This is a genomic window from Chryseobacterium sp. L12 (assembly GCF_056133985.1).
In genome coordinates this window covers 115,344-170,551 of record NZ_JBVYOF010000013.1, presented here as the reverse complement: position 1 = coordinate 170,551, position 55,208 = coordinate 115,344, and the positions used below count along the sequence as shown (strand labels likewise).

General features: G+C 34.9%; 54 protein-coding genes and 1 tRNA gene (1 of these 55 only partly in view). 19 read left to right on the top strand and 36 right to left on the bottom strand.

All coding sequences use genetic code 11. From position 1 onward, the window contains the following. Window positions 1-369: 369 nt before the first annotated feature. From fmt to folK, 5 genes are all read right to left on the bottom strand, one after another. Entirely contained in the window at window positions 370-1,317 is a 948-nt protein-coding gene (gene fmt / locus AC0NBN_RS08790) for a methionyl-tRNA formyltransferase (RefSeq protein WP_160812144.1), read from the bottom strand. Between the two features lie 75 nt (window positions 1,318-1,392). Continuing rightward, window positions 1,393-3,294, bottom strand: coding sequence for a RecQ family ATP-dependent DNA helicase (locus tag AC0NBN_RS08785; protein ID WP_160812145.1), 1,902 nt, complete (start codon window positions 3,292-3,294; stop codon window positions 1,393-1,395). Between the two features lie 72 nt (window positions 3,295-3,366). Further along, the gene (locus AC0NBN_RS08780; protein WP_160812146.1) at window positions 3,367-4,830 is read right to left on the bottom strand and encodes an OmpA family protein; all 1,464 of its coding nucleotides are present in this window, start codon (window positions 4,828-4,830) and stop codon (window positions 3,367-3,369) included. 33 nt (window positions 4,831-4,863) lie between these two features. Continuing rightward, window positions 4,864-6,357, bottom strand: a complete 1,494-nt coding sequence (locus tag AC0NBN_RS08775; RefSeq protein WP_160812147.1) for an OmpA family protein — start codon at window positions 6,355-6,357, stop codon at window positions 4,864-4,866. A gap of 24 nt (window positions 6,358-6,381) precedes the next feature. Next, window positions 6,382-6,795, bottom strand: coding sequence for a 2-amino-4-hydroxy-6-hydroxymethyldihydropteridine diphosphokinase (gene folK, locus AC0NBN_RS08770; RefSeq protein WP_160812148.1), 414 nt, complete (start codon window positions 6,793-6,795; stop codon window positions 6,382-6,384). Between the two features lie 18 nt (window positions 6,796-6,813). On the opposite strand from folK, the gene sppA reads away from it, so the two are divergent. Continuing rightward, window positions 6,814-8,568, top strand: a complete 1,755-nt coding sequence (sppA, locus tag AC0NBN_RS08765) for a signal peptide peptidase SppA (protein WP_160812149.1) — start codon at window positions 6,814-6,816, stop codon at window positions 8,566-8,568. Window positions 8,569-8,627: 59 nt separating this feature from the next. On the opposite strand, the gene AC0NBN_RS08760 is transcribed toward sppA, so the two are convergent. The 6 genes from AC0NBN_RS08760 to lnt form a co-directional block, all read right to left on the bottom strand. Next, window positions 8,628-8,879 (bottom strand): GlsB/YeaQ/YmgE family stress response membrane protein, encoded by a 252-nt coding sequence (locus AC0NBN_RS08760; RefSeq protein ID WP_143885415.1) that lies wholly within the window; start codon window positions 8,877-8,879, stop codon window positions 8,628-8,630. A 52-nt stretch (window positions 8,880-8,931) separates the two neighbouring features. Continuing rightward, a complete protein-coding gene (ftsY, locus tag AC0NBN_RS08755) occupies window positions 8,932-9,885 on the bottom strand; it encodes a signal recognition particle-docking protein FtsY (RefSeq protein ID WP_143885414.1) in 954 nt (317 codons plus the stop codon). A gap of 174 nt (window positions 9,886-10,059) precedes the next feature. After that, window positions 10,060-10,209, bottom strand: coding sequence for a DUF4295 family protein (locus AC0NBN_RS08750; RefSeq protein WP_089742301.1), 150 nt, complete (start codon window positions 10,207-10,209; stop codon window positions 10,060-10,062). A gap of 20 nt (window positions 10,210-10,229) precedes the next feature. Continuing rightward, window positions 10,230-10,412 carry a 50S ribosomal protein L33 gene (gene rpmG / locus AC0NBN_RS08745; RefSeq protein WP_027379950.1) on the bottom strand — a complete coding sequence of 61 codons (183 nt, stop codon included), beginning with the start codon at window positions 10,410-10,412 and terminating at the stop codon, window positions 10,230-10,232. A 3-nt stretch (window positions 10,413-10,415) separates the two neighbouring features. Continuing rightward, window positions 10,416-10,658: a 50S ribosomal protein L28 gene (gene rpmB / locus AC0NBN_RS08740; RefSeq protein WP_002976757.1), complete on the bottom strand. Its 243-nt coding sequence runs from the start codon at window positions 10,656-10,658 to the stop codon at window positions 10,416-10,418. Between the two features lie 191 nt (window positions 10,659-10,849). Beyond that, a complete protein-coding gene (lnt, locus tag AC0NBN_RS08735; RefSeq protein WP_160812150.1) occupies window positions 10,850-12,490 on the bottom strand; it encodes an apolipoprotein N-acyltransferase in 1,641 nt (546 codons plus the stop codon). A 79-nt stretch (window positions 12,491-12,569) separates the two neighbouring features. Between lnt and AC0NBN_RS08730 the strand changes: the two genes are divergently transcribed. Further along, window positions 12,570-12,983 (top strand): VanZ family protein, encoded by a 414-nt coding sequence (locus tag AC0NBN_RS08730; RefSeq protein WP_474468164.1) that lies wholly within the window; start codon window positions 12,570-12,572, stop codon window positions 12,981-12,983. Window positions 12,984-13,210: 227 nt separating this feature from the next. Here the strand turns inward: AC0NBN_RS08730 and AC0NBN_RS08725 are convergent, their stop codons facing one another. From AC0NBN_RS08725 to AC0NBN_RS08715, 3 genes are all read right to left on the bottom strand, one after another. Further along, window positions 13,211-13,483, bottom strand: coding sequence for a hypothetical protein (locus AC0NBN_RS08725; RefSeq protein WP_160812152.1), 273 nt, complete (start codon window positions 13,481-13,483; stop codon window positions 13,211-13,213). Window positions 13,484-13,589: 106 nt separating this feature from the next. Continuing rightward, complete coding sequence (gene proC, locus AC0NBN_RS08720) at window positions 13,590-14,393, bottom strand: pyrroline-5-carboxylate reductase (RefSeq protein WP_160812153.1); 804 nt, start codon at window positions 14,391-14,393, stop codon at window positions 13,590-13,592. A gap of 47 nt (window positions 14,394-14,440) precedes the next feature. Beyond that, complete coding sequence (locus AC0NBN_RS08715; protein WP_160812154.1) at window positions 14,441-14,830, bottom strand: helix-turn-helix domain-containing protein; 390 nt, start codon at window positions 14,828-14,830, stop codon at window positions 14,441-14,443. 178 nt (window positions 14,831-15,008) lie between these two features. Between AC0NBN_RS08715 and AC0NBN_RS08710 the strand changes: the two genes are divergently transcribed. Genes AC0NBN_RS08710 through AC0NBN_RS08700 form a run of 3 tightly spaced genes read left to right on the top strand, consistent with a single transcriptional unit; the run spans window position 15,009 to window position 17,670 of the window. Then, entirely contained in the window at window positions 15,009-16,544 is a 1,536-nt protein-coding gene (locus AC0NBN_RS08710; protein ID WP_160812155.1) for a hypothetical protein, read from the top strand. A 20-nt stretch (window positions 16,545-16,564) separates the two neighbouring features. After that, a complete protein-coding gene (locus tag AC0NBN_RS08705; protein WP_160812156.1) occupies window positions 16,565-17,122 on the top strand; it encodes a DUF6705 family protein in 558 nt (185 codons plus the stop codon). Continuing rightward, a complete protein-coding gene (locus AC0NBN_RS08700; RefSeq protein ID WP_160812157.1) occupies window positions 17,122-17,670 on the top strand; it encodes a DUF6705 family protein in 549 nt (182 codons plus the stop codon). Before AC0NBN_RS08705 ends, AC0NBN_RS08700 begins: the two co-directional genes overlap by 1 nt. A 115-nt stretch (window positions 17,671-17,785) precedes the next feature. Here the strand turns inward: AC0NBN_RS08700 and murB are convergent, their stop codons facing one another. From murB to AC0NBN_RS08685, 3 genes are read right to left on the bottom strand one after another with little or no spacing between them, the layout of a single operon-like run. Next, a complete protein-coding gene (gene murB / locus AC0NBN_RS08695; RefSeq protein WP_160812158.1) occupies window positions 17,786-18,799 on the bottom strand; it encodes a UDP-N-acetylmuramate dehydrogenase in 1,014 nt (337 codons plus the stop codon). Continuing rightward, on the bottom strand, window positions 18,799-19,296 hold the full coding sequence (locus tag AC0NBN_RS08690) for a hypothetical protein (protein ID WP_160812159.1): 498 nt from the start codon (window positions 19,294-19,296) through the stop codon (window positions 18,799-18,801). The genes murB and AC0NBN_RS08690 overlap by 1 nt, the downstream gene beginning before the upstream one ends. An 11-nt stretch (window positions 19,297-19,307) precedes the next feature. Then, complete coding sequence (locus tag AC0NBN_RS08685; RefSeq protein ID WP_143885407.1) at window positions 19,308-20,513, bottom strand: pyridoxal phosphate-dependent aminotransferase; 1,206 nt, start codon at window positions 20,511-20,513, stop codon at window positions 19,308-19,310. 263 nt (window positions 20,514-20,776) lie between these two features. On the opposite strand from AC0NBN_RS08685, the gene AC0NBN_RS08680 reads away from it, so the two are divergent. Beyond that, window positions 20,777-23,263: a T9SS type A sorting domain-containing protein gene (locus tag AC0NBN_RS08680; protein ID WP_160812160.1), complete on the top strand. Its 2,487-nt coding sequence runs from the start codon at window positions 20,777-20,779 to the stop codon at window positions 23,261-23,263. Window positions 23,264-23,410: 147 nt separating this feature from the next. Here AC0NBN_RS08680 and AC0NBN_RS08675 read toward each other — a convergent pair. Together AC0NBN_RS08675 and AC0NBN_RS08670 are read right to left on the bottom strand one after the other, a co-directional pair. Then, window positions 23,411-23,497: transfer RNA gene (locus tag AC0NBN_RS08675), tRNA-Ser, on the bottom strand. Window positions 23,498-23,555: 58 nt separating this feature from the next. Next, the gene (locus tag AC0NBN_RS08670) at window positions 23,556-24,572 is read right to left on the bottom strand and encodes an asparaginase (protein ID WP_160812161.1); all 1,017 of its coding nucleotides are present in this window, start codon (window positions 24,570-24,572) and stop codon (window positions 23,556-23,558) included. 55 nt (window positions 24,573-24,627) lie between these two features. On the opposite strand from AC0NBN_RS08670, the gene AC0NBN_RS08665 reads away from it, so the two are divergent. Beyond that, window positions 24,628-25,299: a TrmH family RNA methyltransferase gene (locus tag AC0NBN_RS08665; protein WP_160812162.1), complete on the top strand. Its 672-nt coding sequence runs from the start codon at window positions 24,628-24,630 to the stop codon at window positions 25,297-25,299. Here AC0NBN_RS08665 and AC0NBN_RS08660 read toward each other — a convergent pair. From AC0NBN_RS08660 to tsaD, 3 genes are read right to left on the bottom strand one after another with little or no spacing between them, the layout of a single operon-like run. Further along, on the bottom strand, window positions 25,296-25,991 hold the full coding sequence (locus tag AC0NBN_RS08660) for a 16S rRNA (uracil(1498)-N(3))-methyltransferase (RefSeq protein WP_160812163.1): 696 nt from the start codon (window positions 25,989-25,991) through the stop codon (window positions 25,296-25,298). The genes AC0NBN_RS08665 and AC0NBN_RS08660 overlap by 4 nt on opposite strands. Window positions 25,992-26,047: 56 nt before the next feature. Next, window positions 26,048-26,458: a hypothetical protein gene (locus AC0NBN_RS08655; protein WP_160812164.1), complete on the bottom strand. Its 411-nt coding sequence runs from the start codon at window positions 26,456-26,458 to the stop codon at window positions 26,048-26,050. Then, window positions 26,458-27,474: a tRNA (adenosine(37)-N6)-threonylcarbamoyltransferase complex transferase subunit TsaD gene (tsaD, locus tag AC0NBN_RS08650; RefSeq protein ID WP_160812165.1), complete on the bottom strand. Its 1,017-nt coding sequence runs from the start codon at window positions 27,472-27,474 to the stop codon at window positions 26,458-26,460. The genes AC0NBN_RS08655 and tsaD overlap by 1 nt, the downstream gene beginning before the upstream one ends. A 4-nt stretch (window positions 27,475-27,478) precedes the next feature. Here tsaD and AC0NBN_RS08645 point away from each other — a divergent pair, with 4 nt between their 5' ends. From AC0NBN_RS08645 to AC0NBN_RS08630, 4 genes are all read left to right on the top strand, one after another. Beyond that, window positions 27,479-32,266, top strand: a complete 4,788-nt coding sequence (locus tag AC0NBN_RS08645; protein WP_160812166.1) for a translocation/assembly module TamB — start codon at window positions 27,479-27,481, stop codon at window positions 32,264-32,266. Window positions 32,267-32,400: 134 nt separating this feature from the next. Then, window positions 32,401-32,871 carry an Lrp/AsnC family transcriptional regulator gene (locus tag AC0NBN_RS08640; protein ID WP_089742365.1) on the top strand — a complete coding sequence of 157 codons (471 nt, stop codon included), beginning with the start codon at window positions 32,401-32,403 and terminating at the stop codon, window positions 32,869-32,871. Window positions 32,872-32,940: 69 nt separating this feature from the next. Then, complete coding sequence (locus AC0NBN_RS08635; RefSeq protein ID WP_143885399.1) at window positions 32,941-33,330, top strand: hypothetical protein; 390 nt, start codon at window positions 32,941-32,943, stop codon at window positions 33,328-33,330. 75 nt (window positions 33,331-33,405) lie between these two features. Further along, window positions 33,406-33,963 carry a thioredoxin family protein gene (locus tag AC0NBN_RS08630; RefSeq protein WP_185147362.1) on the top strand — a complete coding sequence of 186 codons (558 nt, stop codon included), beginning with the start codon at window positions 33,406-33,408 and terminating at the stop codon, window positions 33,961-33,963. Between the two features lie 69 nt (window positions 33,964-34,032). On the opposite strand, the gene AC0NBN_RS08625 is transcribed toward AC0NBN_RS08630, so the two are convergent. Together AC0NBN_RS08625 and AC0NBN_RS08620 are read right to left on the bottom strand one after the other, a co-directional pair. Continuing rightward, complete coding sequence (locus tag AC0NBN_RS08625; RefSeq protein ID WP_143885397.1) at window positions 34,033-34,452, bottom strand: SH3 domain-containing protein; 420 nt, start codon at window positions 34,450-34,452, stop codon at window positions 34,033-34,035. Between the two features lie 6 nt (window positions 34,453-34,458). Continuing rightward, window positions 34,459-34,941, bottom strand: coding sequence for a BON domain-containing protein (locus AC0NBN_RS08620; RefSeq protein ID WP_143885396.1), 483 nt, complete (start codon window positions 34,939-34,941; stop codon window positions 34,459-34,461). A gap of 208 nt (window positions 34,942-35,149) precedes the next feature. Here AC0NBN_RS08620 and AC0NBN_RS08615 point away from each other — a divergent pair, with 208 nt between their 5' ends. Then, on the top strand, window positions 35,150-36,400 hold the full coding sequence (locus AC0NBN_RS08615; protein WP_143885395.1) for a dicarboxylate/amino acid:cation symporter: 1,251 nt from the start codon (window positions 35,150-35,152) through the stop codon (window positions 36,398-36,400). 44 nt (window positions 36,401-36,444) lie between these two features. Here AC0NBN_RS08615 and AC0NBN_RS08610 read toward each other — a convergent pair whose 3' ends face one another. Both AC0NBN_RS08610 and AC0NBN_RS08605 read right to left on the bottom strand, forming a co-directional pair. Beyond that, a complete protein-coding gene (locus AC0NBN_RS08610; protein WP_474468141.1) occupies window positions 36,445-36,894 on the bottom strand; it encodes a YcxB family protein in 450 nt (149 codons plus the stop codon). A gap of 88 nt (window positions 36,895-36,982) precedes the next feature. Then, complete coding sequence (locus AC0NBN_RS08605; protein WP_160812168.1) at window positions 36,983-39,130, bottom strand: endonuclease MutS2; 2,148 nt, start codon at window positions 39,128-39,130, stop codon at window positions 36,983-36,985. 367 nt (window positions 39,131-39,497) lie between these two features. Between AC0NBN_RS08605 and AC0NBN_RS08600 the strand changes: the two genes are divergently transcribed. From AC0NBN_RS08600 to AC0NBN_RS08590, 3 genes are all read left to right on the top strand, one after another. Continuing rightward, window positions 39,498-40,025: a GNAT family N-acetyltransferase gene (locus AC0NBN_RS08600; RefSeq protein ID WP_160812169.1), complete on the top strand. Its 528-nt coding sequence runs from the start codon at window positions 39,498-39,500 to the stop codon at window positions 40,023-40,025. Window positions 40,026-40,097: 72 nt separating this feature from the next. Beyond that, window positions 40,098-40,697 carry a hypothetical protein gene (locus AC0NBN_RS08595; RefSeq protein WP_160812170.1) on the top strand — a complete coding sequence of 200 codons (600 nt, stop codon included), beginning with the start codon at window positions 40,098-40,100 and terminating at the stop codon, window positions 40,695-40,697. A 3-nt stretch (window positions 40,698-40,700) separates the two neighbouring features. Beyond that, the gene (locus AC0NBN_RS08590) at window positions 40,701-41,342 is read left to right on the top strand and encodes a uracil-DNA glycosylase (protein WP_160812171.1); all 642 of its coding nucleotides are present in this window, start codon (window positions 40,701-40,703) and stop codon (window positions 41,340-41,342) included. Here the strand turns inward: AC0NBN_RS08590 and AC0NBN_RS08585 are convergent. Together AC0NBN_RS08585 and AC0NBN_RS08580 are read right to left on the bottom strand one after the other, a co-directional pair. After that, window positions 41,329-41,814 (bottom strand): hypothetical protein, encoded by a 486-nt coding sequence (locus tag AC0NBN_RS08585; RefSeq protein WP_160812172.1) that lies wholly within the window; start codon window positions 41,812-41,814, stop codon window positions 41,329-41,331. The genes AC0NBN_RS08590 and AC0NBN_RS08585 overlap by 14 nt on opposite strands. A 3-nt stretch (window positions 41,815-41,817) precedes the next feature. Next, window positions 41,818-42,309: a DUF456 domain-containing protein gene (locus AC0NBN_RS08580; protein WP_160812173.1), complete on the bottom strand. Its 492-nt coding sequence runs from the start codon at window positions 42,307-42,309 to the stop codon at window positions 41,818-41,820. Between the two features lie 359 nt (window positions 42,310-42,668). Between AC0NBN_RS08580 and AC0NBN_RS08575 the strand changes: the two genes are divergently transcribed. Together AC0NBN_RS08575 and AC0NBN_RS08570 are read left to right on the top strand one after the other, a co-directional pair. Next, window positions 42,669-43,367, top strand: coding sequence for a TIGR02117 family protein (locus AC0NBN_RS08575; RefSeq protein ID WP_160812174.1), 699 nt, complete (start codon window positions 42,669-42,671; stop codon window positions 43,365-43,367). After that, window positions 43,368-44,030: a murein L,D-transpeptidase catalytic domain-containing protein gene (locus tag AC0NBN_RS08570; RefSeq protein ID WP_160812175.1), complete on the top strand. Its 663-nt coding sequence runs from the start codon at window positions 43,368-43,370 to the stop codon at window positions 44,028-44,030. Window positions 44,031-44,099: 69 nt separating this feature from the next. Here the strand turns inward: AC0NBN_RS08570 and htpG are convergent, their stop codons facing one another. The 5 genes from htpG to AC0NBN_RS08545 form a co-directional block, all read right to left on the bottom strand. Further along, window positions 44,100-45,986 carry a molecular chaperone HtpG gene (gene htpG, locus AC0NBN_RS08565; RefSeq protein WP_160812176.1) on the bottom strand — a complete coding sequence of 629 codons (1,887 nt, stop codon included), beginning with the start codon at window positions 45,984-45,986 and terminating at the stop codon, window positions 44,100-44,102. A 133-nt stretch (window positions 45,987-46,119) separates the two neighbouring features. Continuing rightward, window positions 46,120-46,503, bottom strand: a complete 384-nt coding sequence (speD, locus tag AC0NBN_RS08560) for an adenosylmethionine decarboxylase (protein WP_143885384.1) — start codon at window positions 46,501-46,503, stop codon at window positions 46,120-46,122. A 1-nt stretch (window position 46,504) separates the two neighbouring features. Continuing rightward, complete coding sequence (locus AC0NBN_RS08555) at window positions 46,505-47,110, bottom strand: hypothetical protein (RefSeq protein WP_143885383.1); 606 nt, start codon at window positions 47,108-47,110, stop codon at window positions 46,505-46,507. A gap of 10 nt (window positions 47,111-47,120) precedes the next feature. Further along, window positions 47,121-48,269 carry a glutathionylspermidine synthase family protein gene (locus tag AC0NBN_RS08550; RefSeq protein ID WP_160812177.1) on the bottom strand — a complete coding sequence of 383 codons (1,149 nt, stop codon included), beginning with the start codon at window positions 48,267-48,269 and terminating at the stop codon, window positions 47,121-47,123. Continuing rightward, entirely contained in the window at window positions 48,259-48,822 is a 564-nt protein-coding gene (locus AC0NBN_RS08545; protein WP_160812178.1) for a Cj0371 family chemotaxis-regulating polar lipoprotein, read from the bottom strand. The genes AC0NBN_RS08550 and AC0NBN_RS08545 overlap by 11 nt, the downstream gene beginning before the upstream one ends. A 38-nt stretch (window positions 48,823-48,860) precedes the next feature. Between AC0NBN_RS08545 and AC0NBN_RS08540 the strand changes: the two genes are divergently transcribed. Beyond that, window positions 48,861-50,381, top strand: a complete 1,521-nt coding sequence (locus tag AC0NBN_RS08540) for a polyamine aminopropyltransferase (protein WP_160812179.1) — start codon at window positions 48,861-48,863, stop codon at window positions 50,379-50,381. 52 nt (window positions 50,382-50,433) lie between these two features. Further along, window positions 50,434-51,282, top strand: coding sequence for an alpha/beta hydrolase family protein (locus tag AC0NBN_RS08535; protein ID WP_160812180.1), 849 nt, complete (start codon window positions 50,434-50,436; stop codon window positions 51,280-51,282). A 94-nt stretch (window positions 51,283-51,376) separates the two neighbouring features. Here the strand turns inward: AC0NBN_RS08535 and AC0NBN_RS08530 are convergent, their stop codons facing one another. The 3 genes in view from AC0NBN_RS08530 to AC0NBN_RS08520 are tightly spaced (at most 4 nt apart) and all read right to left on the bottom strand, a layout consistent with a single transcriptional unit that may run on beyond the window. Next, entirely contained in the window at window positions 51,377-52,783 is a 1,407-nt protein-coding gene (locus AC0NBN_RS08530; RefSeq protein WP_160812181.1) for a TolC family protein, read from the bottom strand. Then, window positions 52,767-54,083, bottom strand: a complete 1,317-nt coding sequence (locus AC0NBN_RS08525; protein ID WP_160812182.1) for an HlyD family secretion protein — start codon at window positions 54,081-54,083, stop codon at window positions 52,767-52,769. Before AC0NBN_RS08525 ends, AC0NBN_RS08530 begins: the two co-directional genes overlap by 17 nt. A 4-nt stretch (window positions 54,084-54,087) precedes the next feature. After that, window positions 54,088-55,208: the 3' portion of an ABC transporter ATP-binding protein gene (locus tag AC0NBN_RS08520; protein WP_160812183.1), read on the bottom strand. Its footprint extends 553 nt past the window's final position; only the last 1,121 of its 1,674 coding nucleotides appear in the window; the start codon falls outside the window, past its right edge; its stop codon occupies window positions 54,088-54,090.

The window sequence follows — 55,208 nt, the reverse complement described above, 5'->3', positions numbered from 1 at the left end:
CTATTCTCCTGTTCAAAACTATTGAAACAACGATACTGCCGGAAACGGATTACACACCTTCCAAAAGTTTAAACCAAGATTTATTGAAGTTTAAAAGGCTTAGTGAGTTTAATGGAAAACCTTGAATGAAAGTGAGATTATGTAATATATTATTGGACATTTTCTATAGCATGGATTTATCTGAAATTAGATTCTTTATCAAGTAGTATAAACACTCAAAAACAGTATTAATCCCAAAAAAACCGCCTTGATGACAAAGCGGATATACATTACTTGAAATTTTTAGTAAAAAGCTATTACTCTAAGATTATTTATTAATAGGAAAAGAATGGAATTGGTTTCTCTATCAAGTTAAAAGAAAAGATACTATTAAGCTAATTTGATTTCATCAAAATTTCTAAAGCCGTTTAGAAAATCTTTTAAATTCATTCTTTTTTTGCCTTCTAATTGTACTTCTAGTGGAAAATATACTCCATCTGTAGTATAGATCTTAAACTCGTTTTTTGAAATTTCTAAACTTCCGCTTTCTTTGTGATGATCGGCAATTTCATATTTTCCTGAAAATATTTTTAAGCTTTTATCTTCTTCAGAAATTTTTAAAATTGTAAAAGCAGCAGGGTATGGAGACATTCCTAGAATAAATTGATGGATTTCTTTAGAACTTTTCTTCCAATTGATTTTTGTATCTTCTTTGAAAATCTTAAAGGCATTTTTAGGGTTACTAACCTCTGGCTGTGCTTTTTCTGTAATTGAGTTTTCGGCAAGACCATCAAGCGTTTTTATGATAAGATCAGCTCCGATCAACATCAATCTATCATGAAGGCTTCCTGCATTCTCATCGGGCAAAATAGTAAGTTCCTGCTGTAGTAGAATATTTCCTTCATCTATTTTTTCATTAATAAAAAAAGTAGTTACTCCTGTTTTTTGTTCACCATTTATAACAGCATAATTAATAGGTGCAGCACCTCTGTAATCTGGCAAAAGTGATGCATGAAGATTGAAGGTTCCCATTTTAGGCATCTCAAATAGAACTTTTGGCATCATTCTGAATGCAACTACTACGAAAATATCAGCTTCTAATTTTTTCAGTTCGTCTAAAAATTCCGGATTTCTTAATTTTTCAGGCTGAAAAACGGGAATGTTATTTTCAACCGCAAAAATTTTGACAGGTGATTGGTTTATTTTTTGTCCTCGTCCACTGGCTTTATCGGCAACAGTTACGACACCCACAACTTGGTGATGAGATTTGTGAATGGCTTTCAATGTATGTTTTGCAAACTCGGGAGTGCCTAAAAATACTACTTTCAGTGATTTCATTGTACAAAGATAAAGTTCCTTATTATAAGGAAAAAATGATCGGTTCTAAATTTTAAATTTATTTATCATTAAAAACTATGTCAAAGCATAAGTTTTAAAATTGAGCATTTTTACTTTTCCTGAATCCAGAAGATAAATTAAATGCTCAAGAATGTTTTCTTTAGAATGGAACTGCAGCTGAATAGAAATTTCCTCTATAGTTGAAGGTTTTTTGCTTAGTACCCGGATGATTTCTTCAGAAATATTCTTTCCGAATATTGATTGTTTATTTTTTTCACAGACAGTACATTGACCACAGTTTTTTGAATTTTTTTCTCCAAAATAGGACAGGATAAGTTTTATCTTGCAGTATTTGGTATCTTCTACTAAAAACTTCATTTCTTCCCATTTCTGGATTTTATTTTTCTGGATGTGTTCGAAAAGTTTCCAGTATATTCCACTATTAGCTCTTTCATCTCTGGGTTTTAGAAATTTGATACTCGCTAAAGCACCATCAATATATTCCAGATAGTTTTTTTGCTGCATTTCTTTTAATCTTTCTTTGATTAAATGAACACTGACACCAATTTTACTGCTCAGATTTTGTTCACTAAACATTATTTTATGACTTGTAATCCCTGAAAGTGAGCGAAGAAGTAATTCAATAAAATAAGCATCTTTTGAAGGAAGCTGATCTATTTCAGAATGATTGATCAAAAGCTCTACAGAAGATAAGCTTTTGTTGTTATTATAGTAAATAATCTCCTGTGTATGCAGGAAATTGAGTACATTCTTGATTTTTGCCGTTGATAATTTTGTAAAATTCTGTATGCCAGTTGTGTTGAGCTGAAAAACTTTTTCAGGAAGTTCAAACTCTGCGATCTGAAATTTTGAGTATAAATAGCTGATAATCTTTAGAAATTCTGCTTTATTAGGAATCTGATTTTTTAAAATCTGATCGAAATTTGATAGCTCCTGTTGATTCCATAACAGAAAAGCAAAACTTTTTTTACCATCTCTTCCGGCACGACCAATTTCCTGATAATAATTTTCTATTGACTGTGAAGGTGAGAAGTGAATTACAAAACGGACGTTGTCTTTATCAATACCCATTCCGAAAGCGTTGGTAGAGATCAATACATTCTCATCACTGTTATTCCAAAAATTTTGTCTTTCGTGTTTTTCTTTGGCAGTAAGACCGGCATGGTAATAGTCTACATTCTGTATCTTATTTCGATGCAGATATTTTGTAAGTAACTCGGCTTCTTTTCTTGTTCTTACATAGATAATTCCGGATTCTTTAGCATATTTCAGAATATTAAAAACCTTTTGATATTTATCTGAAATTTCTTCTATAAAGATTTTAATATTGTCTCTTTTGAAGCTTTTCTGAAATACATTAGGATTCTTAAGCTCAAGTTTATTTTTTATTTCATTTAAAACTTTGGGTGTTGCAGTAGCTGTTAATGCTAAACATGGAATTTCAGGATTATTCTTCCTAAAATCTTTTATGTTCTGATAGCTAGGTCTAAAATCTTGTCCCCATTCTGAAATGCAGTGCGCTTCATCCACTGCAATAAAAGAAAGTGATATTTCTTCAATGTTTTGTACAAATTGTCTATTGGTTAATCTTTCAGGAGAAATGTAAAGTAACTTTGTTAAGCCATCTTTGCATCGATTGTAAATTATTTCAGCATCAAATTCATCAAGCTCAGAACTCAGATATTCTGCTTCAATTCCTCTGAATTTTAACTGATTTACCTGATCTTTCATTAATGCCAGTAAAGGTGAAATTACCAGACAGGTTCCATGTTGCAAAAGTGCAGGTAACTGATAACAAAGTGATTTTCCTGCGCCTGTAGGAAGCAGAACAAGTGTATCTTTTCTCTGTATAATAGAATCTATAATTTGTTCCTGAGTATTGCGGAAATGATCATAACCCCAGAAATGCTTGAGGGTTTTATTTTTCAATTCATTAAAATCTTGAGAAGAAATCATAAGTAAATGTAAGGAAAGTATTTAAACAAAAAAAGCCACGCATTGCGTGACTTTCTATAATACTATAGTTTATTATTTAGCTTCAAAATAAACTCTTCTGTTTGCTCTGTTTTTCCATTCAGGACATTTTGTAGCCGGGTCACATTCAGGATATTTAAGGTCTTTTTCACCTCTTCCTACTGCATTCAGCTTAGAAGCATCAACTCCGTTTTTGATTAAATAGCTTTTAACGCTGTTTGCTCTTCTTTCGGAAAGTTTTTGGTTATATGCATCAGAAGCTCTGGTATCAGTCGCTCCAATTACCGTATACGAACCATTAGATGAATTAATATAATTTACTGCATTGTTTAGAATCGGAGTATTATTTGGTAAAATTCTGTCAGAATTTAAATCAAATTCAATTCCTTCAAGATTCATTTCACTTATCGTAACCCCACCATTATTTGGTAATGGTTCAGGAGTTAATGGGCAACCTTGATTTTCAACTGGTCCAGGTACAGTTACACATTTGTCATAAAGATCAATTACACCATCTAAATCTGTATCAAGAGCTACACCAGCACCATCAACTCTTGCTCCTGCAGGAGTATCAAGCTGTCTGTCCCAGTCATCACACACACCATCATTATCTGCATCACCTTTTTTACAAACTTCAATATCCTGATTTTTGTCAGCCAAAACATCAAGCTTATAGTACATTTCTTGTAGCGGGTCATGCCACATCAAGTGAGATTCATGTTTTCCTAGCTTCAAAGACAGACCTAAAGTTGCATTAAAGAAGTTATCTGAAATCTGGTCTTCTCTCTTATTGATAGAGCTATATTGTGCACCACCACCGTCAAATTCATCATCACCTGTGTAGACATACATTAATCTTGTTTCAAGATCTAATCTTCTGTTTACTTTAAATTTAAGACCAGCTCCTGCTTGTCCAAAGAATGATCCTAATTTGAAAGGTTTTACTTCTGTGGCTAATCTCTGACCATTAAGATCTTTTTGATAAGCTCTATATGCTAAAGTTCCAATACCTGCATAACCATGTAATGCCCATCTGAAAGTAGATTTGTTATCAACTCTTCTTAATAAATTTGAAAAGTTAATATCACCTAACAAAGAGATTGCATCATACTGAGTTCTTGCACCTACCTGTTGATAAGTTGAACCCGCAGGAGCAGAATCTTTTGTATTGAACCAACCTTGTCTTGTTTCTCCTCTGTCATACTGTAAATTGATACCAAAAGCATGAGTAATGGCTTTATCAACACTTATATAGGCAGAATACCCAAAAAGGTTTTTACCGTTACCGTTTTTAATAGAAGTTAAATCTCCTGACTGAAGTAATGGAACACCCGCTCCGGCAGAAATTGCCCAGTCATTAAACCTTTTCGATTTTTGTGTAAAAGGAGATACATTGGCAGATCCGGATGAGAATGTATTGGGATAAGTATCATTAGATACTACCATTATTGAATCTTGTGCATAACTTGCCGTAGGTACAGCTAGAGCTAATGCAACAATGGCTAAACTTAATTTCATAGTGTATTTTTTATTTAGTTAATTAAATAATTGTTATTTAGATTTAAAATAAACTCTGCGGTTTGCTTCATTTTTCCACTCAGGACATTTTGTAGCAGGATCACATTCAGGATATTTCAAATCAGATTTTCCACGACCCTCGGGGATTAACATACCTGCTGGAACGCCTTTACCTGTAAGATAAGAAACAACAGCATTAGCTCTTTTTTGAGATAGTGTCTGATTATATTTTTCTGAACCTCTTGTATCTGTAGCACCAATAACTAAGTATTGAGTATTTTTATCTAAAGTTTTGATAACTTCAACAGCATGGTTTAACTTATCAAAAGATTGTGGTCTTATTTTGTCACCATTTAATTCAAATTCAATTCCTTCAAAATCTTGATTGATTGTTTCTTCGATTGTGGGAGCCACATTCTGTACAACTGGAGTAGTAGGACATCCTTGGTTATCAACAGGACCAGGAACTGTTACACATTTGTCATATAGGTCAATTACACCATCTAAATCCATATCTAAGGCTACACCTGCTCCGTCAACTCTTGCTCCAGCAGGAGTATTGAGTTCACGATCCCAGTCATCACATACACCATCATTGTCGTTATCTCCTTTTTCACAAACAACTAATTCTGTTGATGTATTTTCTAAAACATTAGCTCTGTAATATGCCTCTTGTAAAGGGTCGTGCCATGCGAGATGAGAAATATGTTTTCCCAGTTTAAATGAAAGACCTAAATTGAATGAGAGCATTGAGTCCGAATAAGAATCATTGATTGTATTGTAATTAATTCTATAACCGTTTGCCCCTTCGAATTCTCTTCCCAGACCACCGCCATCAAATTCTTCATCAAAACTATTAAGGTACATTACTCTTCCTTCAATATCTATAAGTCTGGAGATTTTATATTTCAATCCTACACCAGCCTGCATAAAAAAGGATTCGATACCAAGTTTTTGATCAACTAGTATGGGAATTCTTGGAGGGTTTGTACTCCATCTTGAGGCATCATTGTCGATGAGTTCTGTGTTATAACCCATGAAGCCAATTCCCGCATAACCATGTAAAGCCCATCTGTATGGTGAATGATTATCTACACGTCTAAGAAGGTTAGAGAGGTTTACATCTCCTAATATTGAAACCTGCTTAAATTCCGTCCACGCATTAGCAACTCCTGCAGCGGGGTTGTTGGGTAACATTCCTCTTTGGTTTGTTTTACCCATTTGGTACTGTAAACTCAATCCAAAAGTATGGGAAATCTGTTTGTCAAGACTTACATAAGCATTCCAGCCCCAGTTAATTTTGCGATCATAAAAAGAAGTAAGATCAGCAAAAGCCATAAATGCAGGACCTCCTCCTACAGATATAGACCAGTCGTTAAATCTTCTGGCTTTGTTGTCAAATTTCTGAATGTTTGCGGATCCCGATGAGAATGTATTAGGAAATTCATTAGTAGAATTTACGGCAATACTGTCCTGCGCATAAGTAGCAATAGGCAATGTAGCCAATAATAATAAACCTAATTTCATACAATATGTTTTATGTGTTGTTTTTTAAATAATATCTTTTAATAAAAATTTGGAAAATTCTCTATCGTTAAGATGTCTCTTGTGAGGGATTTCTAATCTTTCTGATGAGAATTTCAATTCATTAAACTTTACAATATCAATGTCAATTACCCTGTCTGTATAAATTTTTGTGACCGACGAGTCGTTTTTTCGACCCATACTTATCTCAATTTTTTTCACATAATCAAGCAGTTGAACGGGTGATAAATGAGTCTGTATTATCGTTGCAATATTACAAAAAATATTAGAACTGACAAACTCTACCGGTTCAGATATTAAATATTCACTTTTTTTTAATATTATATTGTCCTGTGATATTGCTTCCAAAGCCTCATCAATATTATTTTTTGTATCACCAATGTTACTTCCGAGTAACAAAACTGCTGTATGTTGCGACATATTGAAAAATGATTATTTATGAAGAGTTTCTTTAAAAATGTATTAGCAAATATAGTAGCTATTTTTATACTATGCTTCGTATTTTTCTTCTTTTTTGTGGTAATGATTGCTTTCGGATCAATGAGCAATAAAGAATCTGTAACGGTGAAGAAAAATTCTGTTCTGACTATTAATCTTAAAACAGATATTATAGATAGTCCTACAGAAGAGCAGCAAAGTATTTTTGATATTAACAGCAAAAGCACAAATATTCTTATTTATGATGCTATAGAAGCCATTCAGAAAGCTAAAACCGATGATAACATAAAAGGAATAAGTATAGAGGTTGATAATCTGAATGCAGGTATTACTCATATAGATGACTTAAGATCCGCTATTGAAGACTTCAAAAAAACCGGAAAATTTGTTTATGCTTACGGAAATGCGGTTTCTCAGGCTTCTTATTATCTGGGTTCTGTTGCTGATGAATATTATCTGAATCCTGCTGGTGGAATTGAACTAAAAGGACTTTCTACGGAAGTTACTTTTTTTAAAGATTTTGCTGAAAAATATGGAATAGGGATTGAAGTTATTCGTCACGGAAAATTTAAATCTGCGGTTGAGCCCTTCTTAAGAAATGATATTTCACCTGAAAATCAAGAACAGTTAAGTACACTTTTAAATGATATTTGGGGTAACACTTCTTCTAAGATCGCTGTATCCAGAAAAATGAACACAGAAGATTTCAGAATGGTTGTTGACAGTCTTTATGGTATGATTCCTGATCTTACTGTGAAATATAAACTGGCAGATAAACTGATCCAGAAAACTGAATATGATAACATTATCCGTAAAAAGCTTGCTCTGAAAGAAAAAGATAAGCTTAATAAAATTACATTACATAAATATGTAGATTCTTTTAAAGATAAAGATTCAGATAATGAAAAAGTAGCAATCTTGTATGCTTCCGGTTCTATAAACAGTGGTAATGAATACAACCAGATTTATTCTGAAAAATATATTAAATACATAAAAGAATTACAGGAAGATAAAAAAGTAAAGGCGGTTGTTCTAAGAATCAATTCTCCCGGCGGAAGTGCAAATGCGTCTGATGAAATTCTTTTTGAGCTTCAGCAATTGAAGAAAAAGAAGCCTTTAATTGTTTCGTTTGGTGATTATGCTGCTTCCGGCGGTTACTACATTGCAATGGCAGCAGATAAAATTTATTCTGAACCTAATACTCTTACAGGATCAATTGGTGTATTTGGTGTCCTTCCTTATTTCAAAGATATTGCTAATAAAAACGGAGTGCGTTCAGATATTGTTTCCACTAATGCCAATTCAGCTTATTATTCTTCTCTTCATGGTCTTACACCTTATGGAGTAAATCTGATGACGAGAAGTGTGGAAGGTACTTATAAAAGGTTTGTACATTTTGTAACTCAAAACAGAAATAAAACTTTTGAGCAGGTAGATAATGTAGGTGGAGGAAGAGTGTGGAGCGGAACACGTGCTAAAGAGATTGGTCTGGTCGATGAATTGGGGTCTCTTCAGGATGCAGTGAGATTTGCGGCTCAGAAAGCTAATTTAAAATCTTATAAAGTATCTTCTTATCCGAAAGAAGTAAGTGCATTTGAGCAGTTTTTCAGTAATATGAATGAAGATGATATTTCTGCAAAATTAATTAAGAATAAAATTGGAAAAGCCAATTATGAAATATTGCAGCAGCTTACTGATGAAAAATTAAAATCTGAGGTGAAAATGGAGATGCCTTACAAGATTAATATCAAATAAATAAAAAAACAATCCCGGTTTGAATTTCAAATCGGGATTATTTTTATAAAGTATTTAAATTACTTTTTTGTAACCATTCTGTAAATTGCCAGTAATAAAACTGAACCTCCGATAGCTACCAGAAAACTTGAGAAGTTGAACCCTGTAACATCAACTCCGAAAATCATTGATCCGAGCCATCCTCCAAGCATTGCTCCCAGAATACCAATAATGATTGTTATGATCCATCCTCCCGGATCTTTACCGGGGTGTAGTGCTTTTGCGATTGCTCCTGCGATAAGTCCGAAAATTATCCATGTTAAAATTCCCATAGCTTAAATTTTTAATGTTAAAAAGTTGGTTTAAATTTGTTCTCAGAAGAATTTATCTCTTCTTGAAGAACGAATCTACAAACTCTGTACCATTAAAAAGTTGAAGATCCTGCATCTTCTCGCCAACGCCAATATATTTTACAGGAATCTGGAACTGATCTGATATACCGATTACCACACCGCCTTTTGCTGTTCCGTCTAGTTTTGTTACAGCTAAAGCATTTACTTCTGTAGCTGCGGTAAATTGTTTTGCCTGTTCAAAAGCATTCTGACCGGTAGAACCATCCAAAACCAATAAAATCTCATGTGGAGCATCAGGAATAACCTTCTGCATCACTCTTTTGATTTTGGAAAGTTCATTCATCAGATTAATTTTATTGTGCAGCCTTCCTGCGGTGTCAATAATTACTACATCTGCATTTTGGGCAACTGCGCTTTGCACTGTATCAAAAGCAACCGAAGCGGGATCAGAACCCATTTCCTGTTTCACAATCGGGACACCCACTCTCTCGCTCCAAATCACAAGCTGGTCTACAGCCGCTGCTCTGAAAGTATCTGCTGCTCCTAAAACTACTTTTTTGCCTTCAGACTTAAACTGATGAGCCAGTTTACCGATGGTAGTAGTTTTGCCTACGCCGTTTACTCCAACAACCATAATAACGTACGGTTTTTTTGAAGCATCAATATTGCCTGTTCCTCTGTGCGGATTTTCAAGTAAAAGTCCTGAAATTTCTTCACGAAGAATTTTATCCAGTTCATTTACACCCACATATTTATCTCGGGCAACACGTTCCTCAATTCTTTCGATGATTTTGATGGTGGTAGAGGCTCCTACGTCAGAGGCAATAAGTATTTCTTCAAGATCATCAAGTACTTCGTCATCTACTTTGCTTTTGCCGACTACGGCTTTCGTCATTTTTTCAAAGAACCCCTGATTAGATTTTTCCAAACCTTTGTCTAAAGTTTCTTTTTCTTCTTTTTTGAAAATGTTTTTAAACCAACTCATCTTAGTCAATTATGGAATTTAATTATTGTTGGATGCAGGATATTAAAGGCTGTGTAATCGCGGCTTCAATATTTATAAAGATCCGGCATCAAGCATCCGACGTATCAAAAGCAAAGATAACAAAAAAACTACCCAATATCTGAGTAGTTTTTGTATTGTAAATAAAGTAAATGATTATTTTTTCAAATAAGCGTCTACTTCGTCTGCATTCATTACTTTTTCTTCGAAAATGTAAGCATCAGATTTTGATGACTTCACCATTTTCACCACTTTAGTCATTTTTTTTGACCCGGTTTGTAGAGTTGCTACTACTTTCTTTGCCATGGTAAATTATGTTTTATAAATTACTTGATTTCTTTGTGAACGGTAACTTTTTTAAGAACAGGATTGTATTTTTTCAATTCCAATCTTTCTGTAGTGTTCTTTTTATTTTTTGTAGAAATGTATCTAGACATTCCCGGCATTCCGCTTTCTTTATGCTCTGTGCATTCAAGAATTACTTGAACTCTGTTTCCTTTTTTTGCCATGATTTAGTTCTTTTTAATCAATCCGTTTCTTGTAGCTCTTTCGATAGCTTCCTCGATTCCAATCTTGTTAATTACTCTCAATCCGTGAGCAGAAACTTTTAGTGTTACGTGCTTATCTTGCTCTGGAAGGTAAAATTTCTTCTCCAATAAGTTAATTTCAAAACGACGCTTCGTTTTGTTATTAGCGTGAGAAACGTTGTTACCAACCATTGCACGCTTTCCTGTTATCTGGCAAATTCTTGACATATCTCGATGTTCTTATTTGTATAATATTTGAGGTTGCAAAATAACAAAGAAAAATTTAGATAGACAAGTTTTCTTTAATATTTTTTGTAATATTTATCTGTGATTACAGCCTGATTTGCTGAAATATTTTGAAAGATCCCTTTCTTTAAGGTATTTCAAGTAAATATATCTGTAGCAGGACTAAAAATAATTTAATTCTTCTTTTTCTGAATTTTATCCTGAAACCATTTAATCAGAAAATAAAACAATAAAAATCCTAATGAAAACATAGAGATCCTAGAAAGCAGATCTCCTGATCTTACATAAAAAGTTTCGCCTTCATAAAGATTTATTTTGGCAAATAAAGCGGTTTGATCGCCGTAAAAAGTATCTTCAAGTATTTCTCCTTTTGCACTGATATGAGCCGAAATTCCGCTGTTGGCAGACCGGGCAATTTCTCTTCGGGTTTCAATAGCTCTGAGTTTTGCATAGGAAAGAAGCTGCCTGTGACCTTCTGTGACGCCCCACCAGGAATCGTTGGTCATAATAGCCAGAAAATTGGCACCTTTTTTCACGTATTCTGTGGTAAATTCACCGTAAATACTTTCATAACAGATGATAGGAGCTAATTTTCCTTTATTGAAAGGGTTTTTAAAGGCAACTCTTTCTTTATCTGTTCCCAATGAGGCTACAGTTCCACCCAGATTGATCATAGCGTCACCCAAAAGAGGCTTCAGAACATTCATGTAAGGAAATATTTCAACACCGGGAACAAGTTTTCCTTTGTGGTAAACTTCTACCTTTTGGTTTGGTATAATCTGCACTGCAGAGTTGTAGCTTTCTACCCAGACTCTGTCGTTGATTTGATAAGCATCTTTTGGTAATTCTTCTTTATTAAAAAAGTATTGATGAGAAGAAATTCCTGTTGCAAAAACAGATTGCGGGTGTTTTGAAAGGAAGTCTTTTACGCTGTTGAGCAGTTCACTTTTTTCAAAAGCTGTTTCAGAAATAGATCCGCGTCCCGGAATGGCTGTTTCGGGAGCAATATAATAATCAATTTTTCCTTTTGAATTATTTTCTGCTAAAGCGAGAAGTTCTTTAAGAATGGTAATGCTGTCTTTGGAATATTTTTCTCCGTAAGGATTAAGATCTGGCTGAAGCAGCAAAACATTTACTTCTCCAATAGGTTTTTCGTCAAACTGATTATATTTGATGGTAGAAATAATCATTGGGAGACCGATAATAACGGTCACAATTGATGCATTAATGATTAAGCTTTTTCTCTTTCGTCCTGCTTCCCAGATTCTTACGGTATAGAAAATTAAAACATTTATGAGTAAGATCCAGAAACTTCCGCCGGTTGCTCCCAATGTATCGTACCATTGAATAACTTTAGGGTAATCTGAAAAAACATTGCCCAGATTCAGCCATGGCCACGTCAATTCCCAATTAAGATGAAATTTTTCAAAGCACATCCATATTGCTACAAAAAAAGCCAGTCCCCAATAGGTTCCCTGTGCGTTTTTATACCAGTGATAGCATTGGAAAACCAAAGAATATAAGAATGAATTTACCAGAACCGGAAACAAAACCGCCATCATTGAATGGCTGCCGTCAGGATTTTTTGAACCGTAAAGCCAGCCTGTTGTAACCACATTCCAGATGACAAAGCACAGATATGAAAGCCCGAAAACCATCCAGCTTTTTCTTTTGTAATCTGAGAATTTTGAAACACCGTGTTCCATCATCAGAAGGGGAACCAAAGCTGTAAATATAAAAAACGGGATTCCGTAAGTCGGCCAGGATACAGAAAGCAGCATCGCTGAAATCAACGTAAGCAATAGGTATTTCATTCAAATATTTTAATACACAAATTTACTATTTTTGAAATGAATATTTTTGTGATTGATGTTAAAGAAAATTTATAAAATAATGATTGTTCCTTATACGTTGTTTCTTCTATACCTGATGTTTTTGGGAATGGGGAGAACGCAGTATGATGATAATCTGATAAGGGTAGAACCCGTATTGGCGACACTGAATTTTATAGAAAATACAATTCGCTGGTCTGATATCATTAAAATAGTTTTGGGGAATGTAGTCATGTTTATTCCTTTTGGTTTTCTGGGATGGGTTTTTCCCAGGTTTACTGATCTGAAAAACAATCTTTTTGTTTTTATTTCTGCGATTACAATTGTAGAGGCTCTTCAGTATTTTACAAGACTGGGGATTTTTGAGGTAGATGATATTATCCTAAATACTTTTGGAGTATTTTTAGGATGGCAGCTCAGGAAAATGCTTGAGATCAGATTTACAAATTTTTGGAAATCTGATAGTTTAAAATAAAGATAATATTTTACTAAACGCCTGTGATATTAATGATTTTACCCGTCAATTAATATTTCTTTTGCGTTAAAGTCTGACATTGTTAAAGTAAAAGTGTGATTTCTATCGTGATAAGATTCAAAGGCAATTTCCCAAACTATTGGTTTGTTTTCACATCTTGGTAACCTTAGATAAACTGGTTCAAATTCCTTTTGAAAGTCATTTATTTTAAAGTCTTCTTTCCAGTTTCAAAACTCATCTTCAATTAGAGGTGAAATTACCTTTGTAATTACAGAATAATTGTCCTCAATACTTTTGAAAAAATCAATTTGTTTTTGTACGGAATCATTTAGATTTCCGTTAATACAAATTTCTATTATTTTGTTTGAAGGAATAAATTGTCGTCTGCACTCAAAATAACTTTTAAATTTGTCTTTTTTATCTTTTAGAAAGAGCATTGTTCCAAAAAATTCATTTTCAATTTTTGTCGGTTTTCCGAAGATAAAGTCTTTAAGTCCCATTATTCTGTGTCTGTTTATTAATGATGCTGATATTAGTCTTTTGCAGATTTTTCACGTTAAAATTTATTAAGAGCTGCGAGAGACTTTTATTTCAACTTAAAATAAATTATCCATTCAATTGCTTTGCCCGCTTTTCTGCATTTAAAATTCCGTTCAGTAAAATATCTTTCAGGTGGTTTTCGTTAAAGGTTTTCAGAGCGGCTTCTGTTGTTCCGCCTTTTGAAGCAACATCTTTTATCAGTTCTTCAAGATTTTTTTCAGAATTATTGATGAGATGATAAGCTCCCAACATGGTTTGTTTTACAAAAAGCTTTGACAGGTTTTCATCAATTCCCATTTCTGTACCTGCTTTGATCATGGCATCAACAATATAATAAAAATACGCAGGACCGCTTCCGGAAAGTGCAGTAACACCGTCCAGAAGTTCTTCGTTTTCGAGGTAAACTGATCTTCCTGTTGAATTGAGCAGTCTTTCTATATTGATTAGCTGACTGAAAGAAATTCCCTGAGCTGCAGTGTAGCCGGTAATTCCCATTCCCAAAAGAGTAGGAGAGTTGGGCATAGCTCTTACCACCAAAGGATGGTTTAAAAATTTCTGAATTTTTTCGATCTTAATTCCAGCCATAATTGACAAAATCATCTGATTTTCTTTTAACTGAAACTGAAAATTTTCCGCTACGTTTGGGAAATCCTGAGGCTTTACGGCGATGATAACTAAATCTGCATCCAGATTCTTTACTTCTTCAAATACAGAGATTTCAGACTTTGGGAACTCTTCTTTTATTTTGGGGATTTTTGAAATATTTCTTGTAACCAGATGAAGGTTTTCAGGTTTTATCAGTTCATATTTCAGAAATGATTTAGAAAAAGATAAGCCCATGTTTCCGGCTCCGATGATGGCGATTTTCATATTTGTGTATAGTTTATAAAATGATTATAATTCTGTTAGGTTTGTGTCTATTCAGAAGTTTTATTTTTCAAAAGAGTTTCTATCAGCTTGCTTTGGCTTTCCATCAATTTTGCCATTTCCTTTTGGTTTTCAAGCATCTTGTTAATTGTTTCTTGTGAATGGATATATATAGTAGAATCAAAAGAATTAACGATATATGAGCTTCCTTCAAATTTTGCATTGGATAAATCCAAATTAGGAATTTGATCCTGAACTAAATCTAAAAAATCAACTTCAAAAATTTCAGCCAGTTTCTGAAGGTTTGGCAGCGTGGGTTTTGCCTGACCTGCTTCCCACTTGTTGTAGGCAGATTGCGAAATATCCAGTTGATGTGCTACATCCATTTGAGACCAGCCTTTCTGCTCTCTCAGCTTGCGAAGTTTAGTGTCTAAACCCATGATTTTTTATTTTAAACGCTAAAATACTATTTTTTAAAATGACAACCAAAGGTTGTTGATTTTATAACTAATGGTTGTTGTGGAGTTGTTTTGCACAGATTATTTTTGAAAACTGATAATCAAATTGTTTTTGATTTCCAAATAATTTATATCTTTAACCATTAAAATTTTTCAGCACATGATGAAAAAACATTTATTCCTCAGGTTCTGCCTGATGTTCCTGGTCGGTGTCTCAGCATTCTCCTGCCGCACCGAAGAATTTCACAATGAAGAAGAAGCGCATGGCAACACCGGCTTGCGACTGACTTCTAAAAGAATTTCCCTTAACGAATCTAAGCACAAAACCCAACTTCTCACAGAAATTGATAAAGCAGAAAATGCATTGAAAGGCTTTACCAAGATGAATGTGCATGGTAAAGTGGTGAATTACGGAAACGGAGTTTCTATTGATACGGATCATGTTATCTATATAGAGAACGGAGCCAACTATCACACCTATACCTTTCATATTGCCCGGGACAATGCTCCTGCTGATGCACCCTTGGAAAACCTTTTGCTTTCTCCGCTTCCCGATGGCAGCTATCAGGAATTTTTAGTTACCTACAATCTTACGGCTCTGGAAAAGCAAAAGCTGCTGAATGGAGAGCCGGTAAACACCAAAGGAAAAACCAAGATTACAGAACTGGCAAAAGGTACTTTTAACCCGGGAGGTTCTCTTATGAATGCAAGAACTACCTGCAGCTGGACTGATGTTACTATTGTTTATGGATGTAGCCAGATCAATAAATCAACCGGTCAGCCGGTTCACAACGAAACTAATATGTCTGACTGGCATAACTGTACAGCGGAAACCAAACCAATGGTATTTACCGCAGGAGTGTGGAACTGCGGTCCCGAAAAGGAAGACAACTACATCAGCCCAGGTACAGGAAGTGGCGGAGGCGGTGGAGGCGGCGGTGTCGGTGGAGAAGGACAAGAACCGCCTGATGACTGTACTTCTATTGCTACAGATCCATCGCAGGTAGGCTTGGTAAGCCCAACGGGATGTAATATTGGTGTTCCAACGGAGCCGGTTGTAAGACCACAGACACCGTGTAGTAAAATAAAAGCAACAGTTGAGGATGTAAATTTTAATATTAAATTGGATGAAATAGATAAGCCTGAATCTTTCAAAGCAAAAAAGGAAACCGGTTTTGCTGTAGCATATGGTCCGGTAATTAACTATGAATCTCTCAATAATATCACTAATGATGTGCTTAGAATGCCTATTGGTAATAAGTATTTTGCATACATTCACGTACATCTAGATAAAGAAGGAGTCGTTAAAATATTTTCTCCGGGAGACATTGTTACTTTTCTTACAGCGTGTGTAAGAAATGCACAGGATAAAGGCAAGATTCTTGATGCTTATGCAATGGTAATTACTTCGCAGGGAAATTATATGTTGAAATATTCAGGTGACGGAAGCTACAGTATTGGTCCTAATCAAATTAACTCTTGGAAAACCTGGTATAATACAGAATTTACAAAAATTATGAAAGAGGATGGAACAATATTACAGAGCGATGTTGAAAAACTATTTACCCAGTTTGTAAAAGAAAAAGTTAATATCAACGGATTGGAAGTTTATAGCATTGATAAAACAACAGGGAGTGCGATTAAACTTGAATATAATGGAGCAGATAATCCAATGAAAACAACACCATGCCCTTAAAATTAAACCATTATTATATTATGAAAAATATACTTTTAATTATATTATTTAGCACAGCAGTTTCATGTACAGCACAGATATATCCTTTGAGAACTTATACAGAGGTACCACCTAATGCATATATTAAGGACTTAGACAATGAATTATTACCCTATGAGGGAACATGGAAAGGAACTTGGAGTGGCAATATAATTTACATTTATATAAAAAAAGATAAATCTTATTTTACTCATTTAGAAAATAGACCTTACTACAACGATATTTTAAGAGCAAAGTTTAAAATATTAAATATTAATGGTTCTATCCTGTTTGACAATACCAATCTATCTTTTGGAAATTCTAAAATAGTTGGAAATCGTTTTTTTTCCACTCCGAATAATAGATATATGTTAACTTATAGTGATCCAGATTTATGTAATACAACTGGTACGATTTATATCAGTTTTACCGATCCCACAAAGACCACATTGGAATGGAAGTATAATAACCATAATGAAATAATTACCGATGATTGTCCTTATTATACTACAGAACTTCCACAACCTTTGCCCGAAGAGATAGTTTTAACCAAGCAATAATGAAAAATATAATTTTAATTATATTATTTAGCACAGCAGTTTCTTGTACAGCACAGATATATCCTTTGAGAACTTTCACACAGATTCCTGATAATGCCTATCTTAAAGACACCAATAATGAACTTCCTGCTTATGAAGGAACTTGGAAAGGAATTTGGGATAATAAAATTCTTTTTATAACATTTAAAAAAATTACTAATAAGTATAATGAGAATTTAAAATATTATAAAGATAATTTAATTGCAAAATTTAAAGTTTTAGATTCGAATGGTGTAGTGCTTTTTGACAATACTTTTCTTTCTGACGATAATGCGAAAATCTGGGGTGGAAAATTTAGAAAAGCAGATGATAATTATTCTTTGGTATATATTGATAATGATCTGTGTGGAACTTCGGGAAACATAAGAATAAGTTTCACCGATTATACAAAAACAAAATTGAACTGGAATTTGCATTTTGGCAGTAATATGATTACGGATGATTGTCAATATTATTATAGTGAAATTCCTCAAGCATTGCCAGAAGAAATTATTTTGACTAAGCAATAATAAAATGGGAGACTGCTTTCAAAAAAGCAGTCTTTTTTTGATATTAGAATTTACAGAAGCAGAGAAATGTACAGCTATTGTCCTGTAAAAATCTCAAAATAAAGGCTTATATGCTTTAAATAACATTCACCTCCCTTTCCAGTTCAATCCCGAATTTTTCCTGTACAGAATTAATGATTTCTGTAGAAAAGTCAAAAATTTCCTGTCCGGTTGCGTTTCCGGTTGCGTTTACAATTACCAAAGCCTGTAATGTGTGGGAAGCTACATTTCCGATCTGTTTTCCTTTCCAGCCGCATTGTTCGATGAGCCAGCCAGCCGGGACTTTTACAAAATCTCCGTTCAGATATCCCGGAATATTGTTGAATTTCTTTTGTAATTTTTCAAACTGAGCTAAAGGAATAGTCGGATTTTTGAAAAAGCTTCCGGCATTTCCTGTTTGTTTCGGATCCGGTAATTTGCTTTGACGGATGTTGATGACCGCTCTGGAAACATCCTGAATCGTTGGGTTTTCAATACCTAAGTTTTCAAGTTCCGATTTTATGGCGCCGTATTCTGTTTTGATCTGATGATTTTTTGTAGTGAGTTGAAAAGTTACCTCAAGAATAACATATTTACCTTTACCTTCCTGCTTGAAAATAGAATCTCTGTAACCGAATCTGCATTTTTCAAGGTCAAAAGCTTCAATTTCCAGCGTTTCAAGATTTAAAACTTTACAATTGTAAAAAACATCTTTGATCTCCGTTCCATAAGCTCCGATGTTCTGCATGGGAGAGGTTCCTACATTTCCGGGAATTAAGGAGAGATTTTCCAGCCCGCCCAAATTTTTCTCCAGACAAAACATGACGAACTCATGCCAGTTTTCGCCTGCTTTTGCTGTGACCAAAACTTTATCTTCGTTCAAAGGCTGAACAGTAATTCCTTTAAGGCTTAGTTTAATCACCAGTCCGTCAAAATCTTTGGTGAATAAAATATTGCTTCCGCCTCCTAGAAATAGAATAGGTAGCGTTCGGGTTTCGGAAAGTCTGAGAATTTCTATTAATTGGTCAGTAGAATTGATCTCCGCAAAATATTTTGCTTTAGCGTCAATTCCGAAAGTATTGTATGGTTTTAACGAAAAATTTTCCTGCATTATGGTTGAGGTGTTTTTATGGCTGCCGGCTGTTTTTGAGAAAGAATTTTTTCCAGTTTTTGTTTAAAATTTTCAAACTGGTAGTAATGTACATCATGGTATGCATTTACATAGATGTGAGATTTTTTATTGGTTTTGATGATGAAAGTTTCATCAATTCCGTCAAGATGCTGTATGCTTGGAGAACTTCTGATGCTGTCAAGGTTTTTCAGCTTAAACGAAGAAGCAAGAGCATCCCATGATGGAATATTTACTGCATTTTTCCAGCTTGTATTTTTGGCTGGTTTTGAGGTTCCGCTTTCAAAAAATAAAGAATCTCTGCGGATTTTTATGATTTCGTAAAAGCCGTTTCTTCCGCCAATATGAGAGATGCTGATAGATTCTATTCTTTCTTTTGTGTTGTGTTTTGGTGTGTTTTTATTTTCACAAGAAAAAAAAATCAGCAGTAAAAACATTGAAAAAAAAATTTTCAAACCTTTTATTTTTACTGCTGACATTGATCTGCTTTTTAGATGTTAAAATCCAATTTATATTTTTCCAGTGCATTTCTAAGAATTTCTGCACTTTTTATCAAATCTTCTTCTTTAAGGACGTAAGCGATTCTTACCTGCTTTTTACCAAGCTCGGGATTGCTGTAAAATCCTCCTGCAGGAGCAACCATAATTGTTTCATTGTTTAATGAATATTTTTCCAGCAGCCATTGAGCGAACTTTTCGGTATCATCTACCGGAAGTTCTGCTACACAGTAAAATGCACCTTTAGGTTTTGGACAAATTACTCCCGGAATAGAGTTAAGAAGATCTACCAAAACATTTCTTCTGTGAGTATATTCTTCTCTTACTGATCTTATGTAGGCGCCGTCATTCTGGTGAGCTGCTGTTGCTGCAATTTGTCCTAAAAGTACCGGACTCAATCTTGCCTGCGCAAAAAGCATTGCTGCATCACGTATTTTTTTGGAACGGGTAATCAGACATCCGATTCTTACACCGCACATAGAATATCTTTTTGATTCTGAATCTATGATAATGCAGTTTTCGCTCAATTCAGGAAATGCAAGCATGGAAACCTGCTGTTTTCCATCGTAAACGTATTCTCTGTAAACTTCGTCAGATATAACAACAATGTCATATTTCAGAGCAATTTCGGCTAATTTTTGTAATTCTTCACGAGTGTAAAGGTATCCGGTCGGATTTCCGGGATTACAGATGACAATTGCTCTTGTTTTTGGGGTGATTTTTTTCTCAAACTCTTCAATAGGAGGCAGGGCAAATCCGGTATCTATAGATGAAGGGATTGCCACCACGTTGACATTGAAAGTGCTTGTGAAACCGTTATAATTAGCATAATAAGGTTCCGGGATAATTACTTCGTCACCGTCATCACAAAGAGTGGATATGGCAAAATTCAACGCTTCTGATCCTCCGTTGGTCACAATAAAATTGTCTGGCGTAAGATCTGTAAAATCTAAAGAATGATAATATTCCGTAAGTGCTTTTCTGTATTCAATATTTCCTTCTGAAAGCGCATATTCTAAAACTTTTAAATCAATATTTTTAAGAGCGTTGATAGCGGTTTCCGGTGTTTCTATGTCTGGCTGACCAATGTTGAGGTGGTAAACTTTTGTACCTCTCTGTTTTGCCTGTAAAGCAAAAGGAACCAGTTTTCTCACCGGTGAAGGCGGCATGTTTTGCGCTCTGTTTGAAATGTTTGGCATTGTCTAAAAATTTGTATGGCAAAAATAGGAAATTATTTTATCTCTAATGATGACTTTTAATGGCTAATTGTTGTTTATCAAGTTTGAATTGTGAATTATGTGATAATTGTTAAATGTTCTCTTTTAAATTATTTGTTTTTATTGTAATGGTGTTTATATTGTTTATATTTTATTAATATTCATTTAATTTTAAAAATAATTTAATTTGCTATGTGTTCGATAAGATTTTATTTATAGTTTTGTGTCAAACTAATAAAATATTTATGAAAAAAATTCAACAAGTTTCTGTTATGGGCTTTTTGGCTTTATTTGCCAGTTCTTCAATATTTGCTCAAAACTTTCAGCCGATGCCTGTACAATCCGGTTTTAACGCAGACGTAATTGCAAATGGAGTTGGATCTTCTATGCTTTCTACTTCTTCGGACGTAGATGGTGTTTCGTTTGCTTTTGTTTCTAAAGACTTTAAACTCACTGCTACAGATGCAGCATTGGCTTATGGATTGCCCGCTGATGGAATTGTGAATAGTGAGGTTGCTACTACTCCCGGCCTTATGTATAATATGGCGAGTTACGGCAGCAATAATTCTCTGAAACTTTCTAATCAAAACGACAGCGGTACTTTAACTTTTGCTGTACCCAAAGCTGCTTTTAGACTGTATATGCTTGCTACCAGCGGAAGCGGGGCATCTACCGTTTCTGTGGTTGTTAATTTTACTGATAATACTTCTCAGACTTTTACAGGGATCAGTATTTCAGATTGGTATAATGGTTCAGGTTTTGCCATTCAGGGATTTGGAAGAATTAACCGAACCAATGATGTTTTAGAGTCAGGAAGTGGTACTAATCCAAGGCTATATCAGTCTTTACTGAGTATTGATACTGCCAATCAGACTAAGTTAATTCAGAGTGTAACAGTCACCAAAACGTCTACAGCTCAGGGATATTCAAATATTTTTGCGTTTTCTGCAGATGTATATTCAGATTGTCTTCCTCCAACAGTGCAGCCGGCAACCAACATTACAGCAACCAGTGCTACAATAAACTGGACAGCTTCACCAAGTTCTACAGCTGTTTCTTATGATGTCTATTACAGCACAAGTCCTGTAATTCCTACTTCTGCAACAGTTCCCACTTCCAGTAATATAACGGGGTTATCTGTTCCTACAGGAGTTTTGGCATCTAATACGACTTATTATGTCTGGGTAAGATCTAATTGTAATGGTTCTTCAGGGCAAAGCTCATGGTCATTTAGTGGAAATTTCAAAACATTATGCGGTCCAATGGCTGCAATGTTTGAAAATTTTGACTCTATGGCGACCGGAACAAATTTACCTGATTGCTGGGTAAGAAATTACGTTAACGGAACAATGTCTATTTCATCCACAAGTCCGGCTTCGGGAACAAGAAATGTTTATCAGACTAATACATCAGCTCAAACTCCAAGTACAGTAGTTTTACCGGAATTTAATAATATAAACGCGGGTACACATTGGCTTAAATTAAAAGCAAGAGTTACTTCAGCGAACGGAATTCTGAATGTAGGGTATGTCACTAATCCTTCGGATGCTTCTACTTTTACATTAATTCAAGCATTGAATATTCCAAATACATCGTATGGTCCGGAATATTTTGTAAATGTACCCAATACAGTTCCAGCCAATGCGAGATTAGCCATAAAAAATACTGCAGACGGAAAAGGATACTATTGGGATGACGTAAAGTGGGAAGTTATGCCTGCGTGTACACCGCCATTTAATATGATTACATCAAACGCCAGTCCGAATTCCATAGATGTTACTTGGGGAGCTGCAGGAACGGGAGCAGCTAATGGTTATGAATATTATTATTCTCCGGTAAGTACGGTTTCGCCTATAGCAACAACAACGGCAAGCGGAACATTTTCTCCGAATTCGGTTAATGGAATTGTAACAGGTTTAGTTCCTAATCACACATATAGTTTGTGGATTCGTACTGTTTGCAGTGCTACAGAAAAAAGCGAATGGTCAGGTTCTGTAATTTTCCGTACTACCTGCGCTCCGGGAACTTCTCTTTTCGAAGATTTTGAATCTTATACTGCTACTTCTATCGTTCCTGACTGTTGGGCGAGAATTGTACCAAGCGGTTCGCAGACAATCACTTCTACAAGTCCTGCTTCAGGAATAAGGAATATATATCAGTATGCATCGGCATCCAATACTCCTTCAGTTGTTATTTTGCCTGAATTTTCCAATGTTAATGCAAATACTCACAGATTAAGATTCAAAGCCAGAGTCGCAACGGCAACAGGAAATCTGCAGGTTGGATATGTTACAAGTACCACTGATGCATCAACATTTGTAAGTATAGAAAGTTTAAGTATTCCAAACACTTCTTACGGTGTGGATTATATCGTTGATGTTCCTGCAACAGTTCCTGCAACAGCAAGATTGGCCATAAGAAATGCCAATGATGCAAAAGCGTATTATTGGGATGATATTTATTGGGAGCCTAAGAACTCTTTAAGTGTTGCTGAGGTTTCTTCTAAAAAGAAAGTGTCTGTTTATCCCAATCCTTTCAATGATGTATTGTTTGTTTCCGAAACAGAGAACATCAAGACAATTAAAATAACTGATGTCTCTGGTAGAGTTTTAAAAGTGATTGATAATCCTACTAAAGGAATTAATCTTAACTCTTTAAATGCAGGATTATACTTGGTTACGATGTATTTCAAAGACGGGTCAGTAAATACTGTAAAAGCAATCAAAAAGTAAATTTTACAACTATAATTTTTAAAAGCTGTTCTGCAATATTGCTGAGCAGCTTTTTATGTAAAGTAAGATTGCAAATTAGATTTTGTTGTTGCCTTTTTTTGAATTTAGTGTAAATAAAAAAGCGTTGAAAAATCAACGCTTTTTTTGCAGAAAGGAAGGGATTCGAACCCTCGATACAGTTACCCGTATACTACCTTTCCAGGGTAGCTCCTTCAACCACTCGGACACCTTTCTATTTTGAAGACTGCAAAAGTATACTATTTTATCGAATAAAACAATTGAATTTTACAAATTATTCAGTTATTTCGCCACAAAGGTTCTTAGAAAAATTTTCGGCAAAACTTCCCTGATAGTTGGGATTGTCAATCAGGTGCATTGCTTTGGTAATCGCAGATTCTGCAGTCATGTCTTTCCCGCTGATGGCTCCAATTCTGGAGAAAATATTACTGTTTTCATATTTTCCAAAAGAAATTCCGCCAGAAATACACTGGCTTACGACGACAATTTCAGTCCCGTTGTTTCTGATCTGCCGAAGGGTTTCCAGTGTTTTTTCGCTGCTGAAAATAGTTCCGGAGCCGAAAACCTGTAAAATAAGCACTTTCATTTTAGGAATTTCCTTAAAATGATTCAATTTCATTCCGGGGAATATTCTCCAGAACAAAACATCTTCTGAAATATGCTCGTCAATATGAAAATTCTCTTTCTTTGTGTTTCTGAAAAGATTATCCTTATTAATATTAAGGTGTACACCAGACTGTCCCAGAATAGGGTAATTAGGGCTTGCATAAGCATCGAAATATTCCGCAGAATATTTTAAAGTACGGTTTCCTCTCAGTAGTTTATATTCAAAATAAATGGCAACTTCCTGAATAACAGCTTCATCGTTTTCATATAAACTTGCATAATAAAGGCTGGTAAGAAGGTTTTCCTTCGCATCAGTTCTCAGATCTCCAATGGGAAGCTGTGAGCCTGTGAGAATAACAGGTTTTTTCAGTCCTTTCAGCATAAAGCTAAGAGCAGATGCCGTGTAAGACATTGTATCTGTTCCATGTAGTACCAAAAAGCCATCGTAATCATCATAATTTTTGAAAATATAGTTGGTGATTATTTTCCATTCATCAGGTCCCATATCTGATGAATCAAGTGGTTTGGCAAAAGGGTGTACAAAAACTTCACATTCCATCAGCTTCATCTCCGGCATTTTCTCAAAAATATTTCCAAAATCAAATGCGCGTAGACTTCCGGTTTCATAATCTTTTTCCATACCAATTGTTCCACCGGTATATATCAACAGGACTTTTCTTTTCATGTAAACTTTTCTTAGAATTTCAAAATTACGTTAATTTGCAAAGATTTGAAAGAAGATGAAAGATTTAGAAAAAACTTACGAATATTTACAGCAGTTTTTAACGGAAGAAAGGTTGAGAAAAATAGAGCATTTTGCGCCTGAAAGTTCAGATTTTATCCTGCCGGTAATTGAAGATATTTATCAGTTTAGAAATGCGGCGGCAATTGTACGTTCTGTTGAAGCTTGTGGTTTTCATAAAGTGGTTGCTTTGCAGGAAGAATACAGTTTTGAACCTAATTTAAGGGTTACCAAAGGCGCAGATACATGGGTTGAGGTAGAAAAACTTCCCCGGAATATGGAATCTTTTCAGAAAATAAAGGACAGAGGTTATAAAATGGTTGCGGTTTCTTTAGAGAAAAATGCAAAATTTTTACCTGAATATGAAATTAAAGAACCCATTGCATTGGTTTTCGGAACTGAAATGGAAGGTGTTTCGGAAGAAATTTTAGATTTTGCAGATGAAACTCTGGCAATTCCAATGTATGGTTTTACGAGAAGTTTCAATGTTTCGGTTGCAGCTTCCATCTGTATGTATGAACTAAAGCAAAAGCTGATAAAATCTGATTTAGATTACAAACTGAATGAAGAAAAACTTTTGAGAATGAAAATCCGCTGGGCGGTAAACTCTATGCGAAGTGGTGAACAGATTTTTGAAAAGTATTTGAGGGAAAATAATGTAACTTATTAAAACATCTTATTGTAATTCCAGGCAGCAACAAAAACTCCCGCAGTTTCCGTTCTTAACCTTTGATTTCCTAATGAAACAGCCTTAACTCCTTTTTCTGCTAAAAACATAATTTCTTTATCCGAAAAATCTCCTTCGGGACCAATCAGAAAAGTATAATTTTCTAATTTTGGAATTTCGTTCAAATTAATTCGCTCTAAATTTTCGTTGCAATGTGCTACAAAAGTAGTTTCTGAATTGATATTTCTTAGAAATTCGGGTAATTTAATCAGATTATTAATGATGGGAAAATGGAATCTCAGACTTTGTTTTGAAGCCGCAATTGCCTGCCTCCTGATTTTATCAATGTTGATGTTTTTTCTTTCTGTTTTTTCGGTTTGAAGAATGGTGATTTCAGAAATGCCCATTTCTACTGCTTTTTCCACGAAAAATTCAATACGGTCAATATTTTTTGTCGGCGCAATCGCAATATGAAGTTTTGGGCTGAAATCAGGAGTTTCAGTTTTAATGTCGGTAATTTCAAGTCCTGCCTTTTTTCCTTCGATAATTAGAGTTCCGGAAGCAAGATTTCCTTTTCCATCGGTCACGTGTATTTCTTCGCCATCTTTCATGCGCAGAACTTTCACAATATGCTGTTGCTCTTCTTCGTTGATGATTGCTTGGCCGTTATTTATTTCTCCAAAAAAAAGTTTCATTATTTAGAATTATTTAGAATCTGACAGAGTTATTAAACTGATTTTTGCGAAACTGATTAGAAAAATATCTCATTTTCGCTAATAAATGTCACTCCGGTTTTTATCGTGGTATAAATATCGCCTTCACAATCACGATAAGAACACATGTAAATTTCTTCTTTCCATGAATTATTCATGAAAATCAGATTCAGATATTCATTTTTTCTTAAATTGTTTTTAATCGACAAATAATCTCCTTCTTTTGGCTCGTAAGCAAAGCTGAAAACATTTTCAGAATTTATCTTTTCAATAATTTCTTCCTTTACATTCTGTATAAATCCTGTTTCTGAACTCGTCATCTGAAAGTCATCCCCTTCAAATTCTTGTGTAACTTCATTTTTTCCTGTGACTGTTTCTAAAACCCAATAGTATTTTGAGTTCTTTTTAGATTGTGTACCAAGTACTTTTTCTTCTAATAATATTTTCATTACAGGTCGTATTTAGAAGTTGCGGTTGTTCTCAAATCAGTAAATTCGCCACGTTCAAATTTCAGCTGGGCAACCATGGCAATCATTGCAGCGTTGTCAGTAGTATATTCAAATTTTGGGATGTAGATATTCCAGCCCAGTTTTTTGTGATTCTGCTGCATTACTTTTCTTAATTCGGAATTGGCAGAAACTCCGCCTGCGATAGCAACTTCTTTTATATCTAAATCTTTTGCAGCTTTTTCCAGTTTATTCATCAAAATTTCAATAATACATTTCTGGACAGAAGCGCATAAGTCATTGATGTTTTCTTTGATGAAATCAGGATTTTTCTTCACCTCTTTCTGAATGAAATAAAGCACAGAAGTTTTAATTCCGCTGAAAGAATAATCGTATTGATCTAATTTCGGTTTATTAAATTTAAAAGCATCGGGATTTCCCTCTTTTGCCAATCGGTCGATAATAGGACCTGCAGGATAATCAAGATCAAAAATTTTCCCGATTTTATCAAATGCTTCGCCTGCTGCATCATCAGTGGTTTTACCAATAATTTCCATGTCAAAATAATCTTTGACGAGAACAATCATGGTATGTCCGCCGCTTACGGTGAGGCATAAAAAAGGAAATTTGGGCGGCACAGGATTTGCATCGTCGATGAAGTGCGCTAAAATATGTGCCTGAAGATGATTTACTTCTATTAAAGGAACATTCAGACTCATGGCAAGTGATTTGGCAAAAGACGTTCCCACAAGAAGAGAACCCAAAAGTCCGGGACCTCTTGTAAAGCCTATGGCAGAGATTGCATTTTGTTGTATATTTGCTTTGAGTATCGATTTTTCCACAACAGGGATGATATTCTGCTGGTGTGCACGGGAAGCAAGTTCAGGAACCACGCCGCCATATTCTTTGTGGATTTCCTGATTGGCGGCAATATTCGAAAGGATACAATTTCCTTTGATAATAGCAGCTGAAGTGTCGTCACAAGATGATTCGATACCTAAAATTATAGAGTCGCTCATAATAATGGCAAAGTTAGAGAATAATAACGAAAATGAGAACAAAAAATCGGTAGCTGAAAACTTGGGCGATCAGGTACAGAAAACGGTTGAAAATGTTCAGGGAACGGTAAAAGAAGCTGCTGAGTTTGCTTCTGATGCAATAAACCACCCTATAGATACAGCTCAGGAATTTGGAAAGCAGGCTGCAAAAGATGTAGTCAGCTACTCATGGTGGGCAAAACTTTTGCTGATACTCTTCTGGACAGTATTATCGCTTGTTATTCTTATTTTTATCGCCATTAATTTACCTGTAACAAAAAGATGGGCGGCAGATCAGGCACTTCAGATTGTTAACAGAGACTTTAAAGCTGAAATGTCTACCGAAAGTGTTGAGGTTAATTTTTTTGGAGATGTAACAATTAAAGGTCTGAAAATAAAAGATTATAAAGGTTTGGATTTTATTACATCCAAAGAATTTATTGCAGATTCTGACTGGTTTTCATTAGCAACAAATATCGGTAAAAATAATTCTTTAAGTTTCAGCCGGCTTACCCTCAACAATGCCGATGTTAAAGTAATTACATACAAAGGAGACAGTATTTCCAATTTCATCAGATTTACACAGCTTTTTGACAGCGGGAAGAAAAGAGATCCGAAAAAACCTCCATTTCAGCTTAATGCAAGACTGGAGATTCTTAACTCAAAAGTTTCTATTGTTAATCAAAACTCTTCCGGTGAAGCGGGGAAGTGGCTTACTGCAGATAATGTAAATTTAATTGCTCCAAAAGTTAAAGTTAACGGAACGGATATTACCGCACGTATTGATAATTTCACATTTGTCACTAAAAGATGGGGGAAATCTCATTTTGTTGAAACTTTTTCTACCGATTTTTCCATGACTCAGGATTATCTTTCTTTGGCGGATTTAACATTAAATACAGATCATTCGCTTCTTCAGGGAGATATTAAATTTAACCTGAATAAAGGTTCATGGGCAGATTTTACAAATAAAGTAAGCTGGGATATGAATATGAAACTGGGAAGTCAGTTAAGCGGATACGATATAAGCTACTTTGTTACCAATTGGGATAATTTTATTCCGTTTAATGCAAGCGGAAAAATGACGGGACCTTTAAATAATTTTACCCTGGAAAATTTCCTGATACGAAACCCAAGTGTCAATATCGCAACAAAAAAGCTTAAAGCGAAAGATTTATTGAAAGGCAATTTTCTCATAGAAACCAATGATCTTTCAACAGATTTTACTTACAAAGATCTGAAAGCAATGATGCCGACATTTGTTTCGTCAAAAATGAAAAACTTTGCTGATGATTTTGGTAAACTGAAATACAATGGTGCAGCAAGAGTTACACCGAAACAGGTGTATGTATCTTCCGGTAATCTCATGACAGGAATCGGGCAGGCTAAAATTTCTAATTTTTCATTATCTGATTACAGCTCGGCTCTCCCTAAATATAAAGGATATGCAGAGGTAAATGATCTGAATACTTCTGTAATTACTAAAAATAAATCTGTAGGATTAATTTCGGGTAAATTTAATCTGGACGGACAAAGTTTTGATGTCAATACAATGCGGCTGAGTACAAAATCTCAGATTTCAAGTATTGAAATTATGGATAAAGAAATCAATAATGTGGTATTGGATGGTCTTTTAGATCATAAAAAATACAACGGTTTGATTACAGTAAATGATGAACAGGCGAAGGCTACAATAAAAGGACTGATAGATTTCAGCACATCAAGAATTTCAGCTAACGTAGATGCCGATATTGCTCATTTAAATATCAATTATTTCTCAGGTAAGACCGGAAGTCAGATTGTAAGCGGGAAAGTAAATGGCAAAATGGCAATGTCAAACATTAATGATCTTACACTGGATGTAGAGGCTTCAAACGTAAATTTTGCAACAGCAGATCAGAAATACTATATTCCGACGGCTCAGCTAAAAACATTTACTGAAAATGGCAACCGATCAATCCTGATCAATGCGCCCGGAGCTGTAAACGGAAAAATTTCAGGGAAATACAATCTTGCAGATCTTGCCGGAATGATAGAAAACGGTCTTGGTAAAATTTTAGTTGGTCCAGAGCCGAGAAAACTGTACCGGGGACAGGATTTTGTAATGGATTTTGATGTGGAGCAAGGCGTTATTGCCTACTTTCTTCCGGATCTGAAGCTGCCACAAGGCGCAAAAGTAGCGGGAGAGTATGATGGTGATTCCAACAATCTGATTTTAAACTTAGATGCATCTTCGCTTAAGTACATCATGACAAAAAAGGAAGAGATTTCCGAAGCAGATAGACTTTTAGCGGAAACCAATCCTGAATACAAAATTGATGACCGGATCAGGATAACGAGAGACAGCGCTATGGTTGACAGTGTCATGGTGAGAATTAATACTGCAAATGCAGATCAGCAGCTTTATGCTAAAGTCAACAGATTAGAATACAATAAAAATATTTTCAGAGATCTTATCCTTACCGGGAAGAATGATAATGGTTCTCTGCTTAGAATATCTACAAGTTTTAATCATGGAAGTCTACAGGATGAAATAGAGGAAAACCTGAAGTCTTACGCTGTTAATTTTAATCAGTCTACCAATTCGGCAGGGGATTATATTTTTAGGTTTGAACCTACAGAAATAACGCTTAACAATACAAAATGGGCAGTTGACACCAGTCCGGAACTGGATCATTATATCAGTTACCGCAAAAATACTGCAGATTTTGAAATCAGAAATCTTAAAATATATTCGGATGACAGCTCACTGATGATTAATGAATCTACATTCAAGTCAGCAAAAGATTTTTATGTAGATGCTGAGGTGGAAAATTTTGCTATTGAAAAATTGTTTGAAATGCAGGCAGAAGGAAATCTGATGGATATAAAAGGTCTTGCAAACGGAAATGTGAAGATTAAGATGGATCAGAATACATTGCAGCCTTTAGTAGATCTCACAGTAGATAATATTATGATGAATGGTAATGATATGGGAGATGTTACTATTTCAGCAGTTAACGGGTTTTCGCTTAATGTATATGATGTAGACGTAAGAGTTGCTTCTGCAGGAGTATTGGGAGGGAATAATCTTCACTTAACAGGTACGGTAAATAACAATACCTCATCACCAACCATTGATTTTAATACCGAACTCAGAGACTTTGATCTTTCTTTTACTCAGCAATTTGTACAGTCTATATTCGGTAATCTGAGAGGTAAGGCAACCGGCGATCTTAAAATCAACGGAACATTAAAAAATCTTGATTATAGTGGTGATATTGCCTTAAAAGATTTTGGACTGAAACTTCTTTTTACAGGGGTAGACTATTCTTTTGATGACACGGTTATTTCGCTTTCGCGTGGTCTTGCAATCTTAAATAATATCGGAGTTCGTGACGGAAGAGCTAATTCGCAGGGAACAATTTCCGGAGCAATCCAGTTTGAAACCCTGTCTTCTATGGGAGTTAACCTTGTAATGAGAGCAGATAATCTTTTGATGCTTAATACTACTCAAAAAGACTATGACTTGTTTTGGGGAAGAGTTTTTGGTCAGGGTGATCTTTATGTGGACGGTCCGGTTTCAGCACTTAATCTTTCCACACCTAATATGAAAGCCTTGAACGGAAGTACATTTACATTCAACTCCAGTTCTACTTCTAATGTAGATGAGTTTAAGATGCTTCGTTTCTTAAAAGAAGGAAAAGATGGTCTTATTACCTTAGAAGAAAAGAAAAAGACAGGCGCCAATATGAATATTGATTTTAATGTGGATGTAGATAAAGGAACTACAGTAAATGTTTTAGTTGGAGACGATGCAGGAAACATCAGCGTGAAAGGTGCGGCAAGAAATTTGAAATTCCAGATGAGCAGACAGGGAAATATTGCCATGAATGGAGCATATATGGTAGAAAGCGGAACTTTTGTTTCTAAGGCTATCCTCAACAGAACATTTCAGATTCAGAAAAACAGCAGTATAAGATGGGATGGTGATGCAATGAGACCCGCTCTTGATATAACTGCAAACTATGTGAGAACGGTTTCTAACGCAGGACAATATTTGAATATGGGTCAGTTACAGCCAATTAATGTTTTGCTTCAGGCAAAAATTACCAATACTCTAAATGATCCTAAGATTGATCTGAATGTTACGGCACTGGACGTATCCAGTCAGGTAAAAGAAACTTTGGCAGCCAGAATCAATCAGACTGAAGGAGAAAATGTTTTGCAGTTTGGGTCTATTCTTCTTCTTAATTCTTTTAATGTGACCAATTCAGGAGGTGTCAATATTGATGCCGTTGGTGTTGCTGAATCTTCGGGATACAATATGCTCCTGAAACAATTAGGATCGGTTTTGAATACAATGAGTAACGAACTTCAGATTGATTTGAATTATGTAAGAGGAGATCAGTTATCAAATTTTGGTGACAGAGCCAATGCAGGAGTAAGTTTTGATCTTTCTTCGAGGGTTACGGTAAAAACTGGCTTGGGAATTCCTTTAACCAGAACAGAAACTGCCAACAACAATTATTTGTCCGGTGAAGGTTCTATAGAATATGATATATCTAAGAAAAACGATGGAACGCTTGTTGTAAGAGGTTATTCAAAGCCAACCAATATCGGAATGGGAGTGGGAACTGTTGGGACAAATGGTGCTGCAAATCAGGCGTATGGAGGCGGTATTGTATGGAGTAAAAGCTTTAATTCTTTCTTTAAAAAGAAGAAAAAAGATAAAAAGAAAGGAGCCGACTCCGTCTCAATAAAAACAGATTCTGTAAAATCAATGCTTAAATAGTTAGAATTTTTTAATGATTTTTATCATCCGTGTTAATTATTGTTAATGTTTAATATAATTTTTTTAGTTTAATTATTTTTTTTAATTTTGTAAAAAATTTAAAGATTTTTTAGGAAAAATATAATTTCACTAATATGAACTATCAACTGGACGAAATAGACAAGAAAATTCTTGATTTTCTGGTAGAAAATACAAGAATGCCTTTTACAGAAATTGCTAAGCAGATGGACGTTTCTGCGGGTACAATTCACGTAAGGGTAAAGAAAATGGAAGATGCAGGTATTATTTTAGGATCATCTCTCAACCTTGATTATGGTAAATTAGATTATCATTTCACGGCTTTTATAGGAATTCTTTTAACGAAATCAAACCGTACTCAGGAGGTTTTGAAAGAGTTATCAAGCATACCAAATGTTATCGAAGCAAGCGTTATTTCCGGGAAATATAATATTTTCTGCAAAGTAAAAGCTAAGAATACTAACGATGCTAAGAGAATTATTTATCAGATAGATGACATTCAGGATGTAATGAGAACTGAAAGTATGATCTCTATGGAAGAATATCTTAGTGATAAAAACAGATTGATCAACGCAATCTCAATTTAGTCTAAACTTCAAACGATATAAATACCTAAGAACTTATGAAATCATTCATAAGTTCTTTATTTTTGCATTATGGAAAAGGAATATAAAGAATACAGTTATTTTGACGAAGATCCAAAAAAAGGATGGGGTTTTATTCTGGCTCTGGCTTCTCTGCTTGTATTTACATTCATGGGAATCGGACTGGATTTTGACGAATACCTTCAGCATGAAAGCCTGAACATTCCTAAAGGATATTTTTATCTGATTTTCTCGGTAGATATCTTGATGATTGTAGGAATTGTTCTGATGTTTTTTTACCGGAAAGCAGGAATTGTACTGTTTCCTGTAATGCTTCTTGCACATTTTTTTATGCATAACTATTATCTTTCCACATTTTTATATTCTGATGTTACCAATCTGTTTCTCTTTACAGGATTCGGAATGTTGGCAATTATTCCGAAGTGGAAGTTTTTCAGATAGGAATATAAATTGTTGCATTTAACTAATCTTGGTACTCTCCGTCAGAATCTTTAATTTTGATATTATAAAAATAAAATTATGAACACGCCCTCTAAAATGATAGATCTGGGAACAAGAGCTCCCTTTTTTGAGCTTCCAAACCCATCAAAAAGTAACGAAGTACAATCTCTTCATGACCTGAAAGGAGAAAAAGGAACACTGGTAATTTTTATGTGCAATCATTGCCCGTTTGTTCTTCACGTTATTGATAAACTGACGGAACTTTACGAGGATTACAATGAAAGAGGAATTGAGTTTATTGCAATCAACTCAAATGATGTAGAAAAATATCCTGCAGATTCTCCGGAAAAAATGATTGAATTTCAGATCGAAAGAAAATTTGATTTTCCTTATTTATACGACGAAAGTCAGGCAATTGCAAAAGCTTATGATGCAGCCTGCACCCCGGATTTCTTTTTCTTTGATGAAAAACTGGATCTTGTCTACCGAGGACAAATGGATGATTCCAGACCTGGAAATAACAAAGATGTAACTGGTGAAGACCTGATCATTGCTTTTGAAAATTTATTATTGGGCGAAGCACAGGAAGAAATTCAGAGACCAAGTATGGGCTGTAATATAAAATGGAAATAGCTATTTTATCCATTAAAAATAAAAATACCCTGAAATTTTTTTCAGGGTATCTTATTATAATTATAAATACTAAGCTCTCAAATATCTTGAATAAGCATAACCTTCTTCTCCGTCTGCGGTTTTCACTTTCCACCAGTCATCAGAAGTCTGCTCAACCAAAGTAATGGTTTCTCCTTTTGCTGCTTTCCCAACAACAGCCGCCTCAGTAGAAGGCTCCTGTCTGATGTTCAGATTAGATTCTTCGGTAGCGACAGTAAGGCTTGTTCCTGCTGCAAGACCAGTAACCTGCACATCAATATTAATATCTGAAGCAGAGTAAGTAGAATCTATTGCTCCCAAAGCATTCCATACCGCATCTTTCGTCGCAGTATTGGATGCACCTCCGGAAATATAAAGGATTCCGTCCTGCTCCTGAACCTGAAGATTGCTTACTCCGGCAGACTGAGCTGCTGAAACTACGCTTGCATATTTATCTTGTAATGTACTCATGATTTCTTATTTTACAACTAAGTTATTGTTATACTTTCCGATTTTTAAAGCATCTACAGATTCTTTAATTTTTCTTGCCTGAGCAGAAGATACATTTCCTGTCAGAGTTAATTCACCGTTAATTACTTCAACTTTTACAGAAGGGAAATCTTTTACGGCATCCTGTACTTTTTGCTGAATCATAGGGTCTACAGCAGATGCGGTTTCTACCGGCATTGGAGCTGCTTCTACTTTAGCCATATCATGTACATCTTTCACTCCTTTTATTTCCTTCAAAGATTTAATTGCAGCATCTTTTTCTTCCTGCGATGCAAAAGTTCCGCTCAGGTGTGCAACACCATCTTTTATTTCCACACTTGCTCCCGGATTTGCCGTTACAACTGTTGTCGCCTGAGTCTGCAGATCAGCATCAGACACTTTCTTTTTACACGAAATAGATCCAAACGATACTGCTAAAGCTAAAGCAGATATTGCGATTGTTTTTTTCATAATTGATTAATTTAATGTTTTAATTAGAACCAAATGTAATAATAAATTTTGTACCAACAGATCAAAATGAAAGAAATATATGGTAGCATTGCTGTAAGTTTTTCATTTTCTGTGTTTTTAATTTATTATTTATTTGGTGAGCAATTTTTTATAAAAATTCAGGCTTAAATAATTAAAGCATTATATTTGCCTTTCTTGAACTATATATATGAAAGGACAAAATAAATTATTCGTTGCTATTATTGTAGCATTAGTAATTGGTGTTGCCATCGGCGGTTTGGTGCATATTAATTATCCTGAAAGCGCAGAGCCGTTTTCTAAAAACATCAAGCTCTTGGGAACCATCTTTATCCGTTTAGTACAAATGATTATCGCTCCGCTTGTATTTACAACGCTTGTTGTGGGAATCGCAAAAATGAGCGATATCAAGATGATTGGAAGGGTAGGTACAAAAGCAATGCTGTGGTTTATTTCTGCTTCATTGGTTTCTCTCTTCATTGGTTTGGTTTTGGTTAACTGGCTTGAACCGGGACATGTTACCAAACTTCCTATTCAGGATGCTTCATCCGCAGAAGAATTAGTGAAATCCAGCAAAGGTTTTTCTCTGGAAGATTTTGTAAAGCATATTATTCCTAAAAGTTTGTTTGAAGCTTTTGCAACGAATGAAGTGCTGCAGATCGTAGTATTTTCTATCATGTTTGGAGTTGCTTTAGCCAACTTAGGGGATGATTATGCACAGCCTGTAATTAAGCTGTTTGATGTTGTGGCACACGGGATTTTGAAAATGGTAGGCTACATTATGTGGTTTGCTCCTTTGGGAGTTTTAGGAGCTATTGCGGCAGTTGTTGCGACCAATGGTTTTGAAATATTTAAAGTCTACGCTATTTATCTGCGGGATTTTTTCTTTGCTTTAGGAATTTTGTGGCTGGTTCTGCTCTTGGTAGGATATATGATTTTAGGACGCCGTCTTTTTGATCTATTAAGAAGAATAAAATCACCGTTGCTTATTGCTTTTTCTACGACAAGTTCAGAAGCAGTTTTTCCAAAACTGGTAGAAGAGCTGGAAAGATTTGGCTGTAATAACCGAGTTGTATCATTTATTTTACCTTTAGGATATTCTTTCAATCTGGACGGAAGTATGATGTATATGACCTTTGCTTCCATTTTTATTGCTCAGATCTACGGAATTGATATGTCTGTCGGACAGCAGGTGACGATGCTTCTAGTTTTAATGCTTACCTCAAAAGGAATTGCAGGAGTTCCGAGAGCGAGTCTGGTAATCATCGTGGCAACTTGTTCCATGTTTGGAATTCCGCCTGAAGGGATTGCGTTGATTTTGCCGATTGATCACTTCTGCGATATGGGAAGAAGTATGACGAATGTTTTAGGAAATGCTTTGGCAACTTCAGCCGTTTCAAAATGGGAAGGTCAGCTTGACAGCCACGGCGGAGATTTGTAACAATTCAGGATTTTAATCAATTCAACATAAAAGGCAAAGCTAAATTAACTTTTAAGCTTTGCCTTTATTTTTTTATTACTAATAATTTTGCGTAATTCAAAAATTTCCTGGCTAGAAAAAAACTTTTTAGGAATCATACTCATTATTGTATTGCTTTGATAAATGAGAAACCATTCTTTATTTTCTTTTACAAGAAAAACTTTATCCCAGGAAAAATCCACATCGAAAGTTTCACCCTTCGTTTGAATTTCATTGTCTGTGAAGGTATAAATAATTTCCTCCTGGATCGTTTTGTTTGATGTAAATACTTTCTTCAGTTTGAAATAAGAGCGAATAACTATAAAAGCGAAAAACAGCAAAAACCAGATCGAAGCAGATCTTAGCATTTCTTGTGTATATTGATCTGCATTATAGAAATTCAGACCCAATAAAGTAGTAACAATTAATATAAAAATAACTATTCTTGGTAATGAATTTTTTAGATTAAATTTCAAGAAATCTTTAAACGTAATTCTAGTTTTTATCGTCATCAATGAGAAATTTGTTAGCTCAAATAATTAATTTTATACAGTTTTTGTAAGTTTAAATTCTTTCCAGCTCGTCTCCGTCAATCGTTGTTTTAAAAGTGCCATAGTTTACCACTACTTTATTTTTAGATATTTTTTCAATCGTTCCTACACTTGTACTGCCGGTAATTCGTACACGCTGACCAACTTTCATCCATACAGAACGGTCGGTTTTACGTTTTTCTTCAAGCTTTTCGTTGGTTTCTGTAATTTTCTCAATGACCTCTTCTTTTTTCAGCTGTTGGGTAATTTTTCTTTTAACAACCTGAAGCCTTTTAGATTCGTCTTTATCCGCACCGATTTTTCTGAATTTTTCCTGTTCCAGAATTTTCACAAAATCTTTTACCACATCTTTTCTGGATTTTCCTTTTACATAGCTGTCAATAAAAGATTCTATCTTATTGCCAAACTGTAATTTACGATGCTCTTCTTCATACAGTTTCTGAAAGTTGAAGAGCTTTTGCTGAAGCTGGTCATTCAGCTTTTGGAGATTGTCACGCTTGTCTTCTACAGATTCCTTTCTTTCAGCAAGATCAGTCTTCAGCTTTTCGACCTCGTATTTTTCCTGTTGAAGCTTTACAATGGTTTTGTCTAAATTCACAATATCATGTTCCACTTTTTTCTTGGCAGAATGAATGATAAATCTTGGAATTTTATTTTTCTCTGCTACTTCAAAGGTAAATGAACTTCCGGCTTGTCCTACTTCCAGCTTATACATAGGTTCCAGAGTTTCTTCATTGAACAGCATTGCCGCATTTTGAGCATTCGGAAGCTGTTCTACAACCAGTTTAATATTGGTGTAATGGGTTGTGATGATAGCAAAACTTTTTTTATCATAGAAAAATTCCAGAAAACTTTCTGCCAAAGCACCACCCAATTCCGGATCTGAACCTGTACCAAATTCATCAATTAATAAAAGGGTTTCGGCATCAGCTTCACGGATGATTCCTCCCATCTTTTTTAATCGTGACGAATAGGTGGAAAGATGATTTTCGATAGATTGATTATCACCAATGTCCGTCATGATTTTGTCGAAGAAAAACATTTCCGACTTCGTATGTACGGGAACCAGAATGCCGCTCTGAATCATTAACTGGAGCAATCCAACAGTTTTCAGGGTGATTGATTTTCCACCCGCATTAGGTCCCGAGATACAGATAATTCTGTTATGCTCGGTGAACGTTAACGATTGAGGGAAAATGACTTTATTTTCCGCTTTATTTCTTAGAAACAATAATGGGTGGAAAGCATCTTTTAACCTTAATGTCTTATGGCGATTTATTTTGGGTAAAATTCCGTTGATAAGATTGGCAAATTTTGCTTTGGCTCTCGTTAAATCAAGATCAAAAATGTATTGCTGATATCTCCAGAGCTGAGGTTGGAATTCTGCTAATTCCGCTGTAAGCTGTCTTAAAATTTTATCAATTTCTTTTTTTTCTTCCTCCTGACTTTCGCGAAGTTTAAAATAATGCTTCACTACGCTTTCAGGCTGAATATAAGTAATGGAACCGGTTTTTGAAAGTCCTAAAACCCTTCCCTGAACTCTTTTCTTGAATCCCGATTTTACAGCCAGAACTCTTTGATCATCAATAATCGTTTCCCGGATGTCATCTAAAAACTCACTTTGACCGTAATTGAATAAAGCTCTGTTGAAATTCTCGGTAATCGCTTTTTTAGCATGCTGAATCTCCGTTCTCAGTCCTTTCAGAATAGGGGATGCCTCACTTTTTACTTCTCCGAAACGGTTGAATACTTTATCAATCTTATCAATAATTTCCTTTTTAAATTCCAGCACAGAAACATTCTGCATCAAAGTAGGAAATGTTTCCGGCATTGTCGGGAAAAATTTCTGCAGTTTTCCGATTTGCTCCGTAAGTGTTTTTATTTTGATGAAAGCACCGTTTTCTAATCGGTAATTTTCGATCAGCATCAATTTTAGCTCACTTTCAATATCTTCGTATTCACTAAACGGAATGGCGTTGGAGCTTTCAAAGCTTGAAAGATATTCTGAAGTTTTTTTCAGGGACAGCTCAGCCTCATCTATTTTCATCGGACGGAGCTGAAGGATTTCTTCTCTTGTTTTCGGAGAATATGCAAAGGGAGAAATTTCCGCGAGCAATTGCGGAAATTCCAATTCGTCTAAATCTTCTTTATCTATATACACATTGCAAAGATAATTAATTTGAAAATTTGAAAATGAGTTAATTTGATTATGATTGTCTGTAACTTGACATAATTGAAAAACCTTTGAGTTCTTTGCTGAGTGAAATCGAAGATTCGACGAAGTCAAACGCCTTTGCGAACTTAAAAACAGTTAGTATATAAAGGAATCTTAGCGATCCTTTGCGTTAAAAAGCGGTATGATTAATAACGGAGAATCAATAATTTGATAATTAAAATTAAAATTTTGTTTAATATAAAGTATTAAAATCAAAAAGATTCTGAAATTCTTATGAAAATTATTAGGATCGTTTTTAAACTCAGAAAGACGAATAAATTTAAAGTAACCGTAATATCTGTATATTTGATTGATGAAATTAGAAACAGAAAGACTAAGTTTAAACCCCATTAACGAAAGCCATGTTGAAGATATTTTAAAGATCAGAAGCAATGAAATGGTCAATCGGTTTGTACAAAGAGTTTCGCCAAAGACAAATTACGATGCGCTGGATTTTATTTTGACCATTAAAAAAAGAGTTCAGAATAATGAAACTTTTTACTTCGGAATTACTTATAAAAACCAACAAAATCTTTTAGGAACCATTTGTCTGTACAGATTTTCCGAAGACCGGACTGAAGCAGAAGTCGGTTACGAATTATTACCGGATTATCACCGAAAAGGTATTATGTCTGAAGCTTTGTCTGCGGTTTTAGATTTTGGTTTTAATGAATTAAATTTGAATGAGATTTTAGCTTTTACCAATATGTTTAACGAAAATTCAAAAGCTCTTCTTTTGAAACATGATTTCGTTTTGCAAGAGGGAAGAATTGATGAAGGTTTTCCGGAGAATCTGGTTTTTAGTTTGAGGAAGAAAATAATTGATAATTATTCACTTTAAATGTCGAAAAATATTATTGCAATTCTAATAAGTATTCTCATTCTCCTTTTTTCAGTACAGGATTTTGGATATATGTTTATTTCTCTACCATTTTTTGTTTTATTGTCGTACAATTTATCAGATTTAATTCTAAAGTTCAATAATAAAAAATTAGGAAAAAGAACAGATAAAAATTTTGAATGGATACCTTTAATACCCTTATTTATTATTTTGCTATTTGGCAGATATTTTGAAAATACCATCGGAGGCTATGAATTGTTTTGGAGATCTGCTTTCGTAAGTCTTATTTTTAGCGTCTTAACAGTTTATATTCTTTCATTTTACTACACCTTTAATGATGATAAATTAAAAAGAAATAATATTCTGGGTCTTTGTTTGTTTTTTTTATTATTGATACCATCTTTAAGTATTTATATTAATTATAGATTTTCTATTTCGAGCGATAAAAAAGAGAGAATTGAAATCAATAAAAAATATATTAATAAAGGCTCAAAAGGAGGTACATCTTATGAGATATTTATTAAAACTGAATTTGACAAAGATGAGCGACTGGATATTGATAAAGAACTTTATGAAAAAATTTTAGATAATCAACTGATTGAGCTGACTCTTTCTGAAGGGATTTTAGGATATAACTATGTTGAGAATATAAAAGCAATTAATAAATATTAAACAATGACCTGGACAGAAATTTTAGCCCCTATAAAGAACACAGAATACTTTACCAATCTTTGGGAAAAAGTAAAACAGGAATACGCCACAACAAAAGTTTTTCCACCAAAAAATCAGATTTTCAGAGCATTGGAAATCACACCTTTTGAAGATATTGAGGTGGTAATTATAGGGCAAGATCCGTATCATAATGATTGTCAGGCAAATGGTTTGTGCTTTTCAGTTTCCGAACAGGTAACAGCGCCGCCATCACTTAAAAATATTTTCACTGAACTGAAAAATGATCTGGGAATTGAAAGAACTTCAAAAGAGCTGGATGATTGGGGAAAACAAGGCGTTTTATTGCTGAATGCTACTTTAACGGTTCGTGCACATTCTCCCAATTCACATAAAGATTTAGGCTGGGAAAAATTCACAGATTTTATTATTAAAGAAATTTCAGATAAAAAAGAAAATGTAGTTTTCGTTTTATGGGGCGCTTTTGCACAAAAAAAAGCCGAACTGATAGATCCGGCTAAACATTTTATATTAAAGTCTGCACATCCTTCTCCGTTTTCTGTTCACAGAGGATTTTTCGGGAGCCAACCTTTTTCAAAAATCAATGAATATTTAATTTCAAAAAGTAAGAAATCTATCTCGTGGTAGTTGTATCTCGTATTTCCAGATCTTTAGTAAGAGAAATCCCTATTTTGTATTGTCCGGGTAACGATTTTACATTACTTTTTTCCGTTGGATAGGGCGTGAGTTCCATCAGCGATATTTTATATCCGTTAAAATAATGCGATTTATAATAGTCTTTTCCTGCAACCTCCTGCGTGGAAAGTCTTACCATTACAGGACGGCTCGTTGTGCTCATCAGTTCTATATCTGCAACAGCAACTCCCGACCAGATACATTGTGTTCCCTGCGGACAACGGCTGTCTTCAGAAATTCCCCTGAAAGTTACATTCATCTGATATTCTTTCAGAAATTTATTTTCACCTTCCTTTAAATAAATAATATTTTCACCTTCCGTAGAAGATTTTTCTGATGCTGCAGATCTTTGAGCAACATCTTTTTGAGAGCTGCAGTTTACCAATAGGATAATCGCAAATAATAAGAGTGCTTTTTCTTTCATAACTTATAAAATATTAAAAACGTCAAGCAAAACTACCAATAACATGGCAATCCCAACTACCAGATTGAATCCTGTTCCGTAAAGAAAACCTATAAAAGCTCCTTTAGTAGATTTCCAGGCTTTGGTAAGATCTTTACTGTCATGCAATAATTCACCTACAAAAACTCCTGCAAACATTCCAAATAGAAAACCCAGCGGAATCGGTAAAAACATTCCTACAATAGTTCCTATCACAGATCCTATGCTTCCCCAACGTGTGCCGCCATATTTCCTGTTTGTTTTTGCCGGAATGACATAATTAAGAACCGCTGAAGCAAGAGTTAAAACAACAAATGCCCAGATATAAATCATGGAGAGATCCGAATCTGTTCCGTATTTGTAGATTAAAAGACCGGCAAGACTCAGTACCAATCCGGGTAAAATTGGTAAGAATGTACCCAAAATTCCTAATATTAAAAAAATGATGCTGAATAAAGTAATTAATGAATGATCCATAAATGTAAAAATAAAATCAAGGTTGTTTCACAAAAAGTATGCTACGGTTTCAAAATAGGAGTTAATAACGAAACATTAATTATTTTCAGGAAATTAAATTCCCTAAAAAATGAGTGATAAGAGACGATGGTATTTGTTGATCTCCGAAAAGATCCGGAGAAATCAGGAATAGGTTGGTATTAAAAAATTAAAGTCAGCGTTTTTTCTGCGATCTTTTGGGAGCTGTTTTTACTCTGATTTTAAACCTTTTCTGAGATTTTGGTTTTTTATGCATATTTGTGAAAGTTTGATAACTAAATTTAATCAATTTCTCAATTAAAATAAATACTTTTAGCAAAAAATAAAATTAAATTTTGTTTATGTACATTAAAAATTTGAGTATAAAGTCGGTTGTGATTGTCCTGCTGAAAGTTACAGGTATTTTAATCGGAATTATCCTCATCTACGCACTGTTAGGATATTTGCTGCCGTTTATTGAAGTTTCGGAGAAAGATGATGGAGAAGCTAAAGAAATTCCGATTTATATTTATACAAACGGTGTGCATACTGATATTGTGATGCCTGTAAAAAATGATATTCATGACTGGAGTTCCAAAATTCCTTTTTCGGATACAAAATCTGGAAAGACAGATTATCAGTTTGTGGGAATAGGGTGGGGTGATAAAGGCTTTTATCTGGATACGCCGACCTGGGCAGATCTGAAATTTTCAACAGCTTTCAAGGCTGCTTTCTGGATGAGCGAATCTGCAATGCACTGTTCTTTTTATCGAAGCATGACGGAAGCTGATGATTGCAAAAAAATAATGATCAGCCGAAGTCAGTATAGGAAACTAATTGATTTTGTGGATGCTAAATTTGATAAAGACGATCTGGGAAATTATATTCTTATTCCTACAAATGCGGTTTACGGTGATAATGATGCCTTTTATGATGCTAAAGGCAGATACAGTTTTCTGAACACCTGCAATACCTGGGCAAATGACGCACTGAAAGCCGCCGGACAAAAAGCCGCATTCTGGACACCTTCTGATTATGGAATATTTTTACATTACAAATAGATGATCTTAAAGTCATATTTTATTATCATATTTTCTTTCGTGCTTTTATCATGCACAAAAGATCAGCTTATCAATACACAGAAAAAAATAGTTTTTGAAGACGCCAGTATTGCAGAACAGGAAAAACCAAGTATTGATTTAGTTAAAACAACAAACAAAGCAAATGAGGCTTTGGAATTTGCTAAGTCTAAAAAACTAAGCACTGAAATCTGCATCCTGATTGATATGAGCCTCCATTCGGGAGTCAAGAGGTTTATAGTGTGGGATTTTAAAAATCAGAAAACGCTGGGAACTTATCTTGTTGGTCACGGCTGCGGAATAAACTCATGGAGCAAAGATGAGTCAAAAGACCAACCCAAATTCAGTAATGAAGATGGCAGCCACCTTTCCTCTTTAGGTAAATATAAGTTGTCGGGAAGAGGCTACAGTGATTGGGGTATTCATGTAAAATATCTGATGCACGGCATGGAAGATTCAAACAGCAATGCGCTGGAAAGATTTATCGTGTTCCATTCCTGGGAATTAATGAGCGATGAAGAAATTTTTCCAAGCGGCTCACCGGAAGGATGGGGCTGTCCTACAGTTTCTAATAACGCCATGAAGGAAATTGATGCGCTTCTGCAAAAACAAAGTAAACCTGTTCTCATGTGGATTTATAAGTAATGTAATCTGAATATTAAAAAAAGAGCCTTGACAAAGTCGAGGCTCTTGCTGATTATAAGTGTATTATTTTTATAGCTGCTTATAACTTCTCTGGATAAAATCTGTAAGTTCTTTACCTTTCAGCAAATTCTGCGATAATTTTGCGAGATCCAAAGCGTATTTTATCTGATTATTCTTTTCTTCAGCATTTTCGTTTGCTAAAATTTTTGAAGCAAACTCACTGTTGGAGTTTACCACCAAATTGTACATTTCAGGAAAACCTCCCATTCCGAACATTCCGCCGCCGCCTGTTGCCTGCATATCTTTCATTCTGCGCATAAACTCAGGCTGGGTAATAGTGAAAGGAGCATCTGTACTGTCTAAATCTTCAAGCTGTACGGTGAATTTTTTATCATTAATAGACTCTTCAACCGTTTTCTTTAAAGATTCTTTCTCTGTTTCGTTGAGTTTTGAGATAACAGGCTCATCTTTTTTAATCAGATTATTGATGTGGTCTGCATCCACTCTTGCAAACTGGATCTTCTCTTTAGATGTTTCCAGTTTTTGAATAAGGTGAGGAACAATAGGAGAGTCTAATAACAGTACTTCATAGCCTTTATCTTTAGCCGACTGAATATAAGAATGCTGCTCGTCTGCATTGGTAGAATATAAAATTACCAGATTGCCGTCTTTGTCGGTTTGTATCGGTTTTATTTTTTCTTCCAGTTCGTTCCAGAGGAAATATTTGCCTTCGCTGGTAGGATATAATGCAAATTTGTCTGATTTTTCGAAGAATTTTTCTTCAGAAATCATTCCGTATTCAATAACGATTTTAATGTCATTCCATTTTTTCTCGTAATCTTCGCGGTTTTCATTAATTAATGAAACCATTTTGTCGGCAACTTTTTTGGTGATGTAAGAAGAAATTTTCTTTACCGCTCCATCTGCCTGAAGATAAGATCTGGAAACATTCAACGGGATATCCGGAGAATCTATAACTCCGCGAAGCAGCATTAAAAAGTCAGGAACAATTCCTTTTACCTCATCCGTTACAAAAACCTGATTCTGATAAAGCTGAATTTTGTCTTTTTCAATATTCAGATTATTGCTGAGTTTTGGGAAATATAAAATACCTGTGAGATTGAAAGGATAATCTACATTCAGGTGAATATTAAATAAAGGCTCTTCAAACTGCATAGGATACAGCTCATGGTAAAACGATTTGTAGTCTTCGTCTTTTAATTCACTTGGAGCTTTTGTCCACGCCGGAGTAGGATTGTTAATAATATTATCAACGTCAACAGTTTCTGCAACCGCATCTTCTGCTGCTCCTTCAGGTAAAGGAAGCGTTTCTTTTTTTGTTCCGAATTTAATTGGAACAGGCATGAATTTGTTGTATTTGGTCAGTAATTCACGGATTCTGAATTCTTCTAAAAATTCGGTAGAATCTTCAGCAATATGAAGAATAATTTCTGTTCCTCTGTCAGTTTTTGCAGTTGTCTCTTCTAAAGTAAACTCAGGACTTCCGTCACAAACCCAGTGTACAGCCGGTTCGTCTTTATAAGATTTAGAAATGATTTCTACTTTTTCTGCCACCATAAATGCAGAATAAAAACCAAGTCCGAAATGCCCGATAATTCCTGAATCTTTAGCAGAATCTTTGTATTTTTCTAAAAATTCTTCAGCACCCGAAAAAGCTACCTGATTGATGTATTTTTCCACTTCTTCGCCGGTCATCCCGATTCCCTGATCAATGATATGAAGTTTTTTGTTTTCTTTATCAATCTTCACTTCAATTTTAGGATTTCCGTACTCTACCTTTGCTTCACCAATTGAGGTTAGATGTTTCAATTTAAGAGTTGCATCTGTTGCATTGGAAATTAATTCTCTTAAAAATATTTCGTGATCGCTGTAAAGAAATTTCTTAATCAACGGAAAAATGTTTTCCACTGAAACATTAATATTTCCTTTAGTCATAATTATTTGATTTTAAATTTTCTTATGTTTCTCAAAAAAAATACCATGGCTTTCAATCTGCCATTTTGACATAACTAATAAAAAAATCACCCGCATTCAGGTGATTTATGTTTTAATTTTTATAAATCGGTAATCAGTTCGGACTTGCAGTTTTCATCCTGGTAAGTTCACCTCTTGTAATGACCTTCGTATTGATCTCGTCAGTTTCAAAAAAATCTTTTAAAATAGAATTAATTTTTTCCGTATCAAAAGGCTTACAGGAAAATACATCTATTGCAGCAAACTCTTTTTCTGGCCATGTATGAATGCTGATGTGGCTTTCTTCCAACAAGATAAAGCCTGTTGCACCAAATGGCTGAAACTGTTTATATGCTTCCTGCACTTTCCCCAACTTTAACTCTTCAACAACTTTGTTGAGAATTATTTTTATTTCCGGAACAAAAGATGACTTCTGAATATTACATCCGTAAATATCCCAAATCGTATGGTAGCCGATGGTATGATAATCTGAAATCATATTAGTTGGTAGATTGGCTTACGGGCGGCGCTGCATTGATGCTGTCGGAAGATATTGAATCTTCGCTGTTGAGTTGTGCTTCTTCAGACGCTCTGGTAATTAAGTTGGCAAACTCATTCAGGTCATATAATTTGACCATAACCTCATATTGTTCTTCCATTTCAAGCATTTCCGGCAGCTCTTCTCTCGGTCCGTAATCCCATGAGATAGGATTGATAAGGTCTTTTACCACATCGAAATTTCCTTCAAGCGGCATTCCGTAAAATTCTATTTTTTTATTGGGAAGTTTATGCGCATAACTGTTCTGAAAAGAAGGACTTCCATAGAATTCTTCAGTTTTCAGATATTCATTTCTGGTCGGATTAAGAAAATAGGCATTCTGGGTAAAATTGTATTTTGTTTTAGTATTGTCTTCCAAGGTTATAAGATGTTCACCTTTTCCCATTTCTACCCATACCACTTCTTTTGCGGGAACTTCTACTGTAAGGGTGTCTACTTTTACAATTATTGAATGATCGGTAGGATTATCAATAGCAAGATCTACACTTCCTTTTCCGCAGGAACACAATGCAAAGGCTGCAAAAAGTATTAAGAATATATTTTTCATGTTTTTAATTTTAAATGATATAATGTGATACAAATTCACAATTATTGGTAATGATTTCTCTGTTTTCTGCTCTGAAATTGATGGCAGATGGCTGGAAAGTATAAAAAATGCCTGCCTGATAATAGTAGTTTTCCCGATCCTTATCTAAAGGATAATATCGCTGATAGATTTTTTTCTGTCCTGCAAAATCTCCTTCAGACTGAATGTTTTTATGCGCAATTTTTACATTTTCTCCCATTCTTCCGTAAACAGGTTTTTCCACATAATCTTTTCCTGCAAGAAAGGAAGAACTGTCGTAAGTTTCTGCAATAAAAGTATTGGGGAAATGCTGGGTAATATAATTCAGAAACAATTTATTCTGCCATACAGCGGTGTATGGAGGATTAAGAATAATTGCCAGATCTTTTTCAATAATTTCGATAATCAGCTTTGCGAGTTCAGGTTCTTCGTTGAACATCCAGTCCCACGGAACCATTTTAAACCAGACATCTACAGGCTGAAACTCTCCGCCAATTTCAAAGAAAATGCCTTCGTCAGAAAATGTTACTTTTTCCAGATCGGTATAAAAAACATCATAACCTGCTTTATACGCAGCGTTCAGAACCATATCACAGTTGAGCCTGTCTTCTTTGTGACCAAATGAAGATGCCAAAAAATAGGGTTTTTCGTACGGGATATTTCTCTTAAGATCTGAAAGTGTGCTTTCAAGATCGCGCTCCAGTTTATTCAACTGCCCCATCGGAGATTTGATATGTTCCAGCTGAAGTTTTTGCCATAAAATGGTTTCAGGGAGAGTAGAACAGGTGTCTGCATTGAATTCGATAACTTTTGCGTTTCTTTCATCAATTCCGCCATTGATGTCAAATCTTCCGTACAAAAGAGGATGTTTTTTTCTGTCATTCCATGTTTTTTCAATGATTCCATGGAAAAACTGCGGGATATCCAAAAGATGGAGATTTCTGTCCCGAATGATTTTATCAGTTGCTTTTTCAAAAACCGAATACGCTTCCTGTGCGATGAAGGTAAATTTACTGACCTCAGAAGTATGAAGACCCAATACTTCTTCAAACAGATAATCTTCATCTGCAAACCACTGCAGCTGAACCGGCATATCTTTTTTGCGGATCTTTTTTATTTCCTGAAACCTGTTATCCTCCATAAGATCTGAAAGATTTTCCTGCGCCGTATCCTCTGGATGCTCTTCCCGGAGTCATTACTCTGCGGGAGGTTGCTGTTTTTACCATATCATTTTTCAGACCGGTAGATTTGTTATATGCATCTGCACTTTTGTAATAGCTTGAATTGGGAGTTGTGTTGGCGAGATTTCTGCTGAAGAATGCAGAAGCAAGCGAATACATTAATACTCCTCTGAGTGCTGAATGAGTGTGGTTGCCGGATTGTGACTCACTTTTCAGTTTCTGAAGAGACAGGGTGTCTGTTTTTCCGTTGAGATAATGTACGATTGCGGTAGATTTCGTTTTATCGTCAATGATTTTTTCATCAATAATTTTAAAATCATCACCGGGTTTTACTTCTTCAACCTCGGTAACTGTTCCTTTGGATGATTCTTTAATGGTAACCGATTCACCGTCTTTAATTCTGGGACTCCCGTCTCCGCCGCAGCTTTGTAAACTAAGCAGGCTGAATGCCATTACCGGTAAGAGAATATTTTTTTTACAAAATATAGAAATAGTAAAAGAATTTTTCTTCATATTTGGAAATAAGTTTAAAATCAAATATAAAGATTATTTTGAAACCGAAAATAAAAATTTTAGCTTTTTCAGTTTTTGTTGCAGGATTATGCTCAATTATTTACGAGCTGCTCATCAGCGCTACTGCAACGTACTTCCTTGGTAATGGGGTAATGCAGTTTTCTATTCTCATAGGTGTTTATATGTTTTCAATGGGAATTGGGGCTTATTTATCAAAATTTTTTAAAGAAAAGCCATTGGATTTTTTTGTTTTTATTGAAGTCATTTTGGGTTTAATAGGCGGAATTTCGGTTCCTCTTCTTTATTTTCTTTTTGTGAATGTAAGTCCGGGAGTATTACAGGCTTTTTGTCTGGTGATCATGTTTTTTATCGGACTAATTACGGGAATGGAGGTGCCACTTCTTACCTTTATGAATGAAAGTGAAGAATATAAGGATAATCTTTCCAATTTTTTGTCGCTGGATTATATTGGTGGGCTTATTGCCACCCTTATCTTTCCTTTTATTCTGCTTCCTTTTGTAGGTCTGTTTTATTCGTCACTTCTTTTTGGGATTGTGAATATTGTATTGGGACTTTGGCTGAGTCAGAAATTATTAAAGAAAAGAAACAAAACTTTTTATTTCGGAATTTTTGTTTTGGCTTTTCTTATTGTAATGGTCGTCACTACAGGATCAATGCTTAAAGTATGGGAAGAAAAAATATATAAAAGTCCGATTGTAGAAAACATTCAGACACCATACCAGAAAATTGTCATTACAAAAAATAATGATGATGTAAAGCTTTTTTTAAACCGCTCAATACAGTTCAGCTCTAAAGATGAATACCGTTATCATGAAATGCTGGTTCACGTTCCGTTACTGATTCATGATAATCCGGAAAATATTCTAATTCTTGGTGGCGGTGAAAATCTGGCGAGCCGGGAAGTTCTGAAACATCCCACTGTGAAGAGTGTTGATGTGGTAGATATAGATCAGATGATGTTCGATTTGTCAAAGAAAAATAAACATCTTCTAAAAATAAATGATAAAGCTTCTCTGAATCCTAAAGTAAATCTGGTTGCTGATGACGCTTTTACTTTTCTGAAAAACAATATTAAGGAATATGATGTCATCATTGCAGATTTACCTGATCCTTCTGTTGATGCCATTGCAAAACTTTACAGCAAACAGTTTTTTGGTCTTGCCAAAAGAAATCTGAAAGCAGACGGAGTTTTTGTAACGCAGTCCGGAGAAGTGTATTATTCCAACACGGCTTTCAGCTGTATTAAGAATACAGTGAGTTCTATTTTTAATTATACCAAAACCTATCAGGTTTACGTGCCTTCTTTTGGATATTGGGGGTATACTATTGCAAAAAATACTGATTTTAACGAAAAAAAACATCGCAAAATTCCCGAGAATCTGAAATTTCTTACCGAAAATGTTTTTATCAATTCATTTGAACTTCCTAAAGACATCAGCATTGTTTCCACAAAGATCAATACCATAGATAATCCTGTGGTTTTGGACTATTTTCTTGATGACTGGTACAAATGGAAGACAGATATGACGACCAACTGACAGCATGAAGTTTTATTTTTGCTAAATTTACATACATTCAAAAAAGATGAGTATGGAAATTATTATCAGTAAAAATAATATACTTTCAAATCCTGAAACAAAAGATTTTCTGGTAGATACATTTTATCCAAAAGTTGATCATCAGTTGCCGCTGATCATTTTCGTTCATGGATATAAAGGCTACAAAGATTGGGGAGCATGGGATCTGATGGCTGAAAAATTTGCCGAAGCAGGTTTTTACTTTGTGAAATTTAATTTTTCACACAATGGAACCACCGTTCAGAATCCCGAAAATTTTGAAGATCTTGAAGCCTTTGGTAACAATAATTATTCTAAAGAGCTTTCAGATTTAAGTTTTGTTTTAGATCATTTTGTCAAAGAACCTCAGGTAAATCCCGAGAAAATTATTCTCATAGGTCACAGTAGGGGTGGTGGAATTTCTTTAGTGAAAACTTCTGAAGACACCAGAATAAATGGTCTGATTACATTGGCAAGCGTTGATTCTCTTGCACGTTTCCCAAAAGACGAAGCACTCGAAAACTGGAAAGAAAATGGTGTCTACTATGTTGAAAACGGAAGAACAAAACAGCAAATGCCTCATTATTACCAGTTTTTTGAAGATTTTCAAACCAATAAACTCTGTTTTGATGTGGAAAGAGCTGCCGAAACAGCAAAAGCACATTTTCTGATCATTCATGGGACAAAAGATGACAGCGTAAGTGCAAAAAATGCTGAACATCTCCGGTTTTTAAATCCCAATTCCGAATTGTTTTTAATTGAAAATGCCAATCATACCTTTGGGGCTTCAGAACCATGGAAAAGTAGAGAATTACCTGCAGATCTTAATACAGCTGTAGAAAAATCAATAAAATTTATTCAAGAGAAAATGGTGAATCAATAATTTTAAAACAACAAATCATTTAGATTTTAAAATAGCAAAAGGCTCTAGCGAAAATTGAAATGCTAAAGCCTTTTAGTTTAATATTATTAGAAATTTATCTTAAAAAATTCTCGTTAAGCCATTTTAGTTTGTTATAGCTTTTTAGAAATTTGGCTTTCAGATCCAGGTTTTTTTCACGGGCTTCCAATAATTTGTTTTCCCTTGAGTTGATGAGAAATAAGGAACTTTCACCGTTGCTGAACCTTGTTTCCTCAGCGTTTAATAGTCGCTCATAATTGTTGAGGTTCTGGGATGAAATATCAATCTGGGTAAAATAATTGCTTACTTCGTTTCTGTAAGTTTCAATTTTTGTATTAATTTCTCGAAATTTCAGCTGAGAATCCTGTTGGTTTTGTGAAATTTTCAGTTTGGCAATCTGGTAATCGGCTCTTGCCTGACGCATGAAAACAGGAATTTCCAGTTTTAGTCCGTATTGAAAATTATTATCAAAAAAAGGAAGATAATCTGGTCTGTAATTTTCTTTGTTAAAAAAATTGTAGGTAAAATCTATTTTAGGAAGAAAGCTCTGCCATTTCAGTCGTCGTTCACTTTCCAGAATGTTTTGTTTCTGAAAATAATACTCCAATGACGCATGATTTTCCACCTGTCTGGATTTTACGTTTTCTACCAGGAATTCATAATCATTGTACCCTGAATGCTCATCCAGACTTGATGATGGGAAAATGAGCTGTGAAATTTCATAGAATTCCTGATTTTCTTTCCAGAGAAACATCTGCAAATCCTGGGTGCTTTTTACAAAGTTCAAAAAAGCATCCCGTTCCTGAAGTTCAAAACTTTGCAGCTGTGATGCGGCTTCAACAGTATCAATCGCAGGTCTTTCGCCAAACTCGTATGTTTTTTTTGTTAGATCCAGACGTTTTCTATTGATTTGAACGGCAGATTTTTGCAGCTTATATATTTCATAATTTTTTACCCATTCCCAGAACGTATTTTCTGCATCTAAAAGAAGTTCGTTGGTAAGTACCGTCTGTTCTGCTTCTGTCATTCTCAACCCGAATTTCGCCTGATCCAGCATGGCTCTTCTCCGGTCATACAAAAGATTTTTAGCTAATGGAACTGTAATTCCGAACTGGTATAACCCTCCCGGTGTTTCGCTGCTGTTGAGTTTTTGACCTTCCAGATAATTGTAGCTTCCTGTAATGTCTATTCCGTACCATGTGGGAATACCAAGTTCAATATTTCTCTGGGAATAATATCTTGTCCCGTCAATATTTTTTTCGCCCAGTTTTCCAGCAATTACAGGATCGAAATTTCCTCTGGCGCTGGTAATCTCTTCTCTGGCAATCCTGTTTTGAAGCTGATATTTGAAAGCTAACGGATGGTAATTTTTAACAATATTCATAAACTCCTGATGCGACAGTTTCAGAGAATCCTGCGCAAAAGAAAACTGGATAGAAAACAGAATTAGAAAAGCTGAAAATAATTTATTTACTTTTTTCATTTCCTGCAGATTTATCAGTTGTGTTCACTTCGTAATAATCAGGCGGGAATCCGTTGATGTTTCGCCACAATTCGTACCAGATCGGCACATCATTTAAAATAGCAATTCCCTGAACACCGGTTCCTATCTTAATTTTTGGCGGCCATTGTTTTTCATCTTTATCCTGAATGACAAGTGCTTTAAACAAACCATTTGTACTGATGTTGCTTTCTACAGCAATTACTTTCCCTGCAAAAGTTCCATAGCTTGAGTTGGGCCATCCCGAAAATACAATTGCCGGAAAACCATCAAAGATACACATCACACGCTGTCCTTCTTTTACCAAAGGCAAATCAACGGGTTTAATGTAAATTTCTACTGCATAATCTACATTTTCAGGAACAATTACTCCTATACTTTCACCGTCTTTAAGGATTTCACCGATTCCAGCTTTATTGATCTGTACAACCTGACCATCCTGCGAAGCAATTACAAAATACAAACCTTGTCTTGCTCTGTAATTGGCAACCTGATTCTCAAGTTTGGCAATATCACCGTCACTGCCTTCAATTTGTCCCATACTCTGGAATCTGTCACCTTCCGTTTTGCTGAGTTTTTCGTTATAATCCTGAATAGTTGCATTCTGCTCAATGCTTACGTTTACAATTTCCTGTCTTGTCTGAGCGATTTTATTTTCGGCAGATGTTTTTTTAGCCAAAGCATTTTGATAAGAAACACTTCTTTGTTGGAACTGTGTGAGTGAAACCAAGCCTTCATCATACATTTTTTTCTGTCGGTCATATTGGTCTGCAGACATTCGAAGCTCATTTCTTGCAGCCTGTAATTCCGCTTCTTCACCTTCTAATTTGTTGTTCAGCTGGCTTATTTTTACTTTAAGCTGGCTCAGTTTCAGATCTCTTGCAGAGTTCAGTGCGTCAATCTGACTGTTTGTAGTTCCTACTTTGGCTTCGTAATAATCTCTTACTCCTTTTTTTGCCTCTACCTGCTGCTCAGTTCGTTTAACCAAGAGCGGATCCAGATAATCTTCTTTTACTTCGGAAAGCTGAAGAATGGTATCTCCTTTTTTTACATAATCACCGTTTTTTACATACCATTTGATGATTCTTCCAGGAATTGGTGAGTTCATTTGCTGCGGACGCTGTTCCTGATAAAGCGTGCTTACATTTCCTTTAACCTGGATATTTTGCGTCCAAGGTAAAAATAAAACGATAATACCGCCAAGAAGGATGAAAAGAAACCATCTTTTCACTCGGGATTCTTTATTGATAAGATATATTTTATCTACTGATTGCAGTTTCATTGTCTTAATGTTTATTAAATAAAATTTTCACCGTTCCGTCTTCTATATGTAGATGTTGATCAGCATCATTGATGAGACTTTCATCTTTCGAAACAATAATGATGGTAGTGTTTTCTTTCAGTTTCAAGAGATAGTCTCTCATTTTTATTTTAAATTCATCATTCATTCCGTCTAAAGGATCTTCCAGAATTAATAGTCTCCTTGCACCAACTACTGCTCTCAGAAGCAGGATTTTCTTTTTGGAGCTGAATGATATTTCCGTATCAGTCTCACTGATGTTGGTGAAGAAACCGTTGCTGAACTGGCTTGAGAAGTTTTCAATTCCTATTTCTTCAGAAATATCCAGAATTTGTTCGGCAGATGTCTCATTGTGACCGAGAATGATGTTTTCATAAACAGTTCCCTTAATGATCGTCATGTCTTCAAGATACATTCCTATCTGATTTCTCAGCGATATTCTGTCGATATTTTTAATTGGAATTTTATCAAATAATATACTTCCGAAACTTGGCTCATAAAATCCTGTCATCATATTAAGAAGTAGCGATTTTCCTGCACCCAATTCTCCCGTAACGATATTAATGCTATTTTCAGAGATTTTAAAATTAACATTTTCCAAAATTTTCTGATAATCGTTGAATGCGAAATTTACATCCCGAAATTCAATTTCAAAACCGACATTTTCTTCTTCAAAATTGATGGCTCCCATATTTTCTTCCGGCAGATCTGTTACTTTATTCAGTTTTGCCAGTGACGCAATTACGTCATAATAGCTTTCCAGACTTATGATAAGCTTTTCAACCGCCATCATGATACTCAAAACTACAATCTCTGTTGCAATGAAAGCACCAATATTCAGCTGTTGATTAACGAGAAGGTAAGTTCCAATTGCGAGCATTACCAATGTAATGATGACCTTAAAGGCAATAATTGTTTTGTACTGGAAAACCAAGACTCTGAAATGTTTTGTACGTCCATTAAGATATTTTACCACTCTCTCATCGGTTCCTGCAAGATGAATTTCTGTCTTGGAATTGAGTTTGAAAGTTTTGATAGACGCTGCAATATCTTCAATCCAGGATGCTACTTCGTATTTTTTATCACTTTCTTCGATACTTGATTGGA

Bases quoted from the DNA above. Each gene is read 5' to 3' on its own strand.
- fmt (WP_160812144.1), bottom strand. From the start codon at position 1,317: ATGAAATCACTGAAAGTAGTATTTTTAGGCACTCCCGAGTTTGCAAAA.
- AC0NBN_RS08785 (WP_160812145.1), bottom strand. From the start codon at position 3,294: ATGATTTCTTCTCAAGATTTTAATGAATTGAAAAATAAAACCCTCAAG.
- AC0NBN_RS08780 (WP_160812146.1), bottom strand. From the start codon at position 4,830: ATGAAATTAAGTTTAGCCATTGTTGCATTAGCTCTAGCTGTACCTACG.
- AC0NBN_RS08775 (WP_160812147.1), bottom strand. From the start codon at position 6,357: ATGAAATTAGGTTTATTATTATTGGCTACATTGCCTATTGCTACTTAT.
- folK (WP_160812148.1), bottom strand. From the start codon at position 6,795: ATGTCGCAACATACAGCAGTTTTGTTACTCGGAAGTAACATTGGTGAT.
- sppA (WP_160812149.1), top strand. From the start codon at position 6,814: ATGAAGAGTTTCTTTAAAAATGTATTAGCAAATATAGTAGCTATTTTT.
- AC0NBN_RS08760 (WP_143885415.1), bottom strand. From the start codon at position 8,879: ATGGGAATTTTAACATGGATAATTTTCGGACTTATCGCAGGAGCAATC.
- ftsY (WP_143885414.1), bottom strand. From the start codon at position 9,885: ATGAGTTGGTTTAAAAACATTTTCAAAAAAGAAGAAAAAGAAACTTTA.
- AC0NBN_RS08750 (WP_089742301.1), bottom strand. From the start codon at position 10,209: ATGGCAAAGAAAGTAGTAGCAACTCTACAAACCGGGTCAAAAAAAATG.
- rpmG (WP_027379950.1), bottom strand. From the start codon at position 10,412: ATGGCAAAAAAAGGAAACAGAGTTCAAGTAATTCTTGAATGCACAGAG.
- rpmB (WP_002976757.1), bottom strand. From the start codon at position 10,658: ATGTCAAGAATTTGCCAGATAACAGGAAAGCGTGCAATGGTTGGTAAC.
- lnt (WP_160812150.1), bottom strand. From the start codon at position 12,490: ATGAAATACCTATTGCTTACGTTGATTTCAGCGATGCTGCTTTCTGTA.
- AC0NBN_RS08730 (WP_474468164.1), top strand. From the start codon at position 12,570: ATGATTGTTCCTTATACGTTGTTTCTTCTATACCTGATGTTTTTGGGA.
- AC0NBN_RS08725 (WP_160812152.1), bottom strand. From the start codon at position 13,483: ATGGGACTTAAAGACTTTATCTTCGGAAAACCGACAAAAATTGAAAAT.
- proC (WP_160812153.1), bottom strand. From the start codon at position 14,393: ATGAAAATCGCCATCATCGGAGCCGGAAACATGGGCTTATCTTTTTCT.
- AC0NBN_RS08715 (WP_160812154.1), bottom strand. From the start codon at position 14,830: ATGGGTTTAGACACTAAACTTCGCAAGCTGAGAGAGCAGAAAGGCTGG.
- AC0NBN_RS08710 (WP_160812155.1), top strand. From the start codon at position 15,009: ATGATGAAAAAACATTTATTCCTCAGGTTCTGCCTGATGTTCCTGGTC.
- AC0NBN_RS08705 (WP_160812156.1), top strand. From the start codon at position 16,565: ATGAAAAATATACTTTTAATTATATTATTTAGCACAGCAGTTTCATGT.
- AC0NBN_RS08700 (WP_160812157.1), top strand. From the start codon at position 17,122: ATGAAAAATATAATTTTAATTATATTATTTAGCACAGCAGTTTCTTGT.
- murB (WP_160812158.1), bottom strand. From the start codon at position 18,799: ATGCAGGAAAATTTTTCGTTAAAACCATACAATACTTTCGGAATTGAC.
- AC0NBN_RS08690 (WP_160812159.1), bottom strand. From the start codon at position 19,296: ATGTCAGCAGTAAAAATAAAAGGTTTGAAAATTTTTTTTTCAATGTTT.
- AC0NBN_RS08685 (WP_143885407.1), bottom strand. From the start codon at position 20,513: ATGCCAAACATTTCAAACAGAGCGCAAAACATGCCGCCTTCACCGGTG.
- AC0NBN_RS08680 (WP_160812160.1), top strand. From the start codon at position 20,777: ATGAAAAAAATTCAACAAGTTTCTGTTATGGGCTTTTTGGCTTTATTT.
- AC0NBN_RS08670 (WP_160812161.1), bottom strand. From the start codon at position 24,572: ATGAAAAGAAAAGTCCTGTTGATATATACCGGTGGAACAATTGGTATG.
- AC0NBN_RS08665 (WP_160812162.1), top strand. From the start codon at position 24,628: ATGAAAGATTTAGAAAAAACTTACGAATATTTACAGCAGTTTTTAACG.
- AC0NBN_RS08660 (WP_160812163.1), bottom strand. From the start codon at position 25,991: ATGAAACTTTTTTTTGGAGAAATAAATAACGGCCAAGCAATCATCAAC.
- AC0NBN_RS08655 (WP_160812164.1), bottom strand. From the start codon at position 26,458: ATGAAAATATTATTAGAAGAAAAAGTACTTGGTACACAATCTAAAAAG.
- tsaD (WP_160812165.1), bottom strand. From the start codon at position 27,474: ATGAGCGACTCTATAATTTTAGGTATCGAATCATCTTGTGACGACACT.
- AC0NBN_RS08645 (WP_160812166.1), top strand. From the start codon at position 27,479: ATGGCAAAGTTAGAGAATAATAACGAAAATGAGAACAAAAAATCGGTA.
- AC0NBN_RS08640 (WP_089742365.1), top strand. From the start codon at position 32,401: ATGAACTATCAACTGGACGAAATAGACAAGAAAATTCTTGATTTTCTG.
- AC0NBN_RS08635 (WP_143885399.1), top strand. From the start codon at position 32,941: ATGGAAAAGGAATATAAAGAATACAGTTATTTTGACGAAGATCCAAAA.
- AC0NBN_RS08625 (WP_143885397.1), bottom strand. From the start codon at position 34,452: ATGAGTACATTACAAGATAAATATGCAAGCGTAGTTTCAGCAGCTCAG.
- AC0NBN_RS08620 (WP_143885396.1), bottom strand. From the start codon at position 34,941: ATGAAAAAAACAATCGCAATATCTGCTTTAGCTTTAGCAGTATCGTTT.
- AC0NBN_RS08615 (WP_143885395.1), top strand. From the start codon at position 35,150: ATGAAAGGACAAAATAAATTATTCGTTGCTATTATTGTAGCATTAGTA.
- AC0NBN_RS08600 (WP_160812169.1), top strand. From the start codon at position 39,498: ATGAAATTAGAAACAGAAAGACTAAGTTTAAACCCCATTAACGAAAGC.
- AC0NBN_RS08595 (WP_160812170.1), top strand. From the start codon at position 40,098: ATGTTTATTTCTCTACCATTTTTTGTTTTATTGTCGTACAATTTATCA.
- AC0NBN_RS08590 (WP_160812171.1), top strand. From the start codon at position 40,701: ATGACCTGGACAGAAATTTTAGCCCCTATAAAGAACACAGAATACTTT.
- AC0NBN_RS08585 (WP_160812172.1), bottom strand. From the start codon at position 41,814: ATGAAAGAAAAAGCACTCTTATTATTTGCGATTATCCTATTGGTAAAC.
- AC0NBN_RS08580 (WP_160812173.1), bottom strand. From the start codon at position 42,309: ATGGATCATTCATTAATTACTTTATTCAGCATCATTTTTTTAATATTA.
- AC0NBN_RS08575 (WP_160812174.1), top strand. From the start codon at position 42,669: ATGTACATTAAAAATTTGAGTATAAAGTCGGTTGTGATTGTCCTGCTG.
- AC0NBN_RS08570 (WP_160812175.1), top strand. From the start codon at position 43,368: ATGATCTTAAAGTCATATTTTATTATCATATTTTCTTTCGTGCTTTTA.
- htpG (WP_160812176.1), bottom strand. From the start codon at position 45,986: ATGACTAAAGGAAATATTAATGTTTCAGTGGAAAACATTTTTCCGTTG.
- speD (WP_143885384.1), bottom strand. From the start codon at position 46,503: ATGATTTCAGATTATCATACCATCGGCTACCATACGATTTGGGATATT.
- AC0NBN_RS08555 (WP_143885383.1), bottom strand. From the start codon at position 47,110: ATGAAAAATATATTCTTAATACTTTTTGCAGCCTTTGCATTGTGTTCC.
- AC0NBN_RS08550 (WP_160812177.1), bottom strand. From the start codon at position 48,269: ATGGAGGATAACAGGTTTCAGGAAATAAAAAAGATCCGCAAAAAAGAT.
- AC0NBN_RS08545 (WP_160812178.1), bottom strand. From the start codon at position 48,822: ATGAAGAAAAATTCTTTTACTATTTCTATATTTTGTAAAAAAAATATT.
- AC0NBN_RS08535 (WP_160812180.1), top strand. From the start codon at position 50,434: ATGGAAATTATTATCAGTAAAAATAATATACTTTCAAATCCTGAAACA.
- AC0NBN_RS08530 (WP_160812181.1), bottom strand. From the start codon at position 52,783: ATGAAAAAAGTAAATAAATTATTTTCAGCTTTTCTAATTCTGTTTTCT.
- AC0NBN_RS08525 (WP_160812182.1), bottom strand. From the start codon at position 54,083: ATGAAACTGCAATCAGTAGATAAAATATATCTTATCAATAAAGAATCC.